This window comes from Paenibacillus bouchesdurhonensis, assembly GCF_900155685.1.
Lineage (GTDB): Bacteria > Bacillota > Bacilli > Paenibacillales > Paenibacillaceae > Fontibacillus > Fontibacillus bouchesdurhonensis.
In genome coordinates, this window is sequence record NZ_LT732548.1 from 3,464,686 (window position 1) to 3,522,356 (window position 57,671).

Annotated in this window: 54 protein-coding genes and 2 pseudogenes (1 of these 56 running past the window's edge); 15 read left to right on the forward strand and 41 right to left on the reverse strand. The window is 48.0% G+C overall.

Features of this window, described 5'->3' with window-relative positions:
• Positions 1 to 775, forward strand: a 775-nt coding sequence (locus tag CZ379_RS26765; protein ID WP_234404960.1) for a nucleotidyltransferase family protein, incomplete at its 5' end; no start/stop codon positions are given.
• Here CZ379_RS26765 and CZ379_RS19625 read toward each other — a convergent pair.
• Positions 765 to 1,814, reverse strand: coding sequence for a SepM family pheromone-processing serine protease (locus CZ379_RS19625; protein WP_110933164.1), 1,050 nt, complete (start codon positions 1,812 to 1,814; stop codon positions 765 to 767). The genes CZ379_RS26765 and CZ379_RS19625 overlap by 11 nt on opposite strands.
• Positions 1,815 to 1,924: 110 nt before the next feature.
• On the opposite strand from CZ379_RS19625, the gene CZ379_RS19630 reads away from it, so the two are divergent.
• A complete protein-coding gene (locus CZ379_RS19630; protein WP_110933165.1) occupies positions 1,925 to 3,178 on the forward strand; it encodes a nucleoside recognition domain-containing protein in 1,254 nt (417 codons plus the stop codon).
• Positions 3,179 to 3,223: 45 nt separating this feature from the next.
• Here the strand turns inward: CZ379_RS19630 and coaD are convergent, their stop codons facing one another.
• The 4 genes from coaD to CZ379_RS19650 all read right to left on the reverse strand — a co-directional run bounded on the left by coaD (position 3,224) and on the right by CZ379_RS19650 (position 5,210).
• Entirely contained in the window at positions 3,224 to 3,736 is a 513-nt protein-coding gene (coaD, locus tag CZ379_RS19635; protein ID WP_110933166.1) for a pantetheine-phosphate adenylyltransferase, read from the reverse strand.
• Positions 3,720 to 4,343: a 16S rRNA (guanine(966)-N(2))-methyltransferase RsmD gene (gene rsmD / locus CZ379_RS19640; RefSeq protein ID WP_110933167.1), complete on the reverse strand. Its 624-nt coding sequence runs from the start codon at positions 4,341 to 4,343 to the stop codon at positions 3,720 to 3,722. Before rsmD ends, coaD begins: the two co-directional genes overlap by 17 nt.
• A gap of 450 nt (positions 4,344 to 4,793) precedes the next feature.
• Entirely contained in the window at positions 4,794 to 4,982 is a 189-nt protein-coding gene (locus CZ379_RS19645; RefSeq protein ID WP_110933168.1) for a hypothetical protein, read from the reverse strand.
• Positions 4,983 to 5,114: 132 nt separating this feature from the next.
• The gene (locus CZ379_RS19650; protein WP_055108512.1) at positions 5,115 to 5,210 is read right to left on the reverse strand and encodes a hypothetical protein; all 96 of its coding nucleotides are present in this window, start codon (positions 5,208 to 5,210) and stop codon (positions 5,115 to 5,117) included.
• Positions 5,211 to 5,528: 318 nt separating this feature from the next.
• Between CZ379_RS19650 and CZ379_RS26310 the strand changes: the two genes are divergently transcribed.
• Together CZ379_RS26310 and CZ379_RS19660 are read left to right on the forward strand one after the other, a co-directional pair.
• Positions 5,529 to 5,996 (forward strand): AMP-dependent synthetase and ligase, encoded by a 468-nt coding sequence (locus tag CZ379_RS26310; RefSeq protein WP_199925688.1) that lies wholly within the window; start codon positions 5,529 to 5,531, stop codon positions 5,994 to 5,996.
• A 132-nt stretch (positions 5,997 to 6,128) separates the two neighbouring features.
• Positions 6,129 to 6,800: a tetratricopeptide repeat protein gene (locus CZ379_RS19660; protein ID WP_110933169.1), complete on the forward strand. Its 672-nt coding sequence runs from the start codon at positions 6,129 to 6,131 to the stop codon at positions 6,798 to 6,800.
• An 80-nt stretch (positions 6,801 to 6,880) separates the two neighbouring features.
• Here the strand turns inward: CZ379_RS19660 and CZ379_RS27210 are convergent.
• From CZ379_RS27210 to CZ379_RS19690, 7 genes and pseudogenes are all read right to left on the reverse strand, one after another.
• Positions 6,881 to 7,024: pseudogene (locus CZ379_RS27210) on the reverse strand (hypothetical protein); the annotation flags it as partial.
• A 130-nt stretch (positions 7,025 to 7,154) separates the two neighbouring features.
• Entirely contained in the window at positions 7,155 to 7,589 is a 435-nt protein-coding gene (locus CZ379_RS19665) for a GNAT family N-acetyltransferase (RefSeq protein ID WP_110933170.1), read from the reverse strand.
• A 17-nt stretch (positions 7,590 to 7,606) separates the two neighbouring features.
• Positions 7,607 to 8,278, reverse strand: coding sequence for a ribose-5-phosphate isomerase RpiA (gene rpiA, locus CZ379_RS19670; protein ID WP_110933171.1), 672 nt, complete (start codon positions 8,276 to 8,278; stop codon positions 7,607 to 7,609).
• Positions 8,279 to 8,407: 129 nt separating this feature from the next.
• A complete protein-coding gene (locus tag CZ379_RS19675) occupies positions 8,408 to 9,091 on the reverse strand; it encodes a DsbA family protein (protein ID WP_199925689.1) in 684 nt (227 codons plus the stop codon).
• A gap of 136 nt (positions 9,092 to 9,227) precedes the next feature.
• Entirely contained in the window at positions 9,228 to 10,466 is a 1,239-nt protein-coding gene (locus CZ379_RS19680; RefSeq protein ID WP_110933173.1) for a bacillibactin exporter BcbE, read from the reverse strand.
• A 76-nt stretch (positions 10,467 to 10,542) separates the two neighbouring features.
• Complete coding sequence (gene helD / locus CZ379_RS19685) at positions 10,543 to 12,888, reverse strand: RNA polymerase recycling motor HelD (RefSeq protein WP_110933174.1); 2,346 nt, start codon at positions 12,886 to 12,888, stop codon at positions 10,543 to 10,545.
• A gap of 242 nt (positions 12,889 to 13,130) precedes the next feature.
• Positions 13,131 to 14,165 (reverse strand): FUSC family protein, encoded by a 1,035-nt coding sequence (locus CZ379_RS19690; RefSeq protein ID WP_110933175.1) that lies wholly within the window; start codon positions 14,163 to 14,165, stop codon positions 13,131 to 13,133.
• A gap of 160 nt (positions 14,166 to 14,325) precedes the next feature.
• Here CZ379_RS19690 and CZ379_RS19695 point away from each other — a divergent pair, with 160 nt between their 5' ends.
• Positions 14,326 to 14,859, forward strand: a complete 534-nt coding sequence (locus CZ379_RS19695; RefSeq protein WP_110933176.1) for a hypothetical protein — start codon at positions 14,326 to 14,328, stop codon at positions 14,857 to 14,859.
• A 139-nt stretch (positions 14,860 to 14,998) separates the two neighbouring features.
• On the opposite strand, the gene CZ379_RS19700 is transcribed toward CZ379_RS19695, so the two are convergent.
• Together CZ379_RS19700 and CZ379_RS19705 are read right to left on the reverse strand one after the other, a co-directional pair.
• Positions 14,999 to 16,075 carry an AI-2E family transporter gene (locus tag CZ379_RS19700; protein WP_110933177.1) on the reverse strand — a complete coding sequence of 359 codons (1,077 nt, stop codon included), beginning with the start codon at positions 16,073 to 16,075 and terminating at the stop codon, positions 14,999 to 15,001.
• A 198-nt stretch (positions 16,076 to 16,273) separates the two neighbouring features.
• On the reverse strand, positions 16,274 to 17,359 hold the full coding sequence (locus tag CZ379_RS19705; protein ID WP_199925690.1) for a lactonase family protein: 1,086 nt from the start codon (positions 17,357 to 17,359) through the stop codon (positions 16,274 to 16,276).
• Positions 17,360 to 17,533: 174 nt separating this feature from the next.
• Here CZ379_RS19705 and CZ379_RS19710 point away from each other — a divergent pair, with 174 nt between their 5' ends.
• Entirely contained in the window at positions 17,534 to 17,887 is a 354-nt protein-coding gene (locus CZ379_RS19710; protein WP_110933179.1) for a LytTR family transcriptional regulator DNA-binding domain-containing protein, read from the forward strand.
• A gap of 142 nt (positions 17,888 to 18,029) precedes the next feature.
• On the opposite strand, the gene CZ379_RS19715 is transcribed toward CZ379_RS19710, so the two are convergent.
• Positions 18,030 to 19,031, reverse strand: coding sequence for an aldose 1-epimerase (locus tag CZ379_RS19715; protein ID WP_110933180.1), 1,002 nt, complete (start codon positions 19,029 to 19,031; stop codon positions 18,030 to 18,032).
• Between the two features lie 61 nt (positions 19,032 to 19,092).
• Entirely contained in the window at positions 19,093 to 20,355 is a 1,263-nt protein-coding gene (locus CZ379_RS19720; RefSeq protein WP_110933181.1) for an MFS transporter, read from the reverse strand.
• Positions 20,356 to 20,576: 221 nt separating this feature from the next.
• Here CZ379_RS19720 and CZ379_RS19725 point away from each other — a divergent pair, with 221 nt between their 5' ends.
• The 3 genes from CZ379_RS19725 to CZ379_RS19735 all read left to right on the forward strand — a co-directional run bounded on the left by CZ379_RS19725 (position 20,577) and on the right by CZ379_RS19735 (position 25,161).
• Entirely contained in the window at positions 20,577 to 21,458 is an 882-nt protein-coding gene (locus CZ379_RS19725) for a molecular chaperone DnaJ (RefSeq protein ID WP_110933182.1), read from the forward strand.
• A gap of 115 nt (positions 21,459 to 21,573) precedes the next feature.
• Positions 21,574 to 22,632, forward strand: a complete 1,059-nt coding sequence (locus CZ379_RS19730) for a LacI family DNA-binding transcriptional regulator (RefSeq protein WP_110933183.1) — start codon at positions 21,574 to 21,576, stop codon at positions 22,630 to 22,632.
• Between the two features lie 93 nt (positions 22,633 to 22,725).
• Positions 22,726 to 25,161: a glycoside hydrolase family 94 protein gene (locus CZ379_RS19735; RefSeq protein WP_110933184.1), complete on the forward strand. Its 2,436-nt coding sequence runs from the start codon at positions 22,726 to 22,728 to the stop codon at positions 25,159 to 25,161.
• 85 nt (positions 25,162 to 25,246) lie between these two features.
• Here CZ379_RS19735 and CZ379_RS27005 read toward each other — a convergent pair.
• The 3 genes and pseudogenes from CZ379_RS27005 to CZ379_RS19750 form a co-directional block, all read right to left on the reverse strand.
• Positions 25,247 to 25,504, reverse strand: a pseudogene (locus CZ379_RS27005) (Rid family detoxifying hydrolase); the annotation flags it as partial.
• A gap of 27 nt (positions 25,505 to 25,531) precedes the next feature.
• Complete coding sequence (locus CZ379_RS19745; protein ID WP_110933186.1) at positions 25,532 to 26,707, reverse strand: MalY/PatB family protein; 1,176 nt, start codon at positions 26,705 to 26,707, stop codon at positions 25,532 to 25,534.
• Between the two features lie 41 nt (positions 26,708 to 26,748).
• Positions 26,749 to 27,423 (reverse strand): helix-turn-helix transcriptional regulator, encoded by a 675-nt coding sequence (locus tag CZ379_RS19750; RefSeq protein WP_110933187.1) that lies wholly within the window; start codon positions 27,421 to 27,423, stop codon positions 26,749 to 26,751.
• A gap of 257 nt (positions 27,424 to 27,680) precedes the next feature.
• Between CZ379_RS19750 and CZ379_RS19755 the strand changes: the two genes are divergently transcribed.
• Complete coding sequence (locus CZ379_RS19755) at positions 27,681 to 28,931, forward strand: methyl-accepting chemotaxis protein (RefSeq protein ID WP_110933188.1); 1,251 nt, start codon at positions 27,681 to 27,683, stop codon at positions 28,929 to 28,931.
• A gap of 134 nt (positions 28,932 to 29,065) precedes the next feature.
• Here the strand turns inward: CZ379_RS19755 and CZ379_RS19760 are convergent, their stop codons facing one another.
• The 9 genes from CZ379_RS19760 to CZ379_RS19800 form a co-directional block, all read right to left on the reverse strand.
• Positions 29,066 to 31,261: an alpha-galactosidase gene (locus tag CZ379_RS19760; protein WP_110933189.1), complete on the reverse strand. Its 2,196-nt coding sequence runs from the start codon at positions 31,259 to 31,261 to the stop codon at positions 29,066 to 29,068.
• 98 nt (positions 31,262 to 31,359) lie between these two features.
• A complete protein-coding gene (locus CZ379_RS19765) occupies positions 31,360 to 32,484 on the reverse strand; it encodes a DUF4349 domain-containing protein (RefSeq protein ID WP_110933190.1) in 1,125 nt (374 codons plus the stop codon).
• A gap of 121 nt (positions 32,485 to 32,605) precedes the next feature.
• A complete protein-coding gene (dcuC, locus tag CZ379_RS19770) occupies positions 32,606 to 34,033 on the reverse strand; it encodes a C4-dicarboxylate transporter DcuC (RefSeq protein WP_110933191.1) in 1,428 nt (475 codons plus the stop codon).
• A 112-nt stretch (positions 34,034 to 34,145) separates the two neighbouring features.
• Positions 34,146 to 35,066, reverse strand: coding sequence for a ribonucleoside hydrolase RihC (gene rihC / locus CZ379_RS19775; protein ID WP_110933192.1), 921 nt, complete (start codon positions 35,064 to 35,066; stop codon positions 34,146 to 34,148).
• Complete coding sequence (rbsK, locus tag CZ379_RS19780) at positions 35,063 to 35,953, reverse strand: ribokinase (protein ID WP_110933193.1); 891 nt, start codon at positions 35,951 to 35,953, stop codon at positions 35,063 to 35,065. Before rbsK ends, rihC begins: the two co-directional genes overlap by 4 nt.
• Positions 35,954 to 35,968: 15 nt before the next feature.
• Complete coding sequence (locus CZ379_RS19785) at positions 35,969 to 36,949, reverse strand: LacI family DNA-binding transcriptional regulator (protein ID WP_110933194.1); 981 nt, start codon at positions 36,947 to 36,949, stop codon at positions 35,969 to 35,971.
• A gap of 270 nt (positions 36,950 to 37,219) precedes the next feature.
• Positions 37,220 to 37,543, reverse strand: a complete 324-nt coding sequence (locus CZ379_RS19790; protein ID WP_110933195.1) for a hypothetical protein — start codon at positions 37,541 to 37,543, stop codon at positions 37,220 to 37,222.
• A 336-nt stretch (positions 37,544 to 37,879) separates the two neighbouring features.
• Complete coding sequence (locus CZ379_RS19795) at positions 37,880 to 40,303, reverse strand: heavy metal translocating P-type ATPase (RefSeq protein ID WP_110933196.1); 2,424 nt, start codon at positions 40,301 to 40,303, stop codon at positions 37,880 to 37,882.
• 95 nt (positions 40,304 to 40,398) lie between these two features.
• Positions 40,399 to 41,892 carry an amidase family protein gene (locus CZ379_RS19800; protein WP_110933197.1) on the reverse strand — a complete coding sequence of 498 codons (1,494 nt, stop codon included), beginning with the start codon at positions 41,890 to 41,892 and terminating at the stop codon, positions 40,399 to 40,401.
• Between the two features lie 530 nt (positions 41,893 to 42,422).
• On the opposite strand from CZ379_RS19800, the gene CZ379_RS19805 reads away from it, so the two are divergent.
• Genes CZ379_RS19805 through CZ379_RS19820 form a run of 4 tightly spaced genes read left to right on the forward strand, consistent with a single transcriptional unit; the run spans position 42,423 to position 46,229 of the window.
• Positions 42,423 to 43,484, forward strand: a complete 1,062-nt coding sequence (locus tag CZ379_RS19805; RefSeq protein WP_110933198.1) for a FecCD family ABC transporter permease — start codon at positions 42,423 to 42,425, stop codon at positions 43,482 to 43,484.
• Entirely contained in the window at positions 43,481 to 44,272 is a 792-nt protein-coding gene (locus CZ379_RS19810) for an ABC transporter ATP-binding protein (protein WP_110933199.1), read from the forward strand. Before CZ379_RS19805 ends, CZ379_RS19810 begins: the two co-directional genes overlap by 4 nt.
• A 44-nt stretch (positions 44,273 to 44,316) precedes the next feature.
• Complete coding sequence (locus CZ379_RS19815) at positions 44,317 to 45,270, forward strand: ABC transporter substrate-binding protein (protein WP_110933200.1); 954 nt, start codon at positions 44,317 to 44,319, stop codon at positions 45,268 to 45,270.
• Positions 45,271 to 45,302: 32 nt separating this feature from the next.
• Positions 45,303 to 46,229 (forward strand): ferrochelatase, encoded by a 927-nt coding sequence (locus CZ379_RS19820; protein ID WP_110933201.1) that lies wholly within the window; start codon positions 45,303 to 45,305, stop codon positions 46,227 to 46,229.
• 83 nt (positions 46,230 to 46,312) lie between these two features.
• On the opposite strand, the gene CZ379_RS19825 is transcribed toward CZ379_RS19820, so the two are convergent.
• The 4 genes from CZ379_RS19825 to CZ379_RS19840 form a co-directional block, all read right to left on the reverse strand.
• Positions 46,313 to 47,032 carry a 3-ketoacyl-ACP reductase gene (locus CZ379_RS19825; RefSeq protein WP_110933202.1) on the reverse strand — a complete coding sequence of 240 codons (720 nt, stop codon included), beginning with the start codon at positions 47,030 to 47,032 and terminating at the stop codon, positions 46,313 to 46,315.
• A 107-nt stretch (positions 47,033 to 47,139) separates the two neighbouring features.
• Positions 47,140 to 48,117 carry a biotin synthase BioB gene (gene bioB, locus CZ379_RS19830; protein WP_110934471.1) on the reverse strand — a complete coding sequence of 326 codons (978 nt, stop codon included), beginning with the start codon at positions 48,115 to 48,117 and terminating at the stop codon, positions 47,140 to 47,142.
• Between the two features lie 260 nt (positions 48,118 to 48,377).
• Complete coding sequence (locus tag CZ379_RS19835; protein WP_110933203.1) at positions 48,378 to 48,722, reverse strand: GNAT family N-acetyltransferase; 345 nt, start codon at positions 48,720 to 48,722, stop codon at positions 48,378 to 48,380.
• A gap of 325 nt (positions 48,723 to 49,047) precedes the next feature.
• Positions 49,048 to 49,809, reverse strand: coding sequence for a class I SAM-dependent methyltransferase (locus tag CZ379_RS19840; RefSeq protein WP_110934472.1), 762 nt, complete (start codon positions 49,807 to 49,809; stop codon positions 49,048 to 49,050).
• A 165-nt stretch (positions 49,810 to 49,974) separates the two neighbouring features.
• Here CZ379_RS19840 and CZ379_RS19845 point away from each other — a divergent pair, with 165 nt between their 5' ends.
• Complete coding sequence (locus tag CZ379_RS19845) at positions 49,975 to 51,042, forward strand: helix-turn-helix transcriptional regulator (protein ID WP_110933204.1); 1,068 nt, start codon at positions 49,975 to 49,977, stop codon at positions 51,040 to 51,042.
• On the opposite strand, the gene CZ379_RS19850 is transcribed toward CZ379_RS19845, so the two are convergent.
• The 9 genes from CZ379_RS19850 to CZ379_RS19885 form a co-directional block, all read right to left on the reverse strand.
• Positions 51,039 to 51,503 (reverse strand): GNAT family N-acetyltransferase, encoded by a 465-nt coding sequence (locus CZ379_RS19850; protein ID WP_199925691.1) that lies wholly within the window; start codon positions 51,501 to 51,503, stop codon positions 51,039 to 51,041. The two genes, CZ379_RS19845 and CZ379_RS19850, sit on opposite strands and share 4 nt — an antisense overlap.
• A 59-nt stretch (positions 51,504 to 51,562) precedes the next feature.
• Entirely contained in the window at positions 51,563 to 51,940 is a 378-nt protein-coding gene (locus CZ379_RS19855; RefSeq protein ID WP_110933206.1) for a cupin domain-containing protein, read from the reverse strand.
• A 281-nt stretch (positions 51,941 to 52,221) separates the two neighbouring features.
• Positions 52,222 to 52,365, reverse strand: coding sequence for a hypothetical protein (locus CZ379_RS26315; protein WP_199925692.1), 144 nt, complete (start codon positions 52,363 to 52,365; stop codon positions 52,222 to 52,224).
• A 129-nt stretch (positions 52,366 to 52,494) separates the two neighbouring features.
• A complete protein-coding gene (locus CZ379_RS19860) occupies positions 52,495 to 53,235 on the reverse strand; it encodes a GTP pyrophosphokinase (RefSeq protein WP_110933207.1) in 741 nt (246 codons plus the stop codon).
• A gap of 80 nt (positions 53,236 to 53,315) precedes the next feature.
• Positions 53,316 to 53,993, reverse strand: a complete 678-nt coding sequence (locus CZ379_RS19865) for a phosphatase PAP2 family protein (protein WP_234404961.1) — start codon at positions 53,991 to 53,993, stop codon at positions 53,316 to 53,318.
• Between the two features lie 41 nt (positions 53,994 to 54,034).
• Positions 54,035 to 55,138 carry an FtsW/RodA/SpoVE family cell cycle protein gene (locus CZ379_RS19870; RefSeq protein ID WP_324616486.1) on the reverse strand — a complete coding sequence of 368 codons (1,104 nt, stop codon included), beginning with the start codon at positions 55,136 to 55,138 and terminating at the stop codon, positions 54,035 to 54,037.
• Positions 55,139 to 55,247: 109 nt separating this feature from the next.
• Complete coding sequence (locus CZ379_RS19875; protein ID WP_110933210.1) at positions 55,248 to 55,799, reverse strand: hypothetical protein; 552 nt, start codon at positions 55,797 to 55,799, stop codon at positions 55,248 to 55,250.
• A 78-nt stretch (positions 55,800 to 55,877) separates the two neighbouring features.
• Positions 55,878 to 57,275, reverse strand: coding sequence for a sensor histidine kinase (locus tag CZ379_RS19880; RefSeq protein WP_110933211.1), 1,398 nt, complete (start codon positions 57,273 to 57,275; stop codon positions 55,878 to 55,880).
• 1 nt (position 57,276) lies between these two features.
• Positions 57,277 to 57,671 carry the 3' portion of a response regulator transcription factor gene (locus CZ379_RS19885; RefSeq protein WP_110933212.1) on the reverse strand. The gene runs 310 nt beyond the window's last position, so only the last 395 of its 705 coding nucleotides appear in the window; its start codon lies off the right edge, out of view; its stop codon occupies positions 57,277 to 57,279.

The following is a 57,671-nucleotide window of genomic DNA, read 5'->3' on the forward strand; positions in this document are numbered from 1 at the left end:
CGCCGCTGCCGACGCAGCGCGCGCGCTGCTGGAGCAGCCCAACAACAGCCTTGGGCTGCATTACCTCATCGCGCTGCAGCGGCTCGGCAGCGCGATTGCGCCGCTCACCGTGCGGCGCGAGGGCGCTGGCTATCGTGATGCTGAGCCCCGCTCCGCGAACATCGCCAGCGCCACCGCCGTACGCGGGCTCATCGCGGGCGGCGGCAGTCTCCAAGACGCCGCGCCCTACATCCCGCCCTATACGGCGGAAATCCTCGCCCGGGAATTCAAAGCCGGGCGAGGCCCCATCACATGGGAGAGCTTCGCCCGACCGCTGTTCCACCTGCTATTGACCAGCTCTCCCGAAGCTCTGGCCGCGCACCATGAAGTCACCGAGGGCTTGGAATATCGCATTAAGAAAATACTGCCCGAGCTAAAGCAGTTAACTGTAGAAGAACTGCTGGGGAAGCTTAAAACGAAGCGATACACCTATACGAAATTACAGCGCATGCTCTTGCATATTTTGCTGCAGCACGACCGCTGCGCCCTGTCTCCAATGGAGCTGGCGAAAGGCCCCGGTTATGTCCGCGTGCTCGCCTTCAGCGCCACTGGCCGCATGCTCCTCAAACAAATGAAGAGCTGTGCTGCGCTTCCCATTGTTACAAGAGCAGCCGCACTATCCGACCCCGGTCTTGAACTCGACATTCGAGCCGCCGCGGCATATGCAAATGCCATGCCGATCCGAGACAATTCCGAAGTATTTCGGGACTATCGCCAGCCGCCGATTATGATTTAGATTCTGATTTGACCGGCGTTTTTGCGGGAAGCTCTTCCAAATAACGAAGCACTTCATCGGCATGCTTTACCGGAACAAGCTGCATCGTCGTGCCGATTTCATCCGCTTTCACCTTAGCATCCTTATAATTCGCTTCCGGCACAAAAAATATTTCCGCCTTCTCCCGATGCGAGGCAACGATTTTAAATTGCACGCCGCCGATCGATCCGATCGCGCCGTCCTCTGAAATAGTACCCGTGCCGGCGATCCGGTAGCCTTTGCTGAGATCGCCCGGAGTTAATTGATTATAAATTTCAAGCGTAAACATCAAGCCTGCGGACGGCCCGCCGATCCGTGTGTCCGCAAATTTGACCTCCTTCTCCTTATCGGCCGGCTTTACCTTGCGAACCTCTCCGACACTTACGCCAAGGCCCGCCTTGGAACCAATGTCATCTTGCCCGATTTCTACTAGCTCGACCTGCTGGCGGATCTCTTTGCCATCTCGGCTTAACACAACCTCCACCTGATCCCCGGCTTTTTTGCCCTGCAGCAATTCGGGCAGATCCTCAAAGCGCTCGACCGGCTGTCCATCTACCTTGGAAATAATATCTCCCGATTGGAAATCCCCCTTGGGAGCGAAAGTCTTGGATAATCCGACGACAAATACATACTCAGGAACGACTGCATATTTGACTTCAGCCAGATTGTAAGCCGCCATAATCGCATTCGATTGGGAGCTGCTCATGTAATAATGCTGCTGTGTAGCGTATTCTTTCTCATTCCGATCCGGCTCCTTGCGAACGACCTCCGCATGAGGTTGGAACGGGGAGGTCGCCAGCATCGCAAGATTAGCATAGCTTACTGACACCGTTGTCAGCATAAACGTGCCTTCTTCCTCCGGATCACCGGCAGGTATAGACACCATCGGCTTAATCTCCTCCGCCGTACCGGGCTGGTTGATCATATAAGGTGTTGGCATATATACAACCACATACACAATAACGGCGAGTGTGATGATGTATAACCCCGCTTTTATGACTCCTGATCTGGGTTGACGCATATCTTTGCTTCCTCTCTTTCACCAAACCAGTGTAACTGGTGGTCTTTCAACGGCTGACCGAGCATAGACATGTACTAGCCATTCCTAAGCTCATAAAGAGGTGAACGCGTATGAATTTCGAACGTTCCGAAGGCAGCAGCCTGTTCTCCACGGTTCTGCTGGGTATGACCGCCGTTCTGCTAGTCGTTTGTATCATTTATGCTCCCAGCCAAGCTTTTGAAGCCTCGAGCCAAGGACTTGCCCTCTGGTGGAGAATCGTATTCCCAGCTCTGCTGCCTTTTCTCGTGCTCTCTCAAATTCTCATGGCATCAGGGTATGCCCATGGGCTCGGAACCCTCATCGAACCAATGACTCGCCGTGTTCTCGGCCTGCCGGGAGCGCTGGGCTGGGTGCTTCCCTTAGGGATGACCGCCGGATTCCCCGCAGCCGCCGAAGCCGCCGCTACATTATATAAGCAAGGAAGAGTCTCCGCCCGGGAGGCGGAGCAAATAGCCAGCTTCACGCATTATTGCAGCCCAGTCCTGATCGTCATCGTCGTGGGCACCGGTTTTATGAAGCAGCCTGAATCAGGCCTCTTCCTGCTTGGCATTCACTGGGCGGCGGGCCTCAGCGCCGCAATGACCATGCACCTGCTCTCCTCCGTCCGTCATCGCAAACATGCAGGGACGAAGCTCTCTCCGCAAAAAAACGCGGAAAGCAGCCCCTACGTCTCCCGCTGGCGTCTCGCATTGCGCCATATGGAGGAGGCGCGCCGCGAAGATGGTCGCGGCTTCGGCAAGCTGCTCGGCGACTCCGTGAGCTCGGCGGTGCAGACGTTAATGGCTACCGGCGGATACATGCTTATTTTTGCCGTCATTATCCATATCGCTTCCTCAATGCTTGCAACCGTCCTAACGCCAGCTTTGGCAGCAACGCCCATCGCCGCCTTTTTGGAAGTTCATTTGGGTTCCCATGCCGTCTCCAAGCTTGATTTAGCTTCTCCGCTTCCAGCCGCTCTGATCGGAGCCTTGCTGGGCTGGAGCGGAATGAGCGCATATTTGCAGGTGCGTGCCGCGCTAAAGCCTACTGGGCTTAGCGGAACTTTTTTTCTAATCAATCGGATCATTCACAGCATGTATGCCTATGTACTGACTTTGCTACTATGGAAGCCGGTTTCAGCGATAATGCCGCTATCTTCCCCTGCCTCCAGAGACTACAACGGGGCTGCTGTTTGGGTCGCCAGCGGAGAACTGCAATTTCGGAAATGGGAAATCTACTTAAGCGTCCTCTCCTGGCAGCTTTGCATGCTTGGTTTGCTGGTGATCTTCGTCTTTTTTACCGTTTCTCTATGGACAAAACGTATGAAGACGAAAAGTATTTCCTAACAAAATGCAGAATTACCAGCCTAGATATTTAAGAAACAAACCGAATTAAGCTTTCGCAGGCTTCGATTTATATTTGCTCTTCAAAGCTTCCTCCACGATCGGTGGAACGAGATCTGACACATCCCCATGAAAGTTGGCGATTTCCTTTACGACACTTGAGCTCAAATATGAATATTTGGGGTTCGTCATCATAAAAATTGTCTCAACCTCGCTGTTCAGCTTATGGTTGGTTGATGCCAACTGCAGCTCATACTCGAAATCCGTCACGGATCTAATGCCGCGCACGATCACATGGGCCTGCTTATAGTCCATATAATTGACGAGAAGATCTCGAAAACTGTCAATCTCTATATTAGGTAGATGCTGCGTCGCTTCTCGGAGAAGCTCCTTCCTCTCTTCCACCGTAAAAAGGGGGTTCTTGCTTGTGTTGTTCAGTACGGCTACGATCAGCCGGTCAAACTGGCGGGAGGCACGCTGGATAATATCCATATGCCCTTTTGTTACCGGATCAAAGCTACCGGGATAAACCGCAATTCGAAGCTCATGTTGTTGCTCCATGACGACTCTGCTCCTCCTTCTCCATCGAATCCGATTCTGTCTTGTTTTCGTTTTCTTTCTCGTAGACATAAATCGTAATCCCTGTCTCTCCATAATCTGTTTTGCGAATCATTCTGAAACGGCCGAAATTATCCCGATAGTCGAAGGAGGATTCATACTCCAATACAAGGATTGCCTGATCCTCAAGCAAATTTAGCTCGTCCATCCGCTCCATCAGCTTATCTCCGTGCTTCAAACGATACGGCGGGTCTAGAAAAACAAGATCAAAAGACGCCCCCCGTTTGGCTAGCGTCTTAATTGCTCTTTCCGCGTCGTTCTTGTACACTTCAGCCTGCCCGGTTAACCCTGCGGCCTTTAAATTTTCTTTTACCGTTTCTACGCTTTTGTAGTCCAAGTCCACGAATATGGCTTTGTCCATGCCACGGCTGAGCGCCTCAATGCCCAGGCCTCCTGTGCCCGCAAATAAATCAAGTACATTCCCGCCTTCAAAGTAGGGGCCGATCATACTGAATAAAGCCTCTTTCACCTTATCCGTGGTTGGTCTTGTACCCTTGCCGGGAACGGCTTTCAAAGGTCTGCCCCTCGCGCTTCCCGATATTACCCTCATCGCTATTCACACCTTAATTTGAGTTACCTATTTGTCCATGCTCCACATGGTATGTCGATATCGTACCACAATCATTGGCAGATTGAAATTTGCAGTATTTTTTAATCTTTTTCATGCCGCAGGTATAAAACCAATAGACCGGGACAAACTTGAAATATCGACATCACAAATGTCGTAGACAACCGCGGAGAAGACTTACGTTTCCCCATAAGCTCTTCGTCCGGTTTCTCCTCTCCCATGATGGGCGTCCCGCAAGGGGCGCCCGGACAAAAGCCTTTGTAGCGTAGAATTCTACGAGGGCTTTTGTCCTTTTTTTGTGGATTGGGGACGAATTAGGAACCAATTCTCCAACACTACCTTAAAGATACTGCATAGTGTCCGGTTCACCCAATTAGTGAATTTCCACACTTCTATTCATGCCATGTGCAGTGCAGTGAATAAAGCCTAATCTCAAAACATCCTCACCAAAACAACGACCAGGGCAATGATCGCCACTAAAATCGACAAATTGCAAATTTGCCGCCATAGACCAGGTACACCGCTTTTATGCAGTTGCTGCTTATTGACATCGAAGTTGGTTTTAGCCGCATAAGGATCTGTCCTAGATGTTCCTGGTTGATTTGAGTGATTATCGTTCATTTTCCTTCACCTCTTCACCATAATCATGGAATATTATACCATAGCACTAAGAATCTCCTTCCTTTAGCTATACAATAATCCGCCAGGCTCTGCCTGGCGGATGTCAGTAATGAAAGCTTCAATTGTAAATAGTTAGATCCATGCACGGGAAACGATAACCAGCAGGATGAACAGAACAAGTATAACCCCAGTAGAAGTAAAAAGTCCTCCATTTCCAATTTCGCCCATAGGAATACCTCCTTTGCTCTTTAAGTACATATTCAGCATATTCAATCGTTACTACGAGGATTGGACTGTTATAAAAACTGTATGCTTATCCAATGAGCGGCAATGATAACTTCTTTGCCTCATAAAATTTGCCGTTTGATCTCAAGCTGCCCATAGTCTTCTACCCAGATCATCATCTCCTTCAGACTTTGTGTCCCGGCTTCGTCCCTATTCTGGCCTAGCATCGGAAATCAACTCCTATGAATATCTTTACCCCCTCAGGGAAACCTAACTCTGGTTTCTAATTACAACAACTTACCTTTAGGAGGAGTTTCCAACATGCATCAAAATGTAAACCACCAAATTCGCCAAATCGAACAAACGATTCAGCAGCTCGAACAGCAAACCCGTCAAGCGACCACGATGTATCAGCAATTGATGGAACAAGAGCAGCAGAACGCGATGCAGCTTGATGAAATCGCCCAGCGTGAACGGAAAGCTGCCCAACAAATCCAATCAGCACTGCAAGGACATCAAACAGCGATGCACCAGTACCAACAAATTTCGCAACTTGCCAACCAAATTGAGAATATCGTAAATTCAAATGTCTCCCATTTCAATAATCCTTCCAGCTATGCTCAAACTGGGGTTGGGCAGCGTTCCATGGGCCAAAATTATGGTCAACCGAGCTTTGGACAACAGGGTTATGGCCAACAAAGCTATGGTCAAAGCAGCTTCAGCCCTTCCCCATCCAGCTCTTCCATGGGTCAAATGGGACAAAGCTCACAAATGCGCGGTTATCAATAAAAGAGTGAAAAAGGCAGGCCAAGAATTTCTTGTGCTGCCTTTTTTGTATATATTTATGAGACGTACATATATGAGCACAATCATCCTTCTGCGTGGTATAATTGGAAAATAATATGACCGACGGAGGAGAACATGAAATTTTTAATTCTCATTATACTTTCCTGGCTTACAGGAAATGTATTCTTTTCCCTGCTTATTTTTCTAGCTATCCTATACTTTCTGGACCGACGCTTCATCGGTATTTTCCCCAGCCTGACCAAGCCCTTTCGCAGATCGCGCCATATCGCCCGATTGCGGCAGCAGCTAGCTCTTAATTCATTTGATGTCTCTTCAAAAAGAGAGCTCGCCAGGCTTCTGTTGGATCGCAAAAAATTTCAAGAAGCTCACGATCTGCTTCAAGAAGTCAAATCATCATCCGACACGTCAGCAGAGTACTGGAGCGATCTGGGAGAAGCCCTTCTGGGAATGGGGAAATTGGAAGAAGGGGAGCAGCACACTCTCCATGCGCTTAAGATCAATGAACGCGTCAAATACGGACAGCCCTATTTAAGTCTCGCCCTGGCGTTCCGCGAGAAAAGCCCAGAGAAGGCGCTGTATTACACCGAGCAATTCGGCGAGCATTACTCCTCCTCCAGTGAAGCGTATTATCTCATCGGCAGCCTATACCAATCCTTGAACCGGAAAGAGGAAGCTAAGCAGGCTTGGGAAGAATCGATCGCGATTTATCGTACTTTGCCCAGATATAAGAAGCGAGATGAACGAAAATGGGCTTGGAAAAGTTATTTCAAAAAGCTCGCGCAATAGCTAAATAAGCCGCCGGCCCAAGAGGATCGGCGGCTTATTTGTTATATCTACGGTACAATTTACGACTCGCCACACCCTCATCAAGTTTCTTCGTTCTTTGACTTCGTCTCACTAAGGAACGGCCACCATTTCGTCTTGCCGAACAACTTAACCATAACCGGGATAAAGAATGGAAATACGTTGACGGCATATAACACAAGACCCGCAAGTACAACTGTAGCGATTCACAGCGTCGAAGCACGCACGTCTTATACATCGAAACCATAGTATTTCCAAATAAACGGCAGCCGATAAAAAAAGCATACATAGACCAATGTCCATGTATGCCTTCTGCTTATTCTCTGTGCCAGTAGCTTAATCTTCTTCGCTTTCATCCTCCGTCTCATAGGTGCAGCGAAAGTACTCTGGCCCGCCAGGATACTGCGTAAATCCAGTCACCTGAAAGCCAATGCTGCGAAAAAAATCAGCGCTCTCCTCATCCGTTTCCACTAGAATCAAATCCGGACTCTCCTGCAATAAGGCATCAAGAATGATTCCCCGGCCATAGCCCATGCCGCGATCCTCCGGGTGGACTGCAAGGTGCTGCAGTTCCATCGTATCTCTATCCACCTTGCGGTAACCGATAATTCCGATATACTGGCCGTCCTCCTGAAAGGCATACAGCTTGCAATCTTCGGATGCGTACTCCTTCACCGCCTGGTCAAGCTTCTCTTCGTCGCCATGCACCGCATATTCAAGCAGTTCCCGAATTTCTTCATTCGCCAATTGCGATTTGACATCTATAAGCATGTTTAAGAACTTCCTTCCTACTTCCCGATAACTTCCGTACTTCCATCCCCGTAACCGACAATAACCGTATGGGCGATGTCTACGAACAGACCATGCTCGACCACGCCTGTCGTTGCTTTCAGCTCGTCGCTCAGCCTTCCCGGGTTGTCAATTTTGCCGAATGAAGCATCCGCAATATAGTTGCCATTATCCGTGATATACAGTTCATCGCCGTTCATGCGCATTTCTATAGGCACATTGTAGCGAGTCTGCAGCAGACGCAAAGTCCATTCATAGCAAAATGGCACGATTTCGATCGGCAGCTTGAATTGTCCCAAATGAGCTACTCTCTTATCGCTGTCGGCAATGACAACAAAGTGATCGCTCTGCACGGCAACCAGCTTCTCCCGAAGCAAGGCGCCCCCGCCGCCCTTAATTAAAGCGAGATTCGGATCTACCTCATCCGCGCCATCAATCGCAATATCAAGCCGATCCACATCGGCTGCAGGAACAAGCGGAATATTATATTTAGCAGCAAGCTCTTCCGAAGCCTTTGATGTAGCAATCGCCCGAATGCGGAGTCCCGAAGCTACCATTTCACCGATTTTCTCGATTGCGTAATAGGCCGTCGACCCTGTTCCTAGTCCGACCGTCATCCCTTCCTTTACCAATTCCGCTGCACGGTAGCCCGCCGCTTGCTTTGCATTCATGGTTACCCCTCCTGGTCATGTTGCTTGTCTATTATGTAGAGCCTGTATCGATAAGAATCACGCTTACATCATACCAAAATATGAAGCAAAAAAGAACAGCAAGTCCGCTTGCGGACTTGCCGATTAAAACTATGGATTCTCAATCGCGGCTTGAATGCCGGCAAATGAAGCATCTTCAACCTCTTTGCCATTAACGAACACCGTCGGCGTTCCTCTTACTTGATAACGCTCTACGATCATGAGATCTTTTTTTACATTGGCGCTGTAGGTCTGGCTGTCCAAATCCTTCTCAAATTTCTTGATATCCGCTTCAGGAATATGGGTACGCACTAAATCGAGAATAAATGACTTCGTTGCCCAGGTATCATCCTTTTTGCCTTGGAGTTCGCTCATTTTATGATGGTAGACCCAGAAATATTCCTGATTCTGCTGATACAGCGTCTCCCCCGCTAATGCTGCTAAGTTGGAATCCGGCGCGAGAAAAGGGTAATCGACATAATACAACACAGCCTTGCCCGTATCCAAATATTCCTGTTTAAGCTCGGGAAGAACCTCTTCATTCCACCTTTTGCAGGCCGGACACTTGTAATCAGAAAATTCAACGATGGTAATCGGAGCATCCTTGTTGCCAATATAAGGCTGCTCCAGCTCGTTAAATCCTTCCGGATTCCATTGAACCGACACCTGATCAAAATCGGGAAATTCCGCTTTCGCTAATTTGCTCTGCAAGCCGCTATAAACTACGATTCCTACCGCAAGTAAAGCTATCACTGCCAGCGTAACGAGTCCCAGCTTACGTTTATGCTGCTTCACTCCTGTTCCCCCCATCAACATCAAATTTTATCCTTTGATTGTTCGATTTTATAGGGGAAAACCAGGAAGAAATAGGACAAATTTAACACAAACACTATCTAATCGTGGATTTTTTGTGAAATATATACATTTAGGATTAATGAGCTGGACGCGCCACCTTTTTGACCCCGCCTTTGCCTTCATCCGATTCCGGCTTGACCATGATCAGCAGCAGAATAACTGCAACAAGCGACACGCCGGCAATCACGAAGAATAACGTCATATGCCCTGCCTTCATTAGAAGCGATACGATCGGAGGCCCCAATGATACGCCGATAAATCGCATACTACCATAAATAGAGGTGATTGTGCCGCGCAGAGACTTCTCAATGCCTTCGGTAATCAATGCGTCGGAGCTTGGTAGAACGATGCCGATACCCGCTCCGCAGACGATCAAGCAAGCAATAACAAAATATATATTGTTAAAGAAACCTATGCCAAAAAGAGCTCCCGTTGACATGACTAAACCAGCGACCCCGCACCATTTCATCATTTTCTTGTTATTGCCGATCTTTTTACCCGTAAAATAAGCAGCAAGACAGAGCGCTGCCAGCGGTATGGCCAGCACCAGCCCCTTCAGCACACCTTCAAGACCATGCTTGCTCTCCAACTGTTCGGATAGGTAAAAAAGCACGCCGAACAACAAAAACATGCAAATACAACCGATTGCAAAAATAGCGTATAGCCAGCGGCCCTTCTCTTGAAATACTTTTTTTACCGTACTCATAAATTCCCTTAACGGCTTCGCTTCTTCTTTACGCTTCGGCTCCTTCACCATGAAAATGACGAGCAGCAAGGAGGCAAGACATAAAACAGGAATGGCCAGAAATGGAACATACCAGATCCACGCACCAAGAAGAGCTCCCAAAATCGGGCTAAGCACTTTGCCAAAGGTGTTGGACGTCTCGATGATCCCCAGGCTGTGGCTGACCTCCTCGTCATCGTCGAACATATCGCCGACGAGTGGAAGGACGATGGGGAACGCTCCTGCAGCACCGATTCCTTGCAGCAAGCGCCCGGCCAGTATGATCCAATATACTGCTGTTCCATCCGCAAACCAGCTTGCTGCGCCTGATATCGCCCCGCCGACACCAGCTATGATCAAGCTCGGGATAATGATCATTTTTCTCCCGTATTTGTCGGATAGATAACCTGCGATCGGCACAAGCAAGATGGCGACCACCGCGTATACCGTAATGAGCATGCTGACCTCAAGAGAGGATACATGCAGCTCACGTGAAATTTGGGGCAATATCGGAATGAGCATCGAATTCCCGAGCGTCATAATTAATGGTATCGAAGCAAGAGCAAACAAATCGCCTTTTTTGTTATCCATCCTTTGGCCACCTTTCAACCACGACATGTACATTAGTGTGGTTGAAAAGTTAAAATATATTCTGCTCTTTCCTGTCCTAGGATTGGATATAGGTCTCGCGCTCGCTCTCCTTCACAAATCGGCTTGGTTCTCCAATCGAGTAAATGTGCAGCAGATGCATCGCTCTCGTACAGGCCGTATAGAACAATTTGCGCTCCGCCTCCTTCGTATAGTTAACATTTGAGCCATCGTAGATGAGAACAGCGTCAAACTCCACGCCCTTCGCCAGATAAGCCGGAATGATATGGATCCCCTTCTCAAAGGACAGCGTTGTTTTCTTAATCAGCTTGACTGGCAGGTCGGTCGTAAGCATCATCTCGTATACCTGCTCGCTCTGCTCTGCCGTCTTGCATATGACCGCAATCGTTTCATATCCGTCCTTCCGCAAGGCGGACAAATCTCCCCTAATTTCACGGTGCAACGCCTCCCGATCTGCAAGCACTCTAACGAGGGGCTTCTCGCCTTCGCGACTAAAAGGAACAATATCCTCTCCTCCGGCAATCATCCCCTTCGTAAATTCAACGATTTCACGTGTGGAACGGTAGCTCTGCTTCAACACGATGAGCTCGCTCTCCTCCGTTCCATACAAATCAGTTAGGGTGGCAGACTGCTGCAATACCGATGCGTGAGCATAAATCGCTTGATTTAAATCGCCAAGCGCTGTCATTCGCGCACGGGGAAACAGCCGCTTAAGGAAGAACAATTGAAACGGCGAATAGTCCTGTGCCTCATCGATGATGACATGGCGAATATCCGTATTCGAACGGAAGCCTAACACCAGTTCCTTAAGATATAGAAACGGGGTAGCGTCCTCATAATACATTTCGCCCGCCCGAATTTTATCTATAGTTTGCCGGCCGATTGCGCTCCAGTCCTCCGGCAGCGCTTCAAGTCCTAATTCAGCAGCGATACTGGCATCATCAAAAAGCTGTGTATACAGCTTCGTCATATCGACGAAGCGCAAAGCCTTTACCCAGCGGCGCAGCGGTTTCAAACGGTCGCTCACCACCATGCGGCCGAGAATCTCCTTCTCGTCCTCATAATCGTTAAACGAAGCGGCTGTGCCTCGCTGTTTTCGGCGCATGCGCTGGTATGCCCGCTGATAATCCTCGGCATCCAGAAGCTGAATCTGCTCCTCGACCCATGGAGCTTCCAGCTCGCTTTTTCCGAAAGCGGCAATTTCTTTCAACAGCCACTCCTTTAGCAGTTCACAACGATTCGCTAAAGTTATAGCGGAGTCATACTCATAAAATTGCCGGGATATTTCCTCGGCATTCACCACGCTCTTGCCTTGAAAACGAATCGGACGGAACTTCATCCCTTTCTTTTCCAGCCAAAGCTTATATCGATTCACCGCCTCAAGGTACAAAGGGGAGGATTTATAACGAATCCCGCTAATTCGGTGTGCGTAATCCGAATCCTCTGTGCTCGTCAGGACATATTCGATTTGCACAAAGGGGTCTTCGAGCTGAAACTCTCTTCCCAAACGATGCTCCAAATATTCCTGAAACGTCGTCTGCTGCATGTTCTCCTCGCCAAGCTCTGGAAGAACGGTAGAAACATAGCTGTTAAACATCGGATTGGGCGAGAATAGAATCATTTGATCCGCGTTTAAATGCTCCCGATGCTTATACAGCAAATAAGCGACTCGCTGTAGAGCTGCCGAGGTCTTCCCGCTGCCTGCTGCGCCTTGCACAATAAGCATCCGGCTATGGTCGTTGCGTATAATTCGGTTTTGCTCCTTCTGGATTGTGGCCACGATGCTCTTCATTTGCGCATCCGAGCTTCGACTCAGCACCTGCTGAAGCATCTCGTCGCCAATCGTAACTCCCGTATCGAACATCAGCTTGATAACGCGCCCATGAATGACGAACTGCCGCTTAAGCGACATGGTTCCCTCAATCGTCCCTGAAGGAGTCAAATAAGAGGTAGGGCCCGGTACGCCGTCATAGTACAAATTGGAAATCGGCGCTCGCCAATCATATACAAGAAACTCCTCATCCCCCTCTTCCAGCAATGAGGCTATCCCTAAGTAGATCGTTTCCTTCTCGCCACCATCCTCGGCAAAATCGATACGCCCGAAATATGGGGATTGCTTCAACCGCTTCATCTTCCCCAGAGCTGCCGAAGCATGCAAATGGCTTCTCTCCCGGTCATTCAGAACCTGGGATTGCTGCCGCAAGCTGGTCGAGGTTTCGCCAACGTCGTCCGCCTCACTAAAGTTGACAGTAACTTCATCCCAGAAATCTCTACGCATGCCGACAACATCATCCCGCACGAGGCTTACCTCCTGCTCAAGCCCACGAATGCGCTTCTCAATCTGATCGGCAACATATTCGACGCGTAGCTGTTCTTCCTGCCAATCCTTGTCCGTACTATTCAATGATGATCGCCCCTCTACATTTACTCAACGCTGATCGCTTATTCCTTTAGTCTATCCCTTAACACCTCGGAAAGTTGACAAATAAGTTGATTTGTGATATAATTTATACAGATTTACTATGTCTTTGAAGATTTTTTTCAGTCCATTTTTCATTTTAACCATTTTTTATTACAATTTCAACAGTCCCCCTGTCCGCGAGGATAGAGGGACTGTTTTTTTCCATTGGCGACACCGCCTTCGCGCTACTTATCGTGTGAAGACGATGCCGGTATATCGGAATGATCGGCAAGCCGGTTTAAACGCTGCAGTTGATGACCGTATTCATAAATTTCCGCGGCAACGATTGATAATCGAAGTACTCCCTCCCGCTGTTCGGCAAAACGATCCAGCATGCTTCGCTGAAAACTGTTGTTTTCCAACTCGAACACTTCCGCCTCTCGAGAGTTTGGCTTCAGCTTGCCCTCAAACTTCAGCATAATATGCTCATGAAATTTAATGAGCTTCTCTAAATGCATATCAAATTCCTCGTTGACTTCCTGAGGACGCGGCGCCTGAAAATAATGCTGTTCAATGGCATCCAGTACTTCATAGCCTTTGCGGAGCGTACGCAATATTTGCTTATATACGACCAGTTGGCGGCTGTTGCTGAATTTAGGCCTTTTTAATTTCTTCTGGTCTTCTTCCATCATTTTATAAGTGTCACCGATGGATTTAATTTTGTCCTCGAGTTCCCGCTTCTGATCGCGGAATACACTCTCCTTCATTTCACTTGAAATCGCCGTGCGGAGCAAAATGGATAATTGCTCAAACGTTTTCTTGGTCTGGTTCTCGTATTGGACCCTTGGCTTAGGAGGATATACGATGATATTAATGACAAACGCCGAGACAATCCCTACTAGGATAAGCGTGAATCGGGTAAGGGCAAATTCCCACTGTCCGGATGCCTCCATGACCGCGACGACCGTTACAAGGGTCACGCCGATCGTCTCGCCCATCTTTAAGCGAATACAGATCATGATCACGAGTATGCACACCAGACCTACCGCGATCGGTTCATTAGAGAATATTGCGCCCCCCGCCATGGCGAGTACGGCGCCAAGGGTATTCGTCTGCAGTTGATCCAGCAAGTACCGCCATGAGCGATAGATCGACGGCTGCATCGCAAAGATAGCCGCTACCGCAGCGATAACAGGCGATGATAAGTTAAACCAGAAGACTACATATAGAGCTAATGTTACTGCAAGTCCGGTTTTGAGCATTCTGGCTCCAAACGTCACGAAGATTCCTCCTGTTCGCTAAGTCTATCATTACCTCATTTTTACCCAATTCCCTCTGTAATTCAATTTTAAGCTCATTTTAAGATAACCTTTGACTTTTTGGTCAAAACTACATGAGAGAAGAACCCAATCATTCTATACGATGAGGTGAAAATTGTCTATGAGAGAGCAGATACGCCAACCATTACAGAAAGGATTATTGGCCGCCGTAATCGCACTCAGCCCCTATGCAGCGGTATCTGAGACCGTACTGGCCAATAACAAAGAAGTGGCGACCCCGGAGGGTTTGCCGGATGCCGCGAAGCTGAAACAGCCAAATCCGCACCACCATCACCACCACAAAAGACATTCCCGAGGCGGACATATTATTAAGGATACGGCTGAATTGCTGGAAACAGAGCCTAGGGTGCTTGTAGAGGAATTAAAACAAGGCAAGTCACTGCTGCAAGTCGTTCAAACCCGTAAAGGCTGGAGCGAGGCGGAATATATACAAAAACTGACGGTTGTCGTCACAAAGCATATCGACAAAGCCGCCGCTGAAGGCAGACTAAGCAAGGAAAAAGCCCAATCGATGAAAATAGAGCTTCCCGTCAAACTCAAAAAGATCGTCAACCGCACCTGGAAGAGCCCAACCAAAGGACACCCGGTTACCGACTATCGCAACAACACAATTCAGTTGCATATGACTGAATAGCCTCTGTAGTTTGCAGTAACTGCATGCAGTTCTTAAGGGCTCACGAAACGAAGAAGAACCTCGCTCTTGCTTCAAGCGAGGTTCTTTAAAGGTGCGGCAAGGTTCAGCCTATCAGCAGACCGCAAGCTTACAGTTGATCTTAGCTATCCGCCCCTTTCAGGGCTGCTTTCTTCTTCTTAGGCTTCATTGCAAGCCCCACTACAGGTACTTCAAGAATATCAAGAAGGAAAATAAATACCGGTACGCCGACGATCAGTCCCCACACGCCGAAGAAATGCTCCGATACTAACAAGATCATAAATGTATAGAAAATAGGCAAATGTGTCTTGTTGGACATGAATTTAGGATTGAGAAAGTATGCTTCGAAAGCATGCACAACCGCGATCATAACCAGGACATAGACAATTTTGACGAGCCCGCCAATTTTAAAGGCAATCGCGCATAGCGGAATGAGCGAAATAATGACGCCCATTACCGGAATCAGGCCGAGTAAAAATATCATAATTCCGATAGCGATCAAATTCGGGAATCCAAAGATCCAGAGAAAGATCGTGGACAAAATGGCATTTACAGTAGCGATCAAAAATTGAACCTCAATCACTTTTCCGAAGGAAGTCACGAATTTCTTACCGAAATACTCAAGCTCTGTAAAAAGAAATGCTGCTCGGCTCTCTTTGAATTTCGCGGTAAATTTCGCTACCTTGTCCTTCTCCAACAGAAAGAACAAGCTCAAAATAATCGCAATAAACAAATTCAAACTCCATTTTCCGATATCAGATACGGTCTTGAGCAGAAAATTAAAGCTATCGCCAACATACTTGGATAGATCGATTTCCTTTAAGGAATCCACTAGAAAATTCAGCAGTACGTTATCCGGCAAATTTGTCGGAGGATTATCATAGAACGAAATGACCTGATTGACTAAATCATTGAATTCCTCCAAAAATACGGGCAAATAATAATATACTGTAGTAATCAATAGGGTTAGTATAACAACATATATAAGCAGTATCGTAATACTTCGATTAATCTTAACGATCTTATCCACATTGCGTGTAATGAAATTGTGAAGACGATTAATGAGATAGGTCAGAATAAAGGTGATCAGCAGCATATTCAACATGCTTCGCGAAAAATAGAGGATCAATATTACGAATAACAAGGCAAGAAACCTGCGGAAGCCCGCGATTTGAAATAGCTCTTTAAAAAAAGTCATTATAAGCAACCTGCTCCTTTTGATTTAGACTATCTGACGATGCAAAGCACATACGAATGTAGTTCTATTTCCTTAGTTCAATCTTAAGTCAGTATACAAGAGAAAAGCAAGTCAGCTAGGGTTGTTTTTTCGTAAAATTACGGTTAACGCAAACAGTCCCGCCCAAAATCAATTGGCAGGACTGTAGATCATAATCATTTATAGTTGAAATAATTGAGGCTGCACGCATACGGGCTTCGAAATTTGTGCAGTGTGCCCCGTAAAATCCAGTTTACCGGTAGCCGTGTCTATGCGGAATACGGCCAGATTATCCGAGTCGCGGTTAGCCGCGATGAGATAGTCTCCCGCAGGCGTCAACGCGAAATGGCGCGGATGACCGCCTTCGCTCGATATATGCTGCATCAGGCTCAGTTTGCCGCTAGTTTGATCGATGGCAAAGACAACGATGCTGTCATGACCGCGGTTGGAGCCGTACAAGTATTTTCCATCACGTGAAATAGCAACCTCCGCCGTTGTGTTCTCTCCCTTAAAACCCTCAGGCAAAGTCGGCACCGAATCAATGACGGAAAGTGTTCCGGCTTCCGCATCAAATGTATACAGCGTAAGCGAGGAGTTCACTTCATTGATTGAATACAGCCATTTGCCGTTCGGGTGGAACGCGAGATGGCGCGGACCTGCTGCGGCTTCCGTCTTCACCTCGCTGTGGGAGACCAATTTGTCGCCCTCTTCATCCAGACGATAAACATAGACTTTATCCAGCCCTAAATCGGCAACGAGAACATAGCGGCTGTCAGCTGTGAACAACGCGGAATGCGGATGCGGCCGATCCTGCCGCACCGGATCTGCCCCCCGGCCTTCGTGCTGCCGTTCATCAACCTGCTTGTCTGCGAGTCCATCATCCTGCAGACGAACTAAGCCCACGTTGCCGCCATGATAGCCGGATACGACGACATAACGGCTCTTAGGTTCAAGCTCGATATGGGAAGTCGATGGCTGCAGCGTAAATGCCCGGTTTAATTCCGTCAGGCTGCCCGCTGCCGGGTCAATGGCAAAGCTTACGACCTCGCCAATTCGTTCCCCGTTTGCCGTCGTCGTTTCTGAAATAGCATACAGTTTCCTGCGCTCTTTATCGACCTGTAGGAAGGTCGGATTTTTAAGTCCAGATGCGTCGCTCAAACGCGAAAGCTCTCCTGTGGATGGATTCATCTCCACCACATAAACTCCAGAGTCGGCAGCTTCGGCATATGAGCCTATGTATAACAGCAGTCGTTGTTGTTCTGACACTATGGTCACTCCTTCTCTATAATACTGTCTTCTATTCTTCCGTACTTTCGGACAATTGTCCAGTCCGGCAAAGGATGGAAATATTTTAAATTTTAGTCTAAACACTACACAAAACTCGAAAAATATGTTATACTGCAAGCGCTTCCACAACATCATCTAAAGGGGGATTTTGGAATGATGAATGTCGGACTAGAGGAGAAGAACGTCTACGAGGTCCTCGATCCACATGACGCTTATTTCTTCAAGGTAGGAGGTCACGGCTTAGTTTGCTTTCATGGCAGAAACTACAGTATAAAAAAGAGACTATCTGCAGAACAAACCTCAAAGCTAATCTCGGACTCCTCATTTTACCGCGTAAGCACCAACTGTTACGTCAACTTGCATAAGGTCACGGAAGTTCAAGACAATGTTCTACTGTTCAGGGATCAAACTCATGGCATCAAGACGATTAATGTGCCGAGAAGAAATTTGGAGCAGATCAAGCGGCTCCTTCCTGAACGCAGCAAGAGTGTAGCTGAAGTCGGTTAATCCACCGCGTTCTATCAGACCAAGTAGACCAAGCAAAAAGCAGCCTGAATCCTCCGCTTTGACGGAGATCAGCGCTGCTTTTTGCATGTTTGGCTTTATACTTAATTTTTGCTCATGTTGCGCTTGATGCTGTGCTTCCGCATTACTTTGATGCCTTCAGGTAGAGTCTAGCAGTCTCCTCCCAAATTTCACCCGGCGCCAAGCTGAATAATCCAATTTCATCTGCGGGCAGATTGACATGAGGCGCATTCACCAAATTAATTTGCGGCTCGGGGCAGAAAAATCCTTCCGTTCCGCCATTGTTCCAGATCATCCACTGCTTGTAGGACGTTCCTACATCATAAACAAGCGTTAGTCCCAGCTTGGAATCGGTCAGTTCCATCCGATTTCTCCCGTTTTGCGGCACTGCCGTATAGTGGTTATCCAGCGAAGTAAAGTATGGATATACCCCTTCATTCTTCATCGCTTCTTCCTCTACGGTCAACGGCTGATGCTTCCCGGTCGGCAGCATCCGATCATTCAGCTCCCACCGCTCGCCGATCGTGAACTTCATTCTATAGTCGCTGGCCTGGCTGTCTGGTGCGAACGGAGCATTCACCGCAGTATGGAAAGCGAGCAGGCAAGGCATTTCTCCTTCGCCATCATTTCGCACGAATACATGCTGTGCCAATCCATGCTCGCTCAGCGTGTATTTCAAACGCACGGTAAATTTAAAGGGCAGAAAACGGTACACCTCGTGAGCTTCATCTACACTGATCTTCACCGTTACATAGCTTTCCCGATCCGTGTTGCCGTACTCTTCCACCTGCCATGGAATCGTATGTAAGAAACCGTGCAAATGATTGCCCGTAGCCTCCTCATTGACCGGGAACTGGTAAGTCGTTCCTTTCCAAGGGAACTTTCCGTCTTCATATCGGTTTGGCGGGAAAAGTACAGGGATTCCATACACGCCCGGATTGCCGCGGAACTCCTCCATCTCACTCTCGCCCGGCTCGCGCAAAAAGCGGAAACCGCTTACGTTATCCCGATAAGCGATCAGATTTCCGCCAACGTTCGGCACTAGCGCCGCTTCGAAATTACCGGCCTGCAGCCAAACGGCCTTCTCGCCTTGGTATGTGCCTTCATAAGCCTTAAGTTGCGTCATTTGAACAATCTCCCTTCATAATTAGCAAGTAAATATAGTATCTATCAAACATGGCTTTACATCAAGCATCACGCAATATGCGCCTGCCGAACACAAGGGCCAGGACAATCATCGCCGAGCCGACGACAAGCTGCATCCCGAATACTTGAACCCATTTCGCCCAATCAACAATCCATTCATAGACCTTCCCTCCAAGCAGCGGGCCAAAGAAAGCGGCAACTCCTGTAATTGCCGAATACATCGCCATATACATCGGGCGTTCACTCTTCGGCGTATCTCCAATCATGAAATTGAACGCCAGCTGGTTAAAGCCCCCTACCCCGATTCCGAATAACATATGGGCAGCGAACAGCACCGGCAGCTGCGGCGATACGGAGAGCATTCCCCAGGTTAAGATCGAGACCGCAATGATCGGCAGCGTCCAATACAGCAGGCGCTTGTTGCTGTATCTTGCATTCAAATTTCCCCAAATATAGAAGCTAGCCATCATCGCCAGCGTTTGCGAGATATTAAGCAGGGAAATCGTCTTGTAATTGATCTTCAGCAGCTCCAGCATCACATAGGAGTAGAGCGGCACAACCAGGTTTTGCAAGAAAAGAAAGCTGGCCAAAAAAATCGTTGCTTTAATAAATGAGCTGTCCCGAAGCGGCTTCCGCAGCATGGGTAAAAACTTGCTTTCTACAGAGCGCTCGAAGGTAACGTCCGGATAGAACATGAAAATAATAATATTGGCGATCACGCAAACCCAAACGATGATATACAAGTACAAGAAGCCCTGACTTTCTGGAAAGCGATCCAGGATCATGCCGCCGATAAACATCGTGAGGGTTCCAAGCGCATTGAGGAACGTATTCCTAATCCCGAAATACCTGCCCCGCACGCGCGCAGGCACAATATCGCTGATCAGCGAATTCCACAGCATCCCCCCAACCGTGTTAAAGAGGCAAGCAGTCACATAAAAGCCTATAAAAGCGCTAACCCAATACGGTTTTGGGAATAAAAACGGGACAAGCCCCGTAAACGCCCATAAAATCCGGTGTATCGCAATGAATAATACCAATGCCCATTTCCGGCTCGTCAGTCGCTGAATGAGGAACGCCACAGCAATTTGGGCAATATTCACAAAGGTCGTGATTGCCAGCACAAATCCCAGCTGTCCGGATGTGGCACCTAAATAGAGCAAATAGCCCGTCAAAAATTGACCGCCCAGCAAGGTTTGAAACATGACGGATGGAAAACCTTCCAAGGTTGCAATAGCTAGATTTCTACGCTGGAGAGACGTTTTTCGTCGCGTGTATAATTTCAGTTTAAAGATGTCCCTCATGATGACACTCCTTCTAATTCCTAATCCCCGCCAACGGACTCCTTCATATCTAATGTGCTAAGACCGGATTCGCGCCAAATCCAATTATTCGGCAAATCACTCCTTTATTTCGTAATAGCAGCTAGATTTCCATTCGTTCCAAAATAACAGTATAATAAATACATGGGTTTCTTTCCATACACTTTCTATACATAATGAGGAGAAACAGAGGAGATTTTGGCATGGACGATTTGAAAAAAGCATACGAACAGCTCGGCCTTTCCGAGAACGCTTCCAGGGAAGAGGTAGAACAAGCTTTTGACTTGGTACTGCGCAAAAGCCGTTCCCGCAAGGGAGAAGATGAAGGGGACAGCGAATATGAGCGCTCGCTGCGGGCCTATAAACTCATCACTGGGCATGAGGATCAACGTAAAATTGAACAAATGAGTCAGGAAAGATACGCGAAATGGGGAAAATTCGCTGGCACAGCGGAGAAGATCAATGACTTCTTTCGTGTTTACAAAACGCATGTTATCGTTAGCATCATTGCAGTCGTTGTGCTTATCTTCGGCATTAACGCCTTTGTAGATTACCGCGCGGAGCAGAAACGAATTGCTGCGCTGCCCCCTCTCGATCTGTCCATTTTGTTCATCGGCAATTTCGCTGTTGATGAGATGAATGATGGAGAAGAAGCGCTCGAGCAGGCGATACTGGCACAATTTCCAGAATGGAATCGGGTCGACTTTCAAATCACTTATGTTCCCGAGCAAGGCGAGATGGTCTACCGGCAAAAGGCGATGGCCGTCATTGCTACGGAGAAGCCTGATTTATATATAATCGATAAACCGACCTTCGAGTGGATTTCCGGAGGCGGCGGGTTCAAAAGCCTGCAGGAAGAGAGCAACAGCGTGCTTAGCCCCGTGCTCCCCGACCATGCAGCGCTGCGCGCTCAAGCGGAGGAAGATCCCGAGCCCCAAGTGTATGCCGTTGATCTGACGTCCAGCGAGCTTGCGGATCAGCTTCCTCTTGGCAAGAAGGAATTGATCGCCGCAGTAGGCTGGAATGAAGAGCGATATGACAACACCCTTCTGTTTATTAAACGCTACCTAGAAAATATGAAATAACATGATCATGCGGCACGGAGCGGTTTCACTGCTTCGTGCTTTTTGCGATTGATTTATCTCTGAGCTTCATTTATGATAGTGTCATAAACGCGCGTTTACAGAAAGAGTGATCAGCATGCGCAGCGAAGATATCGCTAAGTTGGCCGGGGTGTCGCGCAGTACCGTATCCCGCGTCATCAACAATTATCCTAACGTCCCGGAAGCTACCCGGGCCAAAGTGCTTCAGGTCATTGAACAGCATCATTACGAGCCGAACAGCTTTGCTAGGGCACTCGCCGGCAAACGCACGGACACGATCGGGCTGTTTGCGATCAGCATGAATGAGAAGGCGGATGCTCGCCGTATTTATCAGAACAGCTACTTTGCCCCCATCGTTGATCTTGTGGTCGACACGGCTAACGCCAGGGGATTTTACGTACTGATTCATACAGTCTATTCACGCAATGATTTTCAGAAAGTCAAGCAGGCATTCCAGCAGAAGAGAATTGACGGCGGAATTCTCGTTGGTACCCAGAAGGACATCGAGCTAGTTCGCGAAATGGTCGGGCAAGGTTCACCGCTCGTCCTGATCGATTATGACATTGCAGAGATTACAGCCGAGCGCCTCGACAAAAATCATTTGGCCATCATTAACTCGATGGATTACGAGGGCACGGTCGAAGCGATGGAGTACCTCATTGGACTCGGCCATAGACATATCGGCATCATTCAAGGACGAATGAATACTTATTCGGGTCGTGAACGCTATATGGCCTATGAAGATACGCTAAGAAAGCATAATCTGCCCATGAGGGAAAGCAGTGTCCTCCAAGGTGATTTCCTGAAGGAGCAAGCCTACGCCGCGGTAATGAATCTGCTCGATTCCGGCGAAGAACTGCCCTCCGCCCTCTTCAGTTCCAATGATGATATGGCGATCTCAGCCATGGAAGCCTTTGCAGAGCGAGGCGTGTCTATCCCTGACGACCTGTCTATCATCGGCTTTGACGATGTACAGCTCGCCTCCCGCGTGAGTCCCAAGCTGACCTCGGTCAGCCTGCCGATTGAGGAGATGTCTAAAGCAGCTGTAGATACAATCATTCGCCTTTGCAACGCTGAACAGACGGGATTCAGCACGATAAGCTTTCCTACCCGGCTGATGACCAGAGACTCTTGCAAGCCTGTATCAGCACAGTAGCTAATCAAGGTATCATATGGATCCTCTCTAAATGGAGAGGATGCATTTGCACTAAAATAAACGCGCGTTCACAATCGAAAGGAGCCACCAATTATGAAATTCGGAAAATTTGACGATCAACGCAAGGAATATGTCATCAATACCCCAAAGACTCCTTATCCCTGGATCAACTACCTCGGCAACGAGGAATTTTTCGGCCTGATCTCCAACACGGCCGGAGGGTATACGTTCTATCGCGACGCTAGACTGCGCCGGCTTACTCGTTACCGTTACAACAACATTCCGCTGGATACGGGCGGGCGCTACTATTATCTCTATGACAACGGCGATTTTTGGACGCCGGGCTGGATGCCGGTCAAACGCGAGCTCGACTTCTATGAGTGCCGCCATGGCCTTGGCTATACCTCTATCACTGGGGAGCGAAACGGTATCTCAGTCACGCAACTGGCCTTCGTTCCGCTTGGCTACCAGGGCGAGGTGCATCGCCTAACTGTAAAGAACACGAGCAGCGAAACTAAGAACGTATCCCTATTCTCCTTCGCCGAGTTCTGCTTGTGGAACGCACAGGACGATATGACGAACTTCCAGCGCAATCTAAGCACCGGGGAAGTTGAGGTGCAGGATTCCGTCATTTATCATAAGACCGAATATCGTGAACGTAGAAATCATTATGCCTTCTATTCCGTCAACCGCCGCATCGACGGCTTCGATACGGATCGCGAGTCTTTTGTAGGCCTCTACAACGGCCTTCACGAGCCGCAGGCCGTCGTCTCCGGCAAAGCAACAAATTCGGTGGCCAGCGGATGGTCTCCGATCGGTTCCCATGAAGTGAAGCTGACCTTGGCTCCTGGCGAGGAGCAAAGCCTTATCTTCATTCTTGGATATGTCGAGAACGAAGAGGATGAGAAGTGGGAGGCGCCAGGCATCATCAACAAGAAGCCTGCCCTTGCAATGATCGAACAATTCGCCACCGATGAGGATGTCGACCGTGCTATGCAGGAGCTTGCTTCTTACTGGGACGGCCTATTGTCCAAGTATCAAATCCAGAGCGATGACGACAAGCTGAATCGGATGGTCAATATTTGGAACCCGTATCAGTGTATGGTCACGTTCAACATGTCCCGCTCTGCATCTTATTTCGAATCCGGCATCGGACGCGGCATGGGCTTCCGCGATTCTAACCAGGATTTGCTCGGCTTCGTTCATCAAATTCCGGAGAGAGCCCGAGAACGGATTCTCGATATCGCAGCTACCCAATTCGAGGACGGCAGTGCCTATCACCAGTACCAGCCGCTTACGAAAAAAGGCAACAACGAGATCGGCAGCGGCTTCAACGATGATCCGCTATGGCTCATCCTTGGAACATCCGCTTATATCAAAGAGACAGGTGATATGAGCATTCTCGACGAACAGGTTCCGTTCGATAGCAATCCGGACAATACGGCAACCCTGTTCGAGCATTTGAAACGCTCTTACTTCCATGTCATCAACAATCTCGGGCCTCATGGTCTGCCGCTGATCGGGCGCGCCGACTGGAACGATTGCCTCAACCTGAACTGCTTCTCGAAGGAGCCAGGGGAATCCTTCCAGACGACAGCCAATATTGAAGGACGCGTAGCCGAATCCGTCTTTATTGCCGGGCTGTTCGTGTTCGTCGCTCCCGATTATGTGAAGCTATGCCGTCTGCGCGGCTTAGAGGATGAGGCGGCGGAAGCCGAAGTCCACATGGAAGCGATGCGCAAAACAACCCTAGAGCATGGATTCGATGGCGACTGGTTCCTGCGTGCCTATGATCATTACGGCGAGAAGATCGGCAGCAAGGAAAACGAAGAAGGCCAAATCTTCATAGAGCCACAAGGGATTTGCGTTATGGCAGGCATCGGCGTTGAGGAAGGCCTGGCCCAAAAAGCAATGAGCTCCGTGCAGGAACGCTTGGATACAAAATACGGTATCGTGCTACAGCAGCCAGCGTATTCCAAGTACTACCTGAATCTAGGCGAGATTTCTACTTATCCGCCGGGTTATAAGGAAAATGCAGGTATTTTCTGCCATAACAACCCTTGGATCATGATCGCTGAGACGGTACTGGGCAACGGAGATCGCGCCTTCGAGGTATACTCCAAGATTGCTCCGGCTTATCTGGAGGAAATCAGCGATATTCACCGGACAGAGCCTTACGTGTATTCGCAGATGATCGCGGGCAAAGACGCGGTTAACCACGGTGAAGCAAAGAACTCCTGGCTGACAGGAACGGCAGCCTGGAACTATGTGGCGATTACTCAGGCTATCCTAGGAATCCAACCGGATTTTGACGGCCTTAAGGTTGATCCGTGCATTCCAACCTCCTGGAATGGCTTGCAGGCGACCCGCGTGTTCCGTGGAGATACATTTGAAATCACCATTAAAAATCCAAATCACGTCTCCAAAGGCGTGAAGAGCATCACAGTCGACGGTAAGGCGATCGATGGCAACGTCATCGCTCCAATCGGAGACGGCCGCACGCATCAGGTCGAGGTAGTACTCGGCTAAGCCTGCAGCTCTTATCGATTTATAAATATCAAACAAGCCCTCCATCCTATAACAGGATGGAGGGCTTGTTGCTTGTTCATGCTGATTAAGATTTGACCGCAACCACTTCGATTTCTACCAAACCGTCCTTTGGCAGCCGTGCAACATGAACGGCGCTGCGTGCCGGATATGGCTCGACAAAGAGCTTGGCATATACCGCGTTGACAGCTCCGAAATCATTCATATCCTGCAAGTATACAGTTGTCTTCACGACATCCTCCAGAGCGTACCCCACAGCTTCCAAAATCGCCTTCACATTGAGCAAGGAACGTTCCGTCTGTTCTTCTACAGTCCTCGGAAATGCATCCGACGCATCCATCCCCTCCTAATATTAAGCTTGTTTCAAAGGATATGCTGCGGCTATACGCTCCAGCGCTTCCTTAAGCACGCTGCGAGGCGTAGCAATATTTATGCGGATAAAGCCTTCCCCCTCCCTTCCAAAGGAGCAGCCGAAGCTTACGCTAACACGAGCCATTTGTTCAATCCACTGCTTTAAGCGGTTCTCCGCCTGATCCACGGCCCGGCAATCGACCCATAACAGATAGGTGCCTTCCGGTTCAACAACCGATAATTCCGGCATATGCGCCTCAATGAATGCCTTAGTATAAGCGATGTTCCCGCTCAAATATTCACGCAAAGCTCTAAGCCATTCATCGCATGCAGTGTAGGCTATTTCCAGAGCTGGGACTGCAAAGAAAGTCGGATTTTGAATGCCCGCTTGCCGCAACCCTTGCATGAACCGCTCTCTTACTTTGTCATTCGGAATGATAATATTTGAAATTTCTAGGCTGGCAAGATTAAATGTCTTTCCTGGAGAAGTACAGATGATGGAACGCTCGGCCATCTCCTCCGACAGCTTGGCTATTACGGTATGCTCATGCCCCTCATGAATAAAATCAGCGTGAATGTCATCGGAAACAATAAGGGCGTCATACTTAATGCATAAGGCGCCGATCCGTTCCAGCTCAGCTTTGGTCCACACACGTCCAACCGGATTATGAGGCGATACTAACAGTACGATTTTTACCCCTTGCTGCATGCGCAGCTCCATATCTTCGAAATTAATTTCATAATGTCCCTGATTGAAAGTCAGTGGACTTTCGATGAGCACCCGGTTATTAAGAGTGACCGCTTTGGCAACAGGCTGATAAACAGGCGTGTGAATAAGAACGGCATCTCCCTCATCTGTGAACTGCTGTATTATCAAAGATACGGCTTGTATAATGCGCGGGCAAAACACGATCCACTCCCTGGGTACCTGCCAATGATAAGATCGATCGAGCCATGCTTGAACCGCATTGTAATAAGAAGAAAAAGCATCCGTATAGCCATAGATCCCATGCCTTGCCGCCGCTTCAATCTTCTCCACCACCATTGGCGGAGCTTTGAGATCCATATCAGCAACAGATAGGGAAATCATGTCCTCCCCCATCGACTCCAGCAAGCCATCCCATTTCGCGCTATTCGTGCCCCTACGTGAAATGACTTCATCAAAGTTATATTTCATCGTGTTCCCTCCTTGGTATCTTTAGTCGATATGTTTAGCATCTATCTCAGCTTTTGCAGGTAACGATACACCGTGGGCTCGGAAATCGATAACGCGCTGGCAACCTGAGTAACACCTCCCTTGAGAAGAAACACTCCCTGTTCGTTCAATTCTTTCACGATTTCAATTTTCTCATTCGAGGATAGACGGTCGATCGGCAAATTCACTTTACTCAGAGTTTTCATGATAATGTGCTGAAGTAAATCATCCACATTTCCTTGCAAAAATTCGGATTCCTGCGGCTTTTCCTCCGAAAGTGAGTCTATTGGCGCAGACGGCGTGAGAGAACCCCCTTGCAGCACATGATTAATCCACTCTGCCGCAATCTCCACATGCGTAATATCAATGTTTAGACAGATCAAACCGACGAGCTTCCCCTGACTATCCTTGATGAAATAAGTTGACGATCTAAATTTCTGTCCCAAGGAACCCGAAGCCTTATAATTGGCAATATATTGCTTGTCTCGATATGCCTCTCCCTTCAATATTTTCAGCACAAGATCCGTGGAGCCGTCTCCAATCTTTCGACCGCTAATATGTCCGTTCTCAATAAAAATAATCGAATGCTCAGGATCGCTAATATCATGAACGACCACTTCGCACTTCGGCCCGACAATGGCCGCGATAAAAGAAGCTATCGGAAAATAAGATTCGAGCAGCAGCCGACTTGCTTCCATGAATATCCCCTACTCTCGTTTTGGTGAAATGATAGTAATTTTATTATCTTGATAATAATTTATTATTCATTCAAATCATAAATAATGAATAAAGCGTTTTCAAGTATTTTTTTAGTCAGCTTCAATGTTAATTTTCGACACTAATTTTTGAATTATGTAAGTTTTGCCTGTATCTCGTAAAATCCTTATATCCGCCCAGCCGTTCGAATGATATAATAGGATAAACATCCTATTTCTTTAAGGAGGGCATCATTCTTATGTCATGGTTCAACGGACTTCCCCTCGGCGGAAAAATTTCAGCAGCATGCTATTGCATCGCCGCCCTATTCGGAGTACCAACGCTGATTATTTTCATTCTACAGGGTCACTTATTGACGGGGATCGTCTTGGTTGTCGTTCTAGGAGCGCTAACCATCCCTCTTACTCGCTTCGTTCAGAAAGCGCTTACGGAATCATTCGATGACATCTCTAATGCCTCGGCTAAAATTGCCAAAGGAGACTTCACGAGCCGCCTCCACGAATCGGGGAGCATGGACAACTTAAGCCGTTCTTTCAACAGCATGATCGACAGGCTCCGTAAAATTCTGCAGGAAACCTCTGACATCACTCGCAAAGTTATGGATTCCAGTCGGGCGATCTCGGACAGAAACGAAGAACTTATCCATGTAATGGGTCAGGTAGCCCAGTCTTCCAACGAACTAGCGATCGGGGCCAATGAAATTTCCGAGGACGTAAGCGGAATGACCGACTCGATCCAGCAGATCGAAGAGAAAGTTAGCAACTACACCGACTCTACCAAAGAAATGAATGACCGTTCCATCGAAACGCTCGAGCTTGTCGAGAAAGGTCGGGATTCCGTATCCAGACAGGCGGAAGGCATGCGTCGCAACATTGAAGCTACGCAAAAGGTTGCTGAATCGATCAATGCGCTTTCCATAAATGCCCAAGGCATTACCCGTATTACGGCTACGATATCCGAAATTGCTGAGCAAACCAATCTGCTGTCTCTCAATGCATCGATTGAAGCTGCCAGAGCCGGTGAGCACGGTGCAGGCTTCGCTGTCGTCGCCCACGAGGTGCGCAAGCTGGCGGAGGAGTCCACTGCTTCCACGAAAGAGGTATTCAACCTTGTACGCGGCATCGAGAACGACGTGAAGCTGGCGGGACAGAACATCAGAATTAACGAAGATGTCGTACAACAGCAGAATCTAATGATTCGGGAAGCCGAGCAAATCTTTCAGCAAATCGTGCAGAGCGTTCATTACATCTCCGAGCAAATCGCGGCCTTCTCCAAAGAAAGTGAGAACATGCTGGAAAGTGCTCACCATATTTCCCAATCGATTCAGAATATTTCAGCAATTACTCAGCAGTCCGCTGCAGGTACGGAACAAGTATCGGCATCCATGAATGAGCAAATCCAGTCCATTCAGAAAATGGCGGAGGAGACGGAAGCAATGAAAAATGCCGTTTTCCAGTTGCAAAAAACGATACATATTTTCAAATTCTAATTTCGGGTTCACCTTATTTGCCCATAAATGAGCTTCAATGCAAGAGATTCGCTTGCTATATTGCTCACACGTGCAAATAAAGACGAAGCAGCCATGGTGCTAGTTGACCATGGCTGCTTCCTTTAATTTTTATTTTAATTCGTAACGGCTTTTAGGTGCACAACTCTACTCTCGAAATCACCGCGAATGGAAGTGATCGGCAATCCAGCGGACATAAGCCGGTCGCCACCGTAAACTGTTCCTGTATCCCCAAGCTTGTAATCCACCATCGGGTCGAGACCTTCCAGCTTCACCCGCTTCAATGGCCCATTCGGCTCTGCGAGCACATGGAAGTAGAACAGCAGAGCTTCTCTGCGATCTTCGCTGACGAACATCCAGGACGTCTCATTGCCTTCGAAAGGACTCAATAAGCGATACAAGTCTCCCTGCTGAACTAACCCGCGAATTTCTTTATATCGCGCGATTTGCTCCTTGGCTATCTCAACTTCCTCCTGCGTAAACGTCGTTAAATCGAGCTCATAGCCGAAATTGCCTGACATCGCCACATCTCCGCGGAATTGCAAAGAGGTTGTTCGGCCGACCTGATGGTTCGGCACGGCGGAGATATGCGCCCCCATCGTGGAAACCGGGTAGACGATGCTCGTGCCGTATTGGATTTTCAAGCGTTCCACGCCGTCCGTGTCGTCGCTTGTCCATGTTTGCGGCATGTAGTAGAGCATACCCGGATCGAAGCGCCCTCCCCCTCCAGAGCAGCTCTCGAACAGGATATGAGGGAACTCGCTCGTTAAACGTTCCATCAATTCATATAAACCCAGCATATAGCGGTGAGCCGTTTCCGATTGCCGCCCGGCAGAGCTAAGAGCAGATCCGATCTCCGTCATGTTGCGGTTCATATCCCATTTAATATAGGAAATCGGGACGTTGGCAAAAATATCGCTTAACCGCTCGTATAGATATTCCCGGACATCCGCTCTGGACATATCGAGAATAAGCTGATCACGCGCCTCGGTTCTCCGGTGATTTGGAACATGCAGGCACCAGTCCGGATGACTGCGGTATAGATCGCTATCCGGTGATATCATTTCCGGCTCGAACCATAAGCCGAACTGCAGGCCGGTTTGCTTCACCCGCTCCGCGAGATCCTTCAAGCCGTCCGGCAGCTTCCGGCGATCTTCGACCCAATCTCCCAGGGAGCAATTATCAGAATCCCGCTTGCCGAACCATCCGTCATCCAGTACGAACAGCTCAATGCCGAGCTCGCCGCCCTTCTTCGCAATCGCCTCGATCTTGTCGGCATTGAAATCGAAATACGTCGCCTCCCAGTTATTAACGAGAATCGGACGCTCCAGATCGCGATGTACGCCCCGGCAAAGTCTCGTACGGTATAGCTTATGGAATGTGCGAGACATGCCTCCGACGCCCTCGGCTGAATAGACCATAACCGCCTCCGGCGTCTGGAAGGACTGCCCGGGCTCCAGCTTCCAGGAGAAGTCAAATGGATTGATTCCCATGGACACGCGCGTCGTACCGAATTGATCCACTTCGGCTTCCGCCACGAAGTTGCCGCTATAGATCAAGCTGAAACCGTACACCTCGCCCTGACGTTCATTCGCTTCGGGACGAAGAAGTGCCAGGAACGGATTGAATTGATGCGAGCTGGCACCTCTTCGGCTATTGATTCCTGTAACCCCCGGAGCCAGTGCTCTTCGTTGAATATGGCGTTCTCGAGCCCATGCGCCTGATAAGTATAGAGCATCATAACGAGCATCCGGAAGGTCGATTGAAGTGCTTAATGCTCGTTCCAATTTTAGAGGCGCTGCTGCCTCGTTCGACAGCTTAGCCGATCTAGCAATCGCGCTGAACTGCTCAAATACCGTGTAATACAGCGTTACGCTTAACCCCGCTTTGGCATCATGGAGCACCAACTCCAGCGTCTCCGCTTCGCTCTCCTGCTCGGTATAAGTCGCGGGCAGCCCCTCCAGAGCCGGCTTGCCGGCTACGATGCGATGGGATTGGTAGACCAGCTCGGTAATGCGGGTTCCATCGGACAGCTCCACCTGATAAGCCGGATTTCTGAAATCGCTTGTACCATACTGTGGGTACTCCTGTGGCAAAGTATCCAGTGAAATCGTCTTGTCGTCCGGAAATGGGTTGGGGGAGAACGATGAGCGCTCCACCCTGTGCAGCAGATCGTCCAAGTTGCTTCCCTGGCGAAGCTGAGGGCCAAAATATACATGTGCAAGCAAGCCCCGCACGAGTTGAATAACATAACTGGTTTGAAACGATTGCAAATGAAAAATACCTGATCCTTCATCATAATGTATAGGCATTCCATATCCTCCTATCAATAGCTGATACCATGTATTCTACTATGTCCAATTAGTTACGTAACGTTAGTAAAGTGATATTCTATATGGAATTTTGTGTCCTATTTTGAGTTTGGCGATGAGTCTGTGTCTTCTTTATGACCGTCATCCGCCTGATCGGTCGGCTCATTAGCCTTTTCTGCAGCAATGAATTCGGCAGACGGATTGACTGTATTTTTGCGATGAAGGCGATATTCTTTGGCTCTTAGCAGCCGTCTGCGGTGCGCAATCCAAATCGGTACGGCAATGATGCCTAGAAGCAGCAGAATCGGCAGAGCTCCGGACAAGATAACGACGAGCCATTGAAAGACGGCGGATATCGCTTTCAAGCTGCCATCCAATGCGTTCCACGCCCGATCTCCGAGCGGCCCTTTTACTGATGCTTTCACTTGGTTCAACTCCGGCTGATACAAGCGAATCTCGACCGTAGAAAAGGCCACATTCTGGTCAATATACCGCATCCGTCCCCTGATTTGCTCAATCTCGGTCTGGATGCGTTCCAATTCGTTGGCAAACTCAACCATCTGACTGCTCTTCGTCGCTTCCTGCAGAAATTGCAGGTATCTGGACTCCATCGCTTGTTTTACTTTAAGCCGCGATTCCAAATCAACGTACTCCTCTGATACGTCCTGCCCCTGCATGCTGCGCTGCAAAGATTCATGCTCCAGCTTCTCCAGCCGATCCAAAAAGGATGAAAAGCCGGAGGACGGCACCTTCAGGATGATTGTACCGCCCTGCTCATGCTTGGATTGATTTTCCGTAAACTCCACAATGTAGCCGCCTGACATGGCTACGAGATTTCTGATCTCCGACTGGGCATGGCCGTAATCCTTGACCTCCATCACAACATTAGCTCGATAGATCAGCTTCTTATTCAGCCCGGCCGATGCATCAATCGCTTGAATGCCCTGGCCTCCTCCGCCGGGTTGTATCGCTTCCGTGTTTCGATGAATGGATAGCTGCTCACTGCCGGCGGAGTCCTTGCCCGCTGCCGGCATGCTCTGCTCGGATGATGCTGTGACGCTTGAGTCCGCAGACATTGCCGAAGACTCAGTATTCATCGCAAAGCCGCTGTCTGCCTTATGATCGGCTGCTCCTCTGCTGTCACTCGCACTCCCGCAGCCGCCAAGCACTAAAATTGCCGCCGTAACGCCGATGCATAGTATTGATTTCCATCTGTTCTTCATTTTATAACCCCCTTTGCCCTCTGGACGCTTCCATTGTCTGGAAGGTTGCGGCAAGGCAGATAAAAAATAAAAAAGAAGAACAAGGCCAAAGCCTGTTCTTCTCGTTCGGAGTCTTGTTGGATTATAAGAAAATAACCATGGACAGAATGAACATAAAGATCACACCTGCAATCATGGGAACCGACGTTCTTTTTACGATAGCGATCGGATCCGTCTTCACCGTACCTGCGACGATCAGCACCACTGCCGCAACTGGGGATACAGCGCGGAACAGGTTACCCGAAAGACCCATAGGAACCGAAATTGCAATCGGGCTGATTCCTGCCGCGTCCGCTAATGGAACCATCAGGGGAACCATGGCGAAGATCAAGGCCGTGCCGCTGCCGCTAAGAATAACGATCAGCGCCGTAATGGCTACCAGGACAAGCGGCAGAATGAAGTCTAAACCATTTCCCTGAATATTTTGCATGGATTGCTGCAGTGCATCCACCAAGCCGATGGATTTCAGACCTGTAACAAAGACGGATGCAGCAACCAGCAGGGCGACGATCGGAACCGCTCCGCCCATGCCTTTAAAGAAAGATTCTGTTTTTTCCAGCACGCTTTTATCGCCTTTATGGCGAATGACTTCGCAAATGATAGCAAGCACGAACGATACCAAAGTTGCCACCTCTACGCTAAGCTGTATCGCATTGCCTGTCGTAAGCTGAATCGCGTAAGTACCCAGCAGCAGGATAATCGGGAAAATCGGCAGGATCGCATATACTGTCTTGAACAGCTTGCCGCCTCTGATCTCGATATCCTCCTTGGATTCATGGTTCACTTCGGCTTCAGCCTGGGAGTGGCTTGCTTTCTTGTCCATGCGCTTCTGCCAGTAATAGTGAACCAGCGCGATAAAAATCAAGGTTGGAATAGATACGATAGCATGATATCTGAACACATAATCTGTTACCGTCAAATTGGCGAACATCGCATGCTTGGCTAATTCCTCGGCAATGGCGACGTTGTCGCTGCCGAGCGGCGTAGGAACGATTGTGGCCGATGTAGCGATGACCGCTGCTGCGGAAAGCGCGGACATGCCTGCTTTTCTAAGAATCGGAAACAAGGTGGCCAGCAAAATAATCGCTAGGTTAGAAGCACTCGGAATGACGAGAGATAACAGATTGCCTAGCAAAAATACGATAGGCACCAAAACATAAGCCGACTTAATTTTGGAAATGGGCTTCGTTAAAGCGCTGACCGTCACTTCGTTCGCTCCGATGGAGGACATATAAGCGGTGTAACCCCCAAGTAGGAGAATGATGAAGCCCGCAGCTGTGAAGGTCTGCTTGAACTGGGTAACGATGACCTGAAGCGGATCGAGCCAAAGCGAACCCGTTGATTCGAAGTCCTTAACGGCGATATCGTTGCCCATAGCTGCGGCCACCAATATCAATATGATCCCCATGAGAAAAAGAGTGATTTTGATGTCCATTTTCTTGATTAACATGTAAATAACGATGAGTACAGCAACAATTGCCGAGCCGTACATAACTAAATTAGACCCCATAATTGGCGTTCCTCCTAAGGTGCAGATTGGGTGCTGATATTAATGAAGATCAGATGTAGATTAGGTGCAGATCAGGTTCCGATTCGTAAAACAGAGCGCAGCGCGGTTCAGCTTAATTGCACTTGCTTAAGCTTTCCATGAACCACTTTTTGAACATTTGCGGATCGATATCGACGCATACTTTGGCGTTATTGTCTTTGCCCAAATAACCTTTCAAATCTACGACCGTGCAGCCTGCCGTCAAGGATCCGTTCAGTTCGATATCCACGAAGGTATCGACCACGGTGAACATTTCTGGCTGAAGGAGATAAGCCATGGCGGAGCTGTCGTACATTTTCAATCCTGTTTTCATGCTGCCGCCTCTATATTTTTGGAACAATTGATAGATCATTCTTCCGGTCTCGTTCATGTCTTTCAACTGCTCACTATCCTCGGGATAAACAAGCGCCTTTAATCCAACGTCAAGTCCAACCATCACGACGGGCAACTGGCTCTGGAATAAAATTTTTGCAGCCTCAGGGTCGGCATAAATGTTGAATTCAGCCATGACTCCAGCATTTCCGCGAGCTGTTGAGCCGCCCATGAGGACAACCTCAGCAATTTTCTCCTTGACTTCCGGGTACATTTTAAGCAGAAGCGCGGCATTCGTTAAAGGACCGATTAGAACTAAGGTCATAGGCTGTTCACTCTCCATAATGACCCGATACATGGCGTTTACTGCATTTTCCTGCAATAGCAGTTCCTCCGTCGGCTCCTCAAAGTCATATCCGTCCATTCCCGTAGAACCATGTACATTGCTTGCATCGATCGGTTCCTTAATCAACGGTCTGTCCGCGCCTAACGCTACCGGAATATCCTTCTTAAAAAACTTCAGCAATTTCAAGGCGTTTAGCGTGACCTTATCCAGTCCCACATTACCTGCTACAGTCGTAATTAAGCGTACATCCAATTCCTCGCTGTATAGGGCGATAGCTAAGGCAACGGCATCATCAATTCCAGGATCTGTGTCAATAATAATTGGTCTTTTAGTCATTTGATTCGTCCTCCTTGAATAAATTGTGCTACTTCTTCTTTCGTCGGCATTCCGGTTTGCGCTCCGAGCTTTGTTGTCGACAGTGCAGCGACGGCATTGCCATAGCGGCACGCATCGCTAAGTGACATGCCTTGACTTAAAGCCACGGCTAATCCGCCATTAAAGGAATCTCCTGCTCCGGTCGTATCCACGACGTTGATTTTATAGGCAGGAACATTCAGCTCCCGACCTTCTTCTATTATTGAAACTCCCTGGCTTCCCTTCGTAACGATAAGCTTCCCGCTAAGATCCTGGTCATGAAGCTGCTGCTTCAATACCATTTGCTCATGCTCGTTAGGGGTAAGGTAATCTACCTGCCGTATGATTTCTGCAGGCAGCTCCTGAATCGGAGCCGGGTTAAGAATGACGGTGACTCCGTTCTCTTTCGCAATCTCTACCGCTTTTTGCACACCTTCCAATAGTATTTCCAATTGAACAAGAAGAATATCACTATCCGCGATAACTTCTCGCTTGGACTCTACAAAGGCCGCGGTCACCTGATGGTTGGCCGCCGGTACGACAATAATGCTATTGTCCTGGTTGTAGACGGTGATCGTAGCCGTTGCCGTACGATCTGTAACCGGTTCCACATTAGTTACATCTACGCCCTCACTATTGAGGTGCTGTAAGATGTCTTGTCCAAAGCGATCATTGCCGACGCAGCCAATCAAACGAACATCTGCCCCAAGCCTGGCAGCGGCTACCGCTTGATTGGCTCCTTTCCCGCCGGGATTCATCTGAAACTGCTTGCCAAGGAGCGTCTCGCCAATTTGAGGCATTTGAGTTGTAATGGTGACTAAGTCCATGTTGATGCTGCCAACAACAGTAATTTTAGGTTTCCGCTCCATTCCTGTCTCTCCTTTTTAGGTTGATTCTCTCTCTATCAGCGTTACGTCCAATATTTTATAGTTCTCCTGATCCATAGATTGCTTCTGCTCCATCAAGCTGACCAGCATCTTGGTCGCTTTCTCTCCCATTTCATAGATGGGCTGCTCTATTGTCGTGAGCTCTGGCGTCGTCGCTTTGGATAGGCTGATGCCGTCAAAGCCGATAATGGCTATATCTTCAGGCACCCTTCTTCCAAGCTGATACGCTGCCTTAATGGCGCCTATCGCCATAATGTCATTCGCCGCAAAGATTCCATCAATATCCGGATGTCTTTGCAGCAGCTCTAGCGTCGCTTGAATGGATGATTGCATATCATATTTACCATTCGCGATGTATGTGTCGTTATACCAAGATTCCTTACCAACAATTTCTTTATAGCCTTCGCAACGTTCCTCCGCATTGACGATGCTGTTATTTCCTTTAATGTGTCCAATTCTAGTGCAGCCTTTACTTTGCAGAAAGCGCGTAGCCATCATGGCACCCTTCTTGTTCTCTACAACAATCGTCGGCAGACCTTTGCTGATCACTCGGTCAATACTGACGACGGGCATATTCAGCCGTTCGATTTGTGTTGCATTCAAAGTATTCGAAGAAACTATAATACCGTTTACATATTGCTGCTGCAGTACGTCCAGGTAATTTTGTTCCTTTTTCTCGTCTCCATCGGAATTGCAAAGAATTACATTGTATCCCAGTTGAATTGCCGTATCTTCAACAGCCCTTGCAAGCTCTGGAAAGAAGGGGTTCATAATATCAGGCACGATCAAGCCGATCGTATTTGATTGCTTCTTGAACAGGCTTCTAGCCACCTCGTTCGGCTTGTAATTCAGCTCTTTAATCGCTTTTTCAACCTTTATCCTCGTATCCTGGCCTACATAACCGCTATTGTTCAAGACTCTGGATACAGTTGCTACAGATACGCCTGCATGCTTGGCAACATCTTTGATTGAAATCATATTTTCACTCCACTCATAGGTAACCGGTTACACACAAAATATACTCTGTCAGCAGCCAGAAGTCAACAAGTTTTTTATTTCCATTTGATTTTGATCCGGATCAAAATCAACGTCTCCCCCCCATCAATCGTGCTATAACAGTGGGAAGCAGCCTTTACTCCCTTCGAGCAACGAATCCATCAAACAATCGCTGACGGCAAAATAACGCAAAAAAAGCTCGGGCCTCAAGGCCGAGCCTTTCCTTTTCATTTCCATTAATCTCGTTAAAGCTTACTTGCTCCTTCCTTTGCCTTTTCCACTAGTTCCCCCCGTTTCATATAAATCAAATTCATTCCAATTGCTCTTTATTTGTTCAATTTGCTTCCGCATGCTCGTCCCCTCTAATTCGGCTACAAGCAAATATGTAATCCCCAGTATTAATGCAATTGTACTAAGAATGATAGGGCCGTTACCGATATAATTCAGCATGTCGTTAAAGTGATCGGCATTCCAAACAGATGAGTTAGAACCATAAATAGCCGCAGCCAAATAACGAATGCCGTACAACGATGCAGCGATCATAATCAGAAGCATTCCTGTAGTTCTTCTATGCATGATTTATCACCCCAGTGTATGTATATATTTAATTATCATTATACCACCGCAATAAACTCCTCAAGATGATGTGGGATATATCCATTCATCTATTGTTGAATTCCCAAGTACGCAGCGCCGCTAAAGTCTGCTTGAGTCGTCACATTACAACCTCCTTCGGGACTAAACGATGTATGCCTATATCCTCATGTCACAATTTTACAAGCAGTTACTTACTTTATACAAGGGACTTAATTCACACTATCATTCATGCTTTTAACTAAAAAAAACAGGAAGACAACGAGAAATATCCCGCTATCTTCCTATTTAACTTGCAATTTAAACTAATTAAAGCGGCTATATCTTCATGCGCTGTAGCCTTAAAGCATTCAAGACGACAGAAACTGAACTTAAAGCCATTGCTGCACCGGCAATCCATGGGGCTAATAGCCCAAGCGCAGCGATCGGAATGCCTAGCGAATTGTAGCCGAGCGCCCAGAATAAGTTTTGTCGAATATTATTCATCGTTCTGCGGCTCATGTAGATCGCATCAGGGATGCTGTTCAGATCGCCCTTCATTAAGGTTACATCCGCCGCTTCCATCGCTACGTCTGTTCCTGTTCCGATGGCCATCCCAATATCGGCCATGGCTAGGGCAGGCGCGTCATTGATGCCGTCTCCGACCATAGCAACCTTCCTGCCTTGCTGCTGTAGTTTTTTGACTTCCTCGGCCTTGCCCTCGGGAAGCACCTCAGCCAGAACGTCTCCAATACCCACCTGATCCGCGATGGCTCGGGCTGTGCGCTCATTGTCTCCGGTCATCATAATGACCTGGATTCCCATGTCTTTCAATCTAGAAATTGCTTCCTGTGATGTTTCTTTCACCGTATCGGCGACAGCGACAAGCCCAGCATACTTTCCATCAACGGCAGCAAGCATCGCAGTCTTTCCCGCTTGCTCCAATTCGGACATCCGATGATCCGCACGCTCATCGATTTGTATGCTGTATTTTGCCATCAACCTGCGCGTACCCACAATGATGTCATGTCCCTCGACAACTGCGCGAATACCATAGCCCGGAACAGCTTCAAAGCTTGTCGTATCCGGCAGTTCGATCCCCCTGCCTGCAATGCCGGAAACAATGGCTTCCGCGAGCGGATGCTCTGAATTTCGTTCCGCAGTACCGATCAGGCGGAGTAGTTCGCCCTCCTCCATCCCGTCAGCTTCAACGTCGGTAAGCTCGGGCTTGCCTTTTGTGACGGTACCCGTCTTATCAAGGATAATTGTATCCACTTTATGGGTCGTCTCTAAATGCTCTCCGCCTTTGAATAGAACTCCAAATTCCGCCGCGCGTCCTGAGCCGGCCATGATCGATGTAGGCGTGGCCAATCCGAGCGCGCATGGACAAGCAATAACCAGAATAGCAATCGAGATTTCAAGCGCATGGGCAAAATTACCGGGTGAAGCCCAGAAGTACCAAATGAAAAAGCACAGCACTGCGATCCCAACGACAATGGGCACGAATATTCCCGATATTACGTCAGCTACACGCTGAATCGGAGCTTTAGATCCCTGGGCTTCCTCAACGACCTTTACGATTTGCGCCAATGCCGTGTCCTTGCCCACCTTAGTCGCAGTCATCTTCAAGCTGCCATTTTTATTGATCGTAGCACCAATTAGAGAATCTCCTGCCTTTTTCTCCACCGGAATGCTTTCCCCGGTCAACATCGATTCGTCTACCGACGAAGAGCCCTCAAGCACTTCTCCGTCTACCGGAATTTTCTCGCCCGGCTTAACGATAATGATGTCGCCGCGCAGCACCTCTTCCACCGGAATTGTCTTCTCCTGATTATCCCGAATGACAAGAGCTGTCTTCGCTTGAAGTCCCATCAAACTTTTGATGGCTTCCGATGTCCGCCCCTTCGCCAATGCCTCAAACAATTTCCCAAGTATAACAAGCGTGATCAGAACAGCGCTTGTCTCATAATACATGGCCGGAGCGTGAGTCTCGCTGCCGCCGGCTGTAATCCACTCCAGCGTTAGATACATGCTGTAGAAATAAGCAGCCGAGGTTCCGAGCGCTATGAGCACATCCATATTGGCGCTTTTGTTGCGAAGTGCTTTATAAGCTCCTACGTAGAACTGCTTACCGATATAAAATTGAACAGGGGTAGCCAATATAAGCTGAAACCAAGGATTCATAAATAAATCCGGCAGCCAAATCCAGGACAAGAACGAGAAATGACTAACCATCGACCATAGCAGCGGAAGTGATAATACTGCCGAAATGAGCAGCTTGCGCTTCTGCTGGGCAATCGCTTGTTCCCGGTAACTGGCAGGATCAGACTGCTCCCCCTTCAAAACTGCTTCATAGCCAAGCTTAGCCACCCGCTCCTGAATATCTTGAAGGGATACCTCCCCGGGGTTATATTCAACCCGCGCCGTTTCCAGCGCAAAATTGACGGATGAGCTCTTCACCCCTGGCATTTTGGCAATCGTCTTCTCGATTCTGACGGCACAAGCCGCACAGTACATACCATGAAGCTGCAAGTCAGTCGCTTCCTTAGCGACGTCATAACCAAGCTTATGAACAGTCTCTTCCAGCTTGGGCACATCAATGATTTGTGGATCATACGTCACCGTAGCCCGTTCTAAAGCGAAATTTACATTCGCCTCCTGAACTCCTTCCAGCCTGCCAAGACCTTTCTCGATCCGACTAGCGCAGGCAGAACAAGTCATTCCTGTAATCTGCAAAGAAGTGGTATTCTTCGCCTTTTCCATGAAGTACACCTCAATTCTATGAGTTATGCCAACACGGCACATTTCCCCGTGCAGCATAGTATGTACTATTACAATATACCCCAGGAGGGTATATGTCAATCATTCATTTCGTCTAAATTGGGAGGTGCGCGGTAAAGTGTAGCTTGTTCATATCCATAGGCTAACCGGATAAGCGTGGGCTCGCTAAAGGCTGTTCCGACAAAGGTTACACCATGCGGGCCTTTCGTTGAATAGCCTCCCTCCGTTATTATTCCGTCCTGTGCAAACCCGGCTGGGACGGTAATGGATGGATACCCTGCCCGGGCAGCGAGATCGTTAACGTCATCGTCGCCGAGGATAAGCAATGCATCCAAGTTATATTGCTCTAATGCGGCATCAATTCCTTGCTTACCAGCCAATTCAAAATTTCTACGTTTACTTTCTAAATACGCCTGCTCAGTTAATTTGCCGCTCGTCCGATTGGACCACAGCAATACATCCTGCCCGTATTTGAGCGCGGCTTCCGCATGCTGTTCGTTAAATGAGATCACATCGTCCAAAGTACGCACTCCAACTGTTTCTGGTAGTGTTTTCAAATAATCATTCAAATATTTCTTGAATTCAAATTGCATCACATAAGCATCCCATTCCTGACCCTGACATGGCAGTTCCACCGGATCGATAATCGTAGCTCCTTGGGATTCTAGTATACGAATCGCTTCTTCTATGATCGACATTCTAGCTTTCTCGAGATGGCGATAATAAAAACGGGGAATGCCAATACGAGAACGTGCAAGAAAAGTACGATCCAGAAAAGGGGTATAATCTGAAAAAGCCAGCCTGTCTCCTGACAAGGTAGCAGCATCCCTTACATCCTTCCACGTCAATGCACCCAAAATAAGCACGGCATCAGCCACCGTGCGAGCCATCGGGCCAGGCGTGTCCTGCGTATCGGCTAACGGAATGATGCCGCGCCTGCTAATTAGGCCTACCGTCGGCTTAATTCCGACAAGACAATTATGGCTGGCAGGACTGATGATCGATCCGCTCGTTTCCGTTCCAATCGCCGCGGCGGCAAGGTTGGCAGCGACGGCTGCCGCCGAGCCAGAGCTTGAGCCTCCGACGAACAGCTCTCCCGGGCCATATGGATTTAATGTCTGTCCGCCTCTTGAACTGTATCCTGCCCACATCGTACTGGACATAAAATTCGCCCACTCGGTCATATTCGTTTTGCCGAGAAGAACAGCACCCGCTGACCGTAGTTGCGAGGCGACGCTGGAATCCTCGGCAGGGATGGATTGAGCCAACGCTAACGATCCTGCCGATGTATGTGTCTGATCATGTGTGCCGATATTATCCTTTAGCAATATAGGTATACCATGCAGCATCCCGCGACTTCCACGCTCCTTGCGCTCTTGATCCAACGCCCTTGCCGTGTCCAAGGCATCCGGATTCACCTCGATGACTGACCTCAATCGCCAATCATAGCGTTGAATTCGCTCTAAATATTCCACCACTAAATCCTCGGAAGTAACTTCTCCCTCCTCCATGGCACACTGCATCATCTCAATACTGGCTTCAACGATCCATTCCTGCAATTGAAGATTCATAGCCTGCTCCTCCATTCAATTTCATTGACCGCAAGTTGATTCTACGGATGCATCTAGTTAGGCACCTCTTTCTTTCCTTATTTTGAACGATTCGCGGACAGCAGTAAAGCCAAGATAGATATAGTTAACCCTGCAAGCTTAACCTGTTTCTTATCCCGCTTCCTCTTCACGGTTTATCCTCCTTCGCATGATCATTCCACCCAATTATAGTTGGCCAACATCATGAAGCTATGATGAAGATATTCAAAAATGTTTCCTTAGGTAAAAAAATATGGCTATAATTAAATTAGTTTTAACACTGCCGATTGTCAAGAAATAAATTCCATTTATTAATAGTAATTATGTTTAACGCTCCAAAAAAATAAAATTAACTTTTCTAATAATACTTGCATATCTATTATATACTTTAGAAAAAAAGAGAACTGTTACGCCTCATATTTTTACCAAGGGAAACATTTTTGGTCTATACAAATATTTTTTCCAATATTATAATACTCTTTAAATTGTAATAGGAGGCGAATAGCATTCAGATGCAACTCATATCCCACAGAAGAAAAATAAAGTGGCAAACAATTACGCTGCTCCTGCTGATCACTATGCTCGGGCTTACTACGATTGCAGCGTGTGCGATTGGGCCGATCAGCATTCCATTTCCCAAGACGATGGACATTCTGCTGTCATCCCTAGGTCTCCCCTCGTTTACTTCTTATACGGATCGGGAGTTTCTGGTCATCGCTGAAATGCGTTTGCCCCGAGTGCTTGCCGGAGGATTGGTGGGAGCAGCCCTTGGGGTTTCCGGCGGCGCAATGCAAGGACTATTCCGCAATCCGCTCGTTGAGCCCGGCTATGTTGGGGTATCCAGCGGCGCCGCTTTAGGTGCGGTATGTGCGTTATATTTTGGCTGGAGTCGGTTCGGTTCGTGGACACTCCCTCTGTCGGCTTTTCTCGCTGCTATCATTGCCGTCATGATCATCTTGGCCATTTGGCAGCGGAACCGCTACAAATCCATCGCTACATTGCTGCTGCTTGGCATTGGAATCAACGCTCTACTGTCCGCCGTGATCAATATGCTCGTGGCAAGCTCGAACAACGAGCAAGAGCTGAGAAGCATCGTATTCTGGCTGCAGGGCGGGCTGGAAGCACGAACATGGGATCATGTCCAACTGATTGCCCTGCCCATTTTAGCGGGATGTGTAGTCCTCTTTGCATTTGGACGCGACCTTAACGCTATGCTGCTCGGTGATGAACAGGCGACCCACGCTGGCATTAACGTTAACCGGATGCGCCGGATGCTGTTAATCCTGATCTCGCTCATGACCGGATCAGCTGTTGCGATCAGCGGCATCATCGGCTTCGTAGGCCTTGTGGTTCCCCACGCCGTTCGTCTCGCTACCGGCCCGGATCATCGCTTTCTGCTACCTGCAAGTGCGCTCGGAGGGGCAATTTTCTTAATCTGGGCTGATCTGGCCTCGCGCATGCTGCTTCAGCCCGTCACTTTACAGGTCGGGGTAGTATGCGCGCTTGTCGGCGCCCCTTTATTCATCGCTCTAATCATGTCTTCTCGGGGTGGAGGTGCTCTAAAGCAAACATGATTGATTACCGCAATGTTAGTGTCTTTATTCAGAAGCAATCGATACTACGGAATCTTTCCTTCCATATCCCTGCAGGACAATTTGTCGGATTAATCGGGCCGAACGGCAGCGGAAAATCAACCCTCCTTCGTACGATGTCGGGATGGATTCCGCGGACGGAAGGGAGGATCAGCCTAGCCGGGAAAGCTTTGGAGAGGTATAAACGAAGGGATATTGCCCGTCTGATTAGTTTCGTGCCCCAGGATACGTCGGTGGATTTCGACTTCACGGTAAGGGATATTGTCATGATGGGCAGACATCCTTACATGTCCCGCTTCAAGGAGGCGACGCGCGAGGATTCGCTCGCTGCCGAGCGGGCAATGTACATAACGGAAATTGCCCATCTGGCTGACCGCACCGCAACAAGCCTGTCCGGCGGTCAACGGCAAATGGCATTCATCGCCAAAGCGCTAGCCCAAACCCCACAGCTGCTGCTGCTTGACGAACCGATCTCGGCTCTGGACATCCGGCATCAATTACAGACGCTGGAGCTTGTCCAGCAGTTGACTTATGACGGACTCACCGCCGTTGCAGCGCTTCATGATCTTAACTTGGCAGCCCGATACTGCGATCAGCTGATTCTGCTCCATCAAGGGCAGATTCTCAGTATTGGCACGCCGGAGGAAGTGCTTACCCCAACGTCGATACAGAAGGCGTACGAGGTTCATATCGAGCTCCGGCAAGATCCCTGGCTAGGCAGCTTGTCGATAACCGCGATCGGCATAGAAGAACCTTCTCTCAAAGGCTGACCTTGCACAGACAACATAAATTTTTATGGAGGTAATAACATAACATGAGAATTATTAGGTTAACGAAGGTCTGGAGTATCATTATCATTATTATTTCAATCGTCATCATTACTGGTTGCAGCAAAAAGGCTGCGTCCAGCGGATCAGCTGAGCAAGCATCGTCCGCCTCCGCCGCAAGCCCCGAAGAGCCTATGCGAATTGCTGCCCTATCACTTGACGCAGCAGAGGCGGTTCTGGAGTTGATCGATCCCTCGCGAATCGCTGTGCTGACTCGCAGCGCAGCCGATCCGGATCTAGCTTTCAATGCCGATAAGGTGTCCGATGAAATCATTCAAATCGCCGGAGCAACCTCCCTGGATCCGGAGAAGATCATGTCCTATAATTCAGATTTACTCATTATGACCAAAGGGCATGAACAGGAGAAAGAAGCTTCGCAAATGCTGGAACAAGCCGGTATTCCATTAATTAGTCTCGATGTATGGGATACTTTCGAGAAGATGGAAGCCAACTATCATATTCTTGGTCAAGCCCTGGGTGAGGAAAAAGCAGCAAAACATATTACCTATGAAATGAACAAAAAATTAGAAACAGCTCATCAGGCAATTGCCGGGAAAGAACAGCCATCGGTGCTAGTGATTTCCCCTGTCGGCCCGGGGACAGGCCCCTTCCTGATCGGTTCATCCAACATTTCGTACGACATTGTACGCCATGCCGGGGGGAACCATTTAGCGGATGAGCTATCTCTGACCCGGTCGACTAAAGCTTCTATGGAAGCTATCCTAAAAGCAGATCCCGATTATATTATTCTGCTTCAATGGAGGCAAGGTGACGGTTCTGATCTAGAGGAGCTCACGATGTCTGCTGGCTGGTCAACGCTTGCAGCGGTGCAGAACGGCCAAGTACATACGATGACCGTAAAGCAAATGCTATATCCAAACCGTTATAACGCCGATACTGTCACCGAGCTCGCTCGCCTGTTTCATCCCGATACCTTCTAAATATCCATGTACAGATATAAGGAGTGATTTACATGAATGCCGTGCTGTTAATGTCTTACTGCCATCTGCCATCGATCGATGACATCCCCCTGTTCTATCATCACCTATATCATGGACGGCTCCCTTCCCCCGACGTGATGGAGAAAGCGGTCGAACGTTACCGCGTTTTGGCGAAACCGGATCCGCTCGGCTCCACTACTATTCGCCAGGCCAGGGCTCTAGAGCGAAGGCTGAAGCAACAGCTTGGAGAGACGATTCCTGTCTATACAGCTCATAAGCATACGAGTCCTTTCGTTCATGAAGCAGTGGAGCGAAGCATTGCAAATGGGGCGAAGCATTTATATACTTTGCCGCTGTCGCCCCTCTATTCCAAGACAGGTACCGGGAGCTATCAGAGAGCTGCCGAACAAGCCCGGGATCTGCAGAATCCAAATGTAGCCATTACGCATATTCCCGCTTGGCATCTGCACGATCGCTTTGTTCAAGCGCTAAGCATCCGATTAAGCGAAGCACTGCGCTGGATTTCCGCCGCGAATCGCAGTCGGACGGTCGTCATTTTTACCGCACACAGCAAACCGGGTCTTCCCGCGCCACACCGTGATTATATCAAGGCCTTTACCGAGCTGGCTGAAGCTGTTGCCACACAAACGGATTGCCGCAGTTGGAAGATAGCCTACCGCAGCGGCGGCCCCGCCCCGCAAAAATGGCTGGGGCCGGATGTGCTTGATGTCATGAAAAGCACGGCCCAAGAAGGCGCATCCGCCGTTGTCATTTGTGAACTGCTCTCAATGACCGAGAACATCGAGACTTTGCAGGATTGCAGGTTCGATGGCCTGGTCAAAGCGCGGGAACTGGGACTGGAATTTGCGACTACAGAATTTCTAAATGATTCGGATGATTTTATGACAGCGCTCGAGGAAATCGTTCTGGCTCAAATTCTGAGTGACACGCCGCAATAAGCTCCACGCGAACTGCTAATATTAAGAAAGGCTCTGACCATTTCGGTGGTCAGAGCCTTTCCTTGTTTAATGATTCCGCCCATTTATTGCGGATTTGTCGTCCAAATGCCAGCGGTTTTCACAAATACCCGCTGCGGAAGCTTCAATGTCGCCAAAGCCAGTTCCGCGACGTCGTCCGGCTGCATCATCCGATCCTCATCGCCGATGTTCAAGCCTGCATTTACAGCCAGTTCTGTATTCACTGTACTTGGAGTCAGAGCAACAACGCGAATGTTATTCTTCCGAACTTCCTGCATCACAGCCTCGGTCAGACCCATAACGGCAAATTTGGAGGCATTGTATGCCGATCCAGTTGCAAAGCCTCTCTCTCCGGCTGTAGAGGCTATATTGATAATATTGCCTTGATTCTGGTCAATCATCTTAGGCAGTACGGCACGTGTCATATAATAGGTTCCCATCAGATTTACTTGAATAATTCGCTCCCAATCCTTCGGATCCATGTCCACCAGTTTGCCGAATTTAGCAATGCCAGCATTATTAATTAGAATATCCACGCCGCCAAGCTCAGCCACAAGCGTATTCACAGCTTGTTCTGCTGCTGCCTGGTCGGAAATATCCGCGGAAGCGATAGCCACCTTAATACCATACGACTCTTTAAGTTCCGATTGCAGCGTCTCAAGATCTGAAGTCGTGCGAGCGATTAATCCCAAATGTGTGCCCTCTTTAGCGAGTGCCATAGCTATTGCCTTACCGATCCCTTTCCCCGCACCAGTAATGATAGCCACTTGATTGTTTAAGCTCATTCAACCCATCTCTCCTTTTTTTTATCCTATCAATATCATGATTTTGTAACTTCCAAGTTCCATTATAGGCGATAGGATTGACGCATAACAAATTATGGCATGAAGTATTAAATGGCGTATTTCTCAATTTCAAAACCAAGATCTTCGATCATTTGATGATCTGCATTTACTTCTTGTCCTCCGGTGGTCAAATAGTCGCCAACAAACCATGAGTTTGCTGCGTACAGAGATAGCGGCTGTAAATGTCTTAAGCTCGATTCCCGGCCCCCCGACACGCGAATTTCCTTCGTTGGACAAATAAAGCGAAACAGTGCGAGTACTTTCAAGGCATGCATAGGTGTAATTCGGGTAGACGATTCCAACGGCGTGCCCGGAATGGGGATGAGAAAATTGACAGGGATCGAATCGGCATCAAGCTCCCGCAGGGCATAAGCCATTTCCACGATATCGGTGTCGCTCTCCCCCATGCCGATAATAACGCCGGAGCAAGGCGACATGCCGGAAGCCTTCACGTTCTCGACTGTTTCTACTCGCTGTTCATAGGAATGAGTTGTCGTAATGGAAGCATAGTTCGTTTGGCTTGTATTCAGGTTATGGTTATAACGATGAACTCCTGCAGCCGCGAGCCGTTCCGCTTGATCGTTCCGCAACAAGCCAAGACAGGCGCATATTTTTAGGGGCATTGTACTACGAATTTCTGTTACCGCATCAATGACTTGGTCAAGCTCTCGCGGAGTCGGGCCTCTCCCGGAAGCTACGATGCAATATGTCCCGGCTTGGCGGGCCATCGCTTCACGTGCGCCTGCCAGCAGCGACTCTTTATCAAGTAAAGTGTATTTGGGAACTGCAGCGCTCGAGACGATCGATTGTGAGCAATAGCCGCAATCCTCGGGACATAGTCCGCTTTTTGCGTTCATAATCATGTTGAGCTTCACTTTATTGCCGTAATAATAACTGCGCACCATATAAGCCGCCTGCATTATGGGCAGCAACTGCTTGTCGTCTCTGCCGAGCACCGCCAGACCTTCTTCCAGTGTTAACCTTTCGCCACGCAGTGCTTTATCCGCAAGCTGTTCCCAATCCATCACATCAGTAACATGCCTCAAGCTTCAATCATCCTCTCGCATTCTACCAACAATATCTTATTCAAACAGACTATTGTCAACCGTTTATGAATTACAGGTTTACAATTTAACTAAACGAGAACATCTTACCAGAGATGCTTCGATATTGTAAATAGCAAAGATATCACTCTGACAGCATATCCCGTCTTAAAAGTTTATAATTATGCATGACTAAGCGTAATAATCGTTACTTTCCAAGGTCTGCCATCACTTTGAGGATATCACCGAGCCGGTTTACATCTATACCAATAAGTATATGCATGCTGATAGTTTAATTTCTCATACAGACGATTGGCAGACGCATTATTTTGAACAACGAGAACATAGCTTTTTGCAGCGCCGTTCTCTTCAGCCCATTTTAAAATATGCAACAGCAATTGCTCGCCATGCCCTTGATTACGTTCCTCCTTGGCAGTCACTATATCGTATAAACCGACGTACCCTTGCTCTATTGAATTCGATCTCTTCGTATAACCATCGGCAAAACGCAAAAGCCAGCCTTCATGAACAATCGTTCTTAAAGCTGGCCATGCATTTAATGCAAGCTCTTCAATCCGCAATGACATTTATACCCCTCCTTAATTACTTGAGACCTTTTGTATAAATATACATCGTTAGGATTATATATTCAATTCCTTTCTTATTGATTCGAGCTATTCCTTCAATTGCAGCTCCAAATACGTTTAACTCCATGGAACGAATGATCCATAAAATCGAGCCGATGCACGTCCGAGTCCCCATTCAAGTCATTCTTTATTTGAAGGTCAAAGCAGGTGAACTGTCTTAACCAGTTTTCCATGCTGTTCAGCTCGACCAACTATTCCAAATGGTATACGCAGGTATAAATTCAGAGCGATACACCGTATCCGCCCACCACCAGTATTTCGGCTTTCATAGACAATCATCGTCCTTCCCAACCGATTTGACCACATACCAAGCATTGATCAGATAGGATCCGAAATAATGGGTTGCTTGCGTGAACCCGGTTCTCTCTAAAAGTTCCAGCACTTCATGATCCGGAATAGGGTCGGATTCTCTGCCGATCGAAGCGGAAAATTGCTCCCATTCCTCCAGGGGGATGCCATGATCGAGCATATGGCCTTTCCATGCCTTCATTTGGGTCGAGAACGACGCGCTGTTCGGATTTCCATTGATGGAAGCAAGGAATAGCGGCGCTCCCGGCACTAGACGATCAGCTATGTCTTGAAGTAATTTGCGCTTGTTCGATTCTCCACGAATAAAATGAAGGACAAGCAGACAAGTCGCCGCATCAAAAGCGGGTTGCGGTGAAAGCTGTTCAATCGTTCCCTCTTGAAGGGAGACTCTATGCGCTACTTCCGCCTCAGTAGCGCGCCGTCGTGCTATCTCAAGCATAGCCCGGGAGGGATCGATTCCTGTAAACGCCCACTCTTTATGACGACTGCTTAGCGTTACAAGTTCTTGGCCTCCGCCAGCTCCAACAATAAGCAGCTTAGCTGAATCTTGACTAGGGTGAAGATGTGCACTTAACAGTCGTTCTGTCATCTCGTAAAGAAGCATGTACCCGGGAATTTTCAAAGAGATCGCCTCTTCGTACCTCTGGACACGGGGATGCTCCCAACTCATCAGTTCATCTGGATTAGTTGCAAGGCTCTCCGACAATGGTTTGTTCATATCGCAATCTCCCATTTCATTTGCTCCTCATTCTATGCTTGTTGAAAAGATCATCTTTCCTATACACTTGTATTAATAATCGTTCTCAATTATATAGCCCATACAGCAATATATATATCCCATAAATGTGGGATTTGTTACTACGATTAATTAGGGAGACTCGATATGAGGATACAAACAAATAGATTGAAACAAAGCATCTACCGATTAATTGATGCAGCCACCAATTCCCGCGACTTTAGAAAGGCGTTATTAGAACGGCTCCGCGAGCCGCTGCCTTTTGATGCCGCTTGCTGCACTACGGTTGACCCTAATACACTCCTGTCCACTGGAGCGGTTACGGAAATAGGGATCGAGGCCATTCATGACCATCTGTTCGAATATGAATATTTACATGAGGATTTCAATAAATACGAGTTGCTGGTTCACGAGGATATCCCCGTTGCGATCTTAAGCGAGGCAACAGCAGGAGAACTTGAACGAAGCAGTCGGTATCGCGAGGTACTGCAACCTGCTGGTTTCGCGGATGAAATGCGAGCCGCTCTGATATACGAAGAGAAATGCTGGGGTTACTTAACCTTGTTTCGTCGACAATTATTTACGGAGATGGAGCGGAAACTGCTTAATGATCTCATTCCCGCCATCGCCTCCTCCTTACGCACGACAAGCCTCTTCTTGCCCGAAGATGCTGTGAGTAGAGCCGGACAAGGGCCTGGTATCATGATATTGTCGAACGAACTGAAATCCTTCTCAGCGAATCAAGCTGCCGTGCAGTGGCTAGCCCTTATACAGCAATGGGAAAATATCGACAGCAAAACAATGCCACGGCCAATTCGGGCAGTCTGCTCCCGCTTGTTATCTCAATCCTTAGAGGATGCTGTCAGTTCAGACGTGGCTAAAGTGTCCCTTTGCCTCCCTGACCTGCCCTGTGTAACGATTCGCGCAAGCCGTCTGCACGGATCAGTCGGTTCTGCAGAAATTGCGGTCTTGATCGAGCAGGCAACACCTTCGGAAATGCTGCCGATGATTGCAGATGCCTACGGTTTAACGAAACGCGAAAAGGAAATTATCAGCGAGCTTATAACAGGAGCATCAACGAAGGAATTAGCCCTTACACTTCATATTTCAACCTATACAGTACAGGATCATTTAAAATCGATCTTCGCCAAAACCGGGGTAGCTAGCCGCAGGGAGTTAATATGGCGCTTGTTCTCTAGATTCGGCTGCGTCTAAATCTTTTTCTCATAAATAACAATATCTTTGTTGTCCTTCATCGTGATTTTAACGGGCTTCATGCCTTGTCTTCTCCAAAAACGATGACCTGGCTCGTTTTCGCAGATAACACCTAGCCGAAACTGCTCAACCTGACGTACTTTTATCATGTCATAAAAGATATTCAACGCTTTATAGCCATATCCTTTGGATTGGTGCTCTTTTTTGATTTCTAGCAAACCGAGCCAGGTATAGCCATCGTTAGGATTTTTCATTAGAATTTCCATAATGCCGACGTACTCATCCTCCACTTTGAGCAAATACCGTTCTACGCCGAGCTCCAGCGACTCATTGATCTCAGCAATGATCTCTTCCATCGAGAGAATTTCTTTATCTTTGACAACTAGATTATAAAAAGGATCTGAATTCAGTATGCTCGCCTCGACCTCTATCATGCTCGGAGTGGATTTTTCTAATTTCATATTCGAACAGCCTCTCATGTGATGTTTTGGTTTAATGTCTGCAGCTCCATTATACTATTCTAGAGGTTCGAATTCCCTTTGCGAGCTTTATTTTCTTCTTCCAAGTTGATCCTGTCCTTGCTGGTATTCGGGTTCGAAATAACCAGAAACTCAACATCCCGATCCGACTTGTTAAACACCTGATGCGGTATTGCAGGCAGCACTTCGATCCCTTCATGTTCGCTGAGTTGGTGCTCTGTTCCATCTTTTTCAATCGTCATGACTCCTGATAATACAAAGAAAAACTGTGCCGCTTTCTCATGATAGTGTCTGAGCTCGCTTGTGCCCGGAGGCATGCGTTCATGGATGATGCTTCTCTCCTCTTCATGAACTAAACGCCAACCATCGCATGCTTCCCCCCAATTGTAATGCTCTGCATTCTGCTTGTTTTTCTTCATAAACGCCCTCATTTCTTTTCAACTGATTTCATCCCGAGGTTAAATTCGTTCGGCCTCTACCTGTAATGCATCCACCCCTTCTGTTTCACCAATAAGACGTACAAGCTCCAACAAAATTCGCATGGCTAATGGATATTCTATTGCAACATTTATTATTAAAATGCTGCTCATTAGTATAGCCTAGGTCATGGTGAATTCAGCATCTTTGGGGGAGGGCTTGCTCGGTTCCCTGGAACAACTGACCACTATTGTAGCTATCCACAATATGGCGATGATTTTTTTTATTTTTTATTAATCGCTTCCAACAGCTGATCCAGCTTCTCAAGGAGCAGCTTATCGTTTTCATGCTTTTTCTTTAATCGGCCATCAATACTAATAACTCCAAAAGAGATCAACAGTAACAAAATAAGGCCTATAAATTCCATCTGCTGCTCAGCTCCTTAATAACACTTCTTTTGTTCGCTCCGTCCCAAAACCAAACAAAACGACCCAACCCCCAGATAAGCTCTTATCTTAGGGATGGGTCGTCGTTGGTTAGCTGAGCTTGCTCGTATTTACTCCTGTTTGCCCAACACATCGATCAAGGCGCGCGGCAAATTAAACTTCTGATTGTTAATCATAATACTAGTCAGATCTTCAGCAGAATTCTCATCATGCAAATGTTTTATCGTCTGGACCTCATTCATTAAGCGCTCCATTTGATGATCCAATTCATCGGCGGTATCTGCCGCATCTTTAAGCTCCTGAAGCAATCGCTCGGGCACGGACTGATTATATTTATAAAAAATTTTATGCTCCAGGCTGGCCCAAAAATCCATAGCGATCGTACGAATTTGCACCTCAACGCATACATTCTCCACTCGATCGGACATAAACACCGGAACCTCAATGAGTAAATGCAAGCTTTTGTAACCATTGGGTTTAGGGTTCTTGATGTAATCCTTGATCTCAAGCACCTTCAAATCGCTTTGCTGCTGCAGCATTTCGCTTACTCGATATATATCGGATAAAAAAGAGCATGTAATCCGCATACCTGCGATATCCTTCACCGTTTCCCGGATCGATTCGAAGGAGAAATTCGCGCCCTTACGATACAGCTTGCTCATAATGCTTTCCGGCGATTTCAACCGCGTTTTCGTATGCTCGATCGGGCTATAGTCGTGGAGAGATTCAAACTCTTCTTTTAAAATATCAATTTTCGTTTCCATCTCGTCCAAAGCAAATTTGTAGCTTAATAAAAATCGGGTAATTTCGTTACGCATGATTTTCAGTTGTTCCAGTTGTCGTTCGCTCATTTGGCTTTCCCTTCCTGCTCATTCACTTTTTCTATATTATAACGAATTCGGATTCACGATGCACGAAAGCTAAGGCAGCCTTATCGGCTATCACCGAAACGATATCCGGACACCGGAATAGAACGCCCTTTATACCATTGAAAAATCCCGATCATCACATTCAACCAAAGACCGCTAGCCAATAAAGCTCCCACAATATCGCTTGGATAATGAACGCCGAGATAGATTCGGCTTACGCAAATTATTAGAACCATGAGGCTGCTGAGAACGATGAGTAGAATGCGTCCCCATCCTGGGCGAATATGGCGCCATAAAAGATAGGCTAACGCCCCGTATAAGGCGAAGGCCGCCATGGCATGACCGCTAGGAAAGCTGAAGCCTGTCTCCTCTACCAATCGGTGAACAAAGGGCCGCTCCCGTTGAAAACTCAGCTTCAATAGCTTATTCAGCAATGCAGCACCGCCTAAGGAGGCGAAGAGAAACAACAGTTCCATCCGATGCTGCAGTACGAAGAACAAAATGCCCATGGTGAGCAATGCGATGAGGATCGTAAACTTCGTTGAGCCAAGCGTGGAAAAGAACACCATAACGCTGGTCAAAGGCTCACTCTCAAAGCTCTGCATCCAAGCAGCAACGTTTAGATCAAAGGCATTTAATGGTGATCTGACGGTCAGAGCAGCCATAGCACTAAACCCAACGAAAGCTAGTATGCCAAAAAAAATAATATACGGACTTAAACGTCCTTGTTTCTGCGACATTCTCATTCCATTTCCTCGCTTCCACTTCACTTCTGTATCAATCACGGTAAAGGCACTGTCATTTCATCATTATGCAGCTTCACACTCAAAGCCAGACCGATCGCAATCATATTCGTAATTAACGAACTGCCTCCATAGCTGATGAAGGGCAACGAAATCCCCGTTAAGGGAACGAGTCCGATATGCATCCCAATATTAACGAAAATTTGAAAAACGAACATGGCTGTAATTCCAATCACTAGATATGAACCGGCTAAATCCTTGCTGTCAATCACAATGTTAACCAAACGTGCAATCAGTAGAAAATATAACAGCAGCAATACAGCTGAGCCCAAAAAACCATATTTCTCGCCGATCACGACGAATATAGAGTCGGAATAAGCATAGGGAATATACCCCTGCTCCAAGAAAAATCCGCTATCCCCAGTCAAGCTCCCTGACCCGATCGCCATCATGGCATTCTTTACATGCCACGATTTATCGGGGTCGCTCGTTGGATCTAGAAATGTTTGTATTCTTGACATTTGGTGGGGCTTGATCACTTTGGACAGCAATTCGTTATTGGCATAGTACAGCCAAATCATTGTGCCGATTAGAATAACCGCGCTGCTAATGAATATGAACATATACCTCAAGCGAATATTCCCCATCCAAAGCATGCTAAGCAGTACACCGACAAAGACGAGCGCCGTGCCTAAATCAGGCTGCTTCATAATAAGCAAAATCGGAATTAAAAAAATGAGGCAGACCGGAAGGACATCCTGAATTAAGCGAAGCTTCTTGCCCTGCCGCTTGCTCAGCATATGGGCGACAAGCAGAATTGTGAATATTTTAACGAGTTCGGAAGGCTGGAGCTTGAACGAGCCGATACTTAACCATCGAACCGCGCCATTCAGATTTTCTCCTTTAAATTGGACGAAGACCAGCATTCCTATCCCGAGCAAATACAGAACATAAATAAGCTTGCCAAAAAGCACTCTATAGTTAACCACAGCTGCCAGCAGCATCAGGAGCATGGACAGAGCAATAAGCAGCAAGCTATTCTTATGCAAGCCTTCTAGCTTTGTCCCGACTGTAGCCCCGTACACCGCCACAGTTCCTATGGCATTCAGACCCATGATAATAAACACTGTTGCCTTATCCACTTTTTTAAGCTTCTCGAGAAAAATCATCGCTGACCTCAATTTCCAAAGTAAACGTCTTACCCAAAAAAACTAAAAAAAACGATTCATGATACCGAATCGTTATCTTAAATTAATTCATCATATCGGTTAAGTCGATACTTTCGTGATAACTTCTTCGATCCTGCAGCTTCAATGTGCTTCGATCCCATTCATAAATATCAAGCCCGTTCACACCCTCGCCTAATGTCCAGCCCAAGAGGATTTCGGCAACCCCATCTTTGTCCACATCGTGGATTCCCGCATAATCCAACCCATAGCCGCTTCCTTCCCCATGCCATACGATTTGCCAAGTTTCGTGCCTGCTGCGCATTAGCAAAGCCGCTTTAAGCGTTTTTTCACGGCCTCCATCCTCTTCATAGACAACGACGGCCTCATTCATTCCATCCCCGTCTAAATCCCCATATGATATGCCGTGATTCCCTGCTCCGCCGGGCGTAGTGAGCAGCCGAGCACCTTCAGGCAGCAGAGCTTGAAGGCTTGTCAACATGTCATCGTCCATTGGAAAATGGACTTTTGAATTCGGGGCCGAAATTAAGTCGTTTGGCAAAGATGGCATGCCGCATCCGCTAAACGTAAACAAGACAACGGTCACTAAACTAATGATGATGCGCCTATTCGACATGTTGCGTCCTGCTCCTTACATATTCTTTTTTCTATTCTAAATGGTTTAACGCGGCAAAAGGTTATGGAATAGTTAAAATTACTCTATCCCGCCCCTAGGAAGACAAATCATCACCTTAGTTCCTTTACCCAGTTCGCTATGGATCGTTATGTATCCCTGATGGAGTTGAATGATTTGCTCCGATATGGCTAGACCCAGCCCGCTGCCGCTCATCTTATGGTTTCCCTTATAAAATTTCTGAAGCATCTTCGGGATGTCCTGCTCGGCGATGCCTGCCCCCGAATCCTCAACGGTAATGATAACCTGCTCTTCTGACATATAAGCGGAAAGGGCAATCCTCCCCCCCGGTTCCGTAAATTTAAGCGCATTGTCGAGCAAGTTAATCATGACCTGCTTCAAACGGTTCTCATCAGCTGAAATGATTGGCAGTGCCTCCGATAGTTCGACCTCCAGCAGAATGCCTTGTCTGACCGCCCTTGGCCGAAGCTGCTGACTGACATTTATCAAAAATTCCTTCACAGGAACCGGGGAGCAGTCCAATACCATGCGCCCGTCTTCGAACTTCGAAAAATCCAGCAGCTCATCGACAAGACGCGTCAATCGGTCTGTCTCCAGATCAATAATGTCCAGGCCTTCCTGAAGTGGAATCTTGCCTTTCAGCAAGTTCGCTTTTAGCGTAACGACCCAGCCTTTAATCGACGTTAACGGCGAACGAAGCTCATGAGATACCGAAGAAATAAAATCATTTTTGAGTTGGTCATGCTGTTGTATTTTGACAGCCATCGTATTCAACGTGTCCGCCAGTGCTCCGAGTTCGTCTTCATACGGCTTTGCCGCTCGTGCGGTGAAGTCCCCGTCCGCCATTTTCTCTGCTGCCTGCTTCAGTCCCGTGATAGAGTTTGTAATCGTTCCGGATAGAAAAAAGCCGACAACGGCAACGATCGCAAGGACGACTAGACCTACGACTATAAAGATGACCGCGATTTGCCTAACCGCTTCCTTTGTTTCCGTTAAGGAAGTTACAAATCGCACCGCACCAGCCGCTTGGCCATCGGCTTGCAGCAACGGGTAGGATACAGCCAGAATCTCTTCCTCCGCAGACGGATCATGCCCGCGCCAGGTCTCAGCCTTACCGGCAACTGCCCTCCGTACATCGGGATAACCCAGCAAACTAAGCCCAGCCTGCTGTCCTGTCGAGTCTTGAAGCAATGTCCCGGAAGAGCCGATAATTTGCACCTGCGCAGATGAATTATGCGAAAATCCGTTCATTAATCGTTCAGCCTGCGGCTCTAAATCTTCGTCGGCAAAGTATTGTTCATAGAAAGCAGCCGATAACTCCGCCTGATTTACCAAAATTTCTTCAATATTGTGATAGTAGTAATAGTTGACACCTGTGATTAAAATAGCTTCGAGGGTAATAACCGTAATCAGAATGACCAGAAGATAGCTTCCGACCAGTCTTTTGCGTATGCCCAACTCAATCTTCCTTCCTCCAGCGATATCCCACGCCCCAAACGGTCTCTATCAACTGCGGCTCGGAGCTGTGCTCCTCCAATTTCTCCCGCAGCTTCCTCACATGGACATCCACCGTTTTCGTATCACCGACATAATCTTCGCCCCAAACAAGATTTAACAGCTCATTTCTCGACAGAGCAACATCCGGATGCTCCAGGAACGCCCTCAGCATCTGAAACTCCTTTGGAGTAACCTCGATTACTTCCTCAAGCTTATATAGCTTGTTAGCGGTTAGATCAAGGCGAATTTCCCCCGATTCCAAAATATTATTAGACGTTTCCCCTATCTTGCGAGTACGGCGCAGCACTGTTCGAATTCTGGCTGTCAGCTCCAGCGGATTGAACGGCTTGACGATGT

What these genes read in the sequence shown, in the direction of transcription:
- CZ379_RS19790 (WP_110933195.1), bottom strand. Translation starts at nt 37,543, where the DNA reads ATGCATAGAAGAACTACAGGAATGCTTCTGATTATGATCGCTGCATCG.
- CZ379_RS19855 (WP_110933206.1), bottom strand. Translation starts at nt 51,940, where the DNA reads ATGAAGAAAAACAAGCAGAATGCAGAGCATTACAATTGGGGGGAAGCA.
- CZ379_RS19715 (WP_110933180.1), bottom strand. Translation starts at nt 19,031, where the DNA reads ATGACGCAACTTAAGGCTTATGAAGGCACATACCAAGGCGAGAAGGCC.
- CZ379_RS19760 (WP_110933189.1), bottom strand. Translation starts at nt 31,261, where the DNA reads ATGCCTATACATTATGATGAAGGATCAGGTATTTTTCATTTGCAATCG.
- CZ379_RS19805 (WP_110933198.1), top strand. Translation starts at nt 42,423, where the DNA reads ATGCAACTCATATCCCACAGAAGAAAAATAAAGTGGCAAACAATTACG.
- coaD (WP_110933166.1), bottom strand. Translation starts at nt 3,736, where the DNA reads ATGGAGCAACAACATGAGCTTCGAATTGCGGTTTATCCCGGTAGCTTT.
- CZ379_RS19695 (WP_110933176.1), top strand. Translation starts at nt 14,326, where the DNA reads ATGAGAGAGCAGATACGCCAACCATTACAGAAAGGATTATTGGCCGCC.
- bioB (WP_110934471.1), bottom strand. Translation starts at nt 48,117, where the DNA reads ATGGATTGGGAACAGCTTGCGGATAAAGCACTGCGTGGCGAAAGGTTA.
- CZ379_RS19800 (WP_110933197.1), bottom strand. Translation starts at nt 41,892, where the DNA reads ATGAATCTTCAATTGCAGGAATGGATCGTTGAAGCCAGTATTGAGATG.
- CZ379_RS19865 (WP_234404961.1), bottom strand. Translation starts at nt 53,993, where the DNA reads ATGTCGCAGAAACAAGGACGTTTAAGTCCGTATATTATTTTTTTTGGC.
- rihC (WP_110933192.1), bottom strand. Translation starts at nt 35,066, where the DNA reads ATGACTAAAAGACCAATTATTATTGACACAGATCCTGGAATTGATGAT.
- CZ379_RS19765 (WP_110933190.1), bottom strand. Translation starts at nt 32,484, where the DNA reads ATGAAGAACAGATGGAAATCAATACTATGCATCGGCGTTACGGCGGCA.
- CZ379_RS19735 (WP_110933184.1), top strand. Translation starts at nt 22,726, where the DNA reads ATGAAATTCGGAAAATTTGACGATCAACGCAAGGAATATGTCATCAAT.
- CZ379_RS19825 (WP_110933202.1), bottom strand. Translation starts at nt 47,032, where the DNA reads ATGAGCTTAAACAATCAAGTGGCTATCATTACTGGTGCGGGGAAAGGG.
- rpiA (WP_110933171.1), bottom strand. Translation starts at nt 8,278, where the DNA reads ATGAATGCAAAGCAAGCGGCGGGCTACCGTGCAGCGGAATTGGTAAAG.
- CZ379_RS19625 (WP_110933164.1), bottom strand. Translation starts at nt 1,814, where the DNA reads ATGCGTCAACCCAGATCAGGAGTCATAAAAGCGGGGTTATACATCATC.
- CZ379_RS19875 (WP_110933210.1), bottom strand. Translation starts at nt 55,799, where the DNA reads ATGTCGAATAGGCGCATCATCATTAGTTTAGTGACCGTTGTCTTGTTT.
- CZ379_RS19710 (WP_110933179.1), top strand. Translation starts at nt 17,534, where the DNA reads ATGATGAATGTCGGACTAGAGGAGAAGAACGTCTACGAGGTCCTCGAT.
- CZ379_RS19810 (WP_110933199.1), top strand. Translation starts at nt 43,481, where the DNA reads ATGATTGATTACCGCAATGTTAGTGTCTTTATTCAGAAGCAATCGATA.
- CZ379_RS19700 (WP_110933177.1), bottom strand. Translation starts at nt 16,075, where the DNA reads ATGACTTTTTTTAAAGAGCTATTTCAAATCGCGGGCTTCCGCAGGTTT.
- rsmD (WP_110933167.1), bottom strand. Translation starts at nt 4,343, where the DNA reads ATGAGGGTAATATCGGGAAGCGCGAGGGGCAGACCTTTGAAAGCCGTT.
- CZ379_RS19680 (WP_110933173.1), bottom strand. Translation starts at nt 10,466, where the DNA reads ATGGATAACAAAAAAGGCGATTTGTTTGCTCTTGCTTCGATACCATTA.
- CZ379_RS19755 (WP_110933188.1), top strand. Translation starts at nt 27,681, where the DNA reads ATGTCATGGTTCAACGGACTTCCCCTCGGCGGAAAAATTTCAGCAGCA.
- CZ379_RS19660 (WP_110933169.1), top strand. Translation starts at nt 6,129, where the DNA reads ATGAAATTTTTAATTCTCATTATACTTTCCTGGCTTACAGGAAATGTA.
- CZ379_RS19645 (WP_110933168.1), bottom strand. Translation starts at nt 4,982, where the DNA reads ATGAACGATAATCACTCAAATCAACCAGGAACATCTAGGACAGATCCT.
- CZ379_RS19730 (WP_110933183.1), top strand. Translation starts at nt 21,574, where the DNA reads ATGCGCAGCGAAGATATCGCTAAGTTGGCCGGGGTGTCGCGCAGTACC.
- dcuC (WP_110933191.1), bottom strand. Translation starts at nt 34,033, where the DNA reads ATGGGGTCTAATTTAGTTATGTACGGCTCGGCAATTGTTGCTGTACTC.
- CZ379_RS19860 (WP_110933207.1), bottom strand. Translation starts at nt 53,235, where the DNA reads ATGAGCGAACGACAACTGGAACAACTGAAAATCATGCGTAACGAAATT.
- CZ379_RS19785 (WP_110933194.1), bottom strand. Translation starts at nt 36,949, where the DNA reads ATGATTTCAATCAAAGATGTTGCCAAGCATGCAGGCGTATCTGTAGCA.
- CZ379_RS19795 (WP_110933196.1), bottom strand. Translation starts at nt 40,303, where the DNA reads ATGGAAAAGGCGAAGAATACCACTTCTTTGCAGATTACAGGAATGACT.
- CZ379_RS19815 (WP_110933200.1), top strand. Translation starts at nt 44,317, where the DNA reads ATGAGAATTATTAGGTTAACGAAGGTCTGGAGTATCATTATCATTATT.
- CZ379_RS19650 (WP_055108512.1), bottom strand. Translation starts at nt 5,210, where the DNA reads ATGGGCGAAATTGGAAATGGAGGACTTTTTACTTCTACTGGGGTTATA.
- CZ379_RS19850 (WP_199925691.1), bottom strand. Translation starts at nt 51,503, where the DNA reads ATGAAATTAGAAAAATCCACTCCGAGCATGATAGAGGTCGAGGCGAGC.
- CZ379_RS19745 (WP_110933186.1), bottom strand. Translation starts at nt 26,707, where the DNA reads ATGAAATATAACTTTGATGAAGTCATTTCACGTAGGGGCACGAATAGC.
- rbsK (WP_110933193.1), bottom strand. Translation starts at nt 35,953, where the DNA reads ATGGAGCGGAAACCTAAAATTACTGTTGTTGGCAGCATCAACATGGAC.
- CZ379_RS19840 (WP_110934472.1), bottom strand. Translation starts at nt 49,809, where the DNA reads ATGAACAAACCATTGTCGGAGAGCCTTGCAACTAATCCAGATGAACTG.
- CZ379_RS19845 (WP_110933204.1), top strand. Translation starts at nt 49,975, where the DNA reads ATGAGGATACAAACAAATAGATTGAAACAAAGCATCTACCGATTAATT.
- CZ379_RS19750 (WP_110933187.1), bottom strand. Translation starts at nt 27,423, where the DNA reads ATGGAAGCAAGTCGGCTGCTGCTCGAATCTTATTTTCCGATAGCTTCT.
- CZ379_RS19725 (WP_110933182.1), top strand. Translation starts at nt 20,577, where the DNA reads ATGGACGATTTGAAAAAAGCATACGAACAGCTCGGCCTTTCCGAGAAC.
- CZ379_RS19720 (WP_110933181.1), bottom strand. Translation starts at nt 20,355, where the DNA reads ATGAGGGACATCTTTAAACTGAAATTATACACGCGACGAAAAACGTCT.
- CZ379_RS19665 (WP_110933170.1), bottom strand. Translation starts at nt 7,589, where the DNA reads ATGCTTATAGATGTCAAATCGCAATTGGCGAATGAAGAAATTCGGGAA.
- CZ379_RS26310 (WP_199925688.1), top strand. Translation starts at nt 5,529, where the DNA reads ATGCATCAAAATGTAAACCACCAAATTCGCCAAATCGAACAAACGATT.
- CZ379_RS19835 (WP_110933203.1), bottom strand. Translation starts at nt 48,722, where the DNA reads ATGTCATTGCGGATTGAAGAGCTTGCATTAAATGCATGGCCAGCTTTA.
- CZ379_RS19630 (WP_110933165.1), top strand. Translation starts at nt 1,925, where the DNA reads ATGAATTTCGAACGTTCCGAAGGCAGCAGCCTGTTCTCCACGGTTCTG.
- CZ379_RS26315 (WP_199925692.1), bottom strand. Translation starts at nt 52,365, where the DNA reads ATGGAATTTATAGGCCTTATTTTGTTACTGTTGATCTCTTTTGGAGTT.
- CZ379_RS19820 (WP_110933201.1), top strand. Translation starts at nt 45,303, where the DNA reads ATGAATGCCGTGCTGTTAATGTCTTACTGCCATCTGCCATCGATCGAT.